This window comes from Desulfocicer vacuolatum DSM 3385, from assembly GCF_900176365.1.
GTDB classification, from domain to species: Bacteria; Desulfobacterota; Desulfobacteria; order Desulfobacterales; family Desulfobacteraceae; genus Desulfocicer; species Desulfocicer vacuolatum.
The window spans coordinates 1-57,671 of record NZ_FWXY01000017.1 but is presented as its reverse complement, the minus strand read 5'-3'; the positions used below and the strand labels follow the sequence as shown (position 1 = coordinate 57,671).

Below are 57,671 nucleotides of genomic sequence, written 5' to 3'. Positions count from 1 at the left end.
CCATACATGGAACCACTATGCATGGAAAGGACCGCCTTGAATGCCAATAAAAAGTTTGTGCATCCCGGTTATTCTTATCCGGCAATATCCTTATGCCTTGACAAATCAGACCACGGTCCATTACCTTTGGCCCCATGGAAATTTTAAACACCATCATACCCATTTTTACGGTGATTGTTTTGGGCTGTTTTGCCCGGCAAAGGGGATTTGTGCCACCGGAATTCCTGGCACCGGCCAATCGACTGGTGTTTTATATTGCCATTCCGGCCATGGTATTTGGTGCCATTGCCGGGAGTTCTTTAAAAACGCAGTTTGATCCCCAGGTGCTGGGCTTAACGTTGACAGCCATTATTGTTTCGTTTGGGGTAACCTGTGCCATTGGAAAATTCATTCATCTGCCTCCCCGTCGATCCGGTACCTTTGTTCAAAGTGCCTTCCATGGCAATCTGGGGTATATCGGCCTGGCCGTGGCCTATTATTTTCTGGGTGAAGAGGGGTTTGCAAGCGCCGGTATTTTGACGGGCTTTGTCATGATTTTGCAAAATTTCCTGTCAGTATTTGTGCTTCAATTTTACGCGGATGCAACGCCTTCCTTTCATAATCCTGGCAGGATTATCACCAAAATAATGGGTAATCCCGTTATTTTGTCTGCCATTGCCGGGATTCTTTTTGCGCTCACCGGTGCGGCATTGCCGCTTATTGTGGTGCGTACCCTGGATATCATCAGCGGTATGTCCCTGCCGCTGGCCCTGCTTTTGATTGGGGCCACATTGAGTTTTGACTTGATAAAAGCACGATTTTATCAACTGCTGCTGGCCGGTTTTATTAAACTCATGGTGCTGCCGGGGCTTGGTTTTTTGTTGTATTCCCTTTGGGATATCCCCTCTTCGGTCTATGTTCCCGGTCTTATTTTGCTGGCCTCTCCCTGTGCCACCATCAGTTATGTCATGGCCCGGGAGATGAATGGTGACCCTGAATTTGCTGTGGCGGCGATTTCTTCCAGTACTCTTTTGTCTGCAATGACGTTTGCTTTCTGGCTTCATTTGACACGTTGAGTAAACCGGTTTTTTTAAATTAAAATCTCAATGTGAATCACTGGAAAGACTGCCACGGTGATTCACATTGAGATCAACGTGCCTTGAACCGGGAAATTAGTTCTGCTTGTAAATAATGCTTCCCACATGCTCTCCGGCAAGGGCTTTGGATATATTGCCCGGAACCATGCCGTTGATGATTTGAACCTCCTCAAGCACTTCACTGTTCTGGATGATTTCCAGGCAGGGCCTTTCAATGACCAGATCATCCTGGTTTCTGTCCATGAGATCTTTTGCACTGATCTTAGGGATGAACTCAGCATTTGGATTTTTTTTGGGATCCTCGGTGTAAAGACCGTTTTCGTCTTTTACGAACAACACCCTGCGGGAACCGATGAGATCCGCCAGAATGATCAATCCCACATCGGTGCGATGGATGGGAATCCTTCCCTTTTCCGGTTTTATGGCAAAGTAATCATAGGGAGGCATGCCCGCCATGACCGGGATAATTCCTTCTGCAAAATAGGTGGGAAGCTTTACGATGTCGCTGTGGGATACCTTTATGCCCCCCCAGGGGGAGAGCAGGGTGGCCACCATAAGGGCGTTTTGATCGGAAATCATGCTGCCGAATTTGGCAATGATACCTGTGGGCATTCCCATTTCAAGCCCAATGGTATAAATGTGACGACTTCGAGTGCCGCCACCGGTGGTGATGAGCATTTTGTGATCTTCTCTGTTGGCCACGATTTCCTTTAAAATGGCAGGAAGGGCCTTAACACCCCGGTCACAGATGGATTGCCCTCCGATTTTCATGATGGCAATATCCGGGTACAACCGTTTCTGGGGGGCAATTTCCAGTTGCTCCAGGAACTCTTTGCTCACAAGACTTTCGCCCATTAATTTGCTTTTTACATGGAGTCTTTTTCCGTCTTTATCTCGAATTAAAGCCATAATATTTTCCTTTAAGTTGAAGGTGTTCCCATTGAACTCATTCCATGTGGCATGGGAAATGACACTATCGGAAGATCTTTATTTTTTATCTTTTTTGGTTCCCTTTTGCAGACAGATCAGTTCGGCATCTGTTGCCTTGGCAATGTGTTCCAGTTCGCTTAATCGGAGATGGTCTGAATAAACCTTGAGATTGGAATCTGACACAGCAACAACCCTGAATCGTGGTTTTTTTGCTCCGTCGCTTACATTTCTTCTTTCTCTGTAAAATATTTTTCCGGCCATGGTGTTTCTCCTTTGCTTTTTTTGGACGATGATTTTAGTTTGCGATACGTTTTGGGTGTCGGTTCTGGATGGTTGAGGAACGTATATGTTGACAACAAAGAAAGTATAGCCACTATCTGATGATATGGCAAGCCCGGGAATTTCTTTCTATTTTTATGGGTAAATAGATTGCCGTATGCTATGATAATTTTTGTGTATTCTGGATGCCGGGGCCACATGATGGTGTGACAAAAAAAGAGTTGTTTTATATGAAAAGATAGCCTCCAAGGCAACCTCAGCAGAGCCGCCCCCCCGATGGGCAATAGGAACCGGACAATTGAGCTGTCTACAGTTCCGGTCCGGGCCCATTGCCCGTCGGGGGGGGCGGCGGTATAATACCATTTGGCTCCGCGTCTACGACCCTATATTTGTTGTGTCCCACAGGACATGCCCGTTTATATGAAACTCCACCCAAAGCATTGCAATGATTAGAGTTTCAAATTTCGTTGTGGGCAGGTCAAATCCCAATATGATCTGCCCATGGCAGTTATATGAAATGCTCCGAAAACAGGGGTGTATTTCAAGCTTTGTTGGGGGCAGAACCGGGGCAGAATCCGGTCTGTCCGTGGCAGTTAATGAAAAAAGGAAGCAATGATCATGATATTTGATGATGCGAAAATCGGCCGGGTAAAGGGATTTCTGGACAGTGAGGAGGCCGTCACGCTTTATGAAACCGCCCTGGAGGCGGGTAAGAAAGGCCCCTGCCTGGAGGTGGGCAGCTATTGTGGCAAATCTGCTGTTTACCTTGGGACGGCTTGTAAAGAAAATGACACCGTATTGTTTTCCATAGATCACCACAGGGGATCTGAAGAGCAGCAGAAAGGAGAGCAATATTTCGATCCGGAGCTCTACGATGACCGGGAACAATGTGTGGATACCTTCAGGTTTTTTAGAAAGACCCTGACAAATTTTGAACTTACAGATGTGGTGGTTCCCATTGTGTGTAAATCCAGCCTGGCGGCAAAGACATGGTCAACCCCCTTAAGTCTTGTTTTCATTGACGGAGGGCATTCCTTTGAGGCCGCCTTTAATGACTATAATTGTTGGGCCCGGCACATCCGCCCCGGGGGATATCTGGTGATCCATGACATTTTCCCCAACCCGGAAGAGGGAGGGCAGGCCCCCTATCAGGTATATCAATACGCCCTGGCTTCGGGGCTTTTTAAACCCATGGGCATGACCAAGACATTGGGGGTATTAAAAAAGTTGGCCTGTGATGAAATGCCCGTTTCTATTGAAGAGACTTGTCTTCATAATTCACCCCGTGATTTTCTGTGAATATATTGAGTATATCCTCCAGGATCATGTAAAAAGAGGGCACCAGGGCCAATGTGATCAGGGTGGCAAACACAATGCCAAAGCCCAGTGATATGGCCATGGGGATCATGTACCGGGCCTGGCGGGAGGTTTCAAAAATCATGGGGGCAAGCCCTCCGAATGTGGTCAGGGTGGTGAGCATGATGGGGCGGAATCGCTGCTGCCCTGCCATGGCAATGGCCCTTTGGGCTGAAAAACCTTCCCGTCGTTTTCTATTGGCAAAATCCACCATGACAAGGGAGTCGTTCACCACCACACCGGACAGGGCCACAAGACCAAACAGACTCATGAGGGACAGAGAGTATCCCAGAATCATATGGCCCAGAACCGCCCCCACAATGCCAAAGGGGATACAGGCCATGATCACCATGGGCTGAAAATAACTTTTAAAGGGGATGGCCAAAAGGGCATATATGCCAAAAAGGGCTATTAAGAGTCCCCGGATCAGACTCTGGGTACTTTCCTGCATATTGGCCTGGCGGCCTTCAAAATTCGCGGTGAGGCCGGGAAATTCTTGCTGTAGTGCCGGTAAAATTTCAGATTTCACCACCAGGAGTATCCGGCTGGTCTCCATGCGGGGGACCACATTGGCTGTGATGGTGGATACCCGGCGGCCGGCCCTTCTTCTAATGGCGGTGTAGGCCCGTCCCCGTTCCATGTTCACCACTTCCCGGAGCAGGGCTTCTTGCCCATTCGGGGTGTGGATAATCATGGTTTCCAATTGGTTCTCTGTGGTGCGTTCCTCCCGTGGAAGACGCACCTTTACCGTTACTTCGTTTCTACCCCGCTGGAGCTTCAACGCCGTGGCACCATAAAAGGCGTGGCGCACCTGGAGGGCCACATTTCTGGCTTTTAAGCCCAGGGAAAGTCCCTGGGGAAGCATTTTAAAATCAAATTGCTGCTTTCCCCGGGCTGAACCGTCATCAATGTCTTTGGTGGAGGGGAAACCGGCAAGTTCCCCGGCCAGTTTGACACTGGCGGCATCAAGGATGTCAATGTCCCGGTGGCTCAACTCTATGGTGAGGGATGCGCCGGAGCCGGGCCCACCCCGGTCGGACTGGAACACCATGGATTCAAGACCGGCAATGGGACCGGTGGCCTTTCGCCACAACTGTGTCACCGTTGCCGTTGAAAGGGGACGAACATCCGGCGGGGTGAGCAGAATGCGGGCCGTGATGATATTATCCTTTACCTGGGCATATCGTCCCCGGCACAGGGCTGCTCCCCCATTATTGTTCACCACCTGCAGGGCGGAATCGGAAATAATTTTAAGAATAGATGCGGCTTTTTCATCGGAGGACCCATAGGGCAGGGTCACCGTGACAAAGGCATAATCAGATTCCACCCGGGGCATGAGTGTGGTGGTGATTCTACCACTTTTCACATACCCCAGTACAATGATCAATATGGCAATACCGATGCTTATGGTGATGTAACGGTTGTTGAGCATGGATTCCAGGATGGGGGCATAAATACGCTCCACAAATCGAATAAGAGCCCGGCTTATCTTTTGTTGTTTTTCCATGATCCAGGTCATGATTCTACCGGGTTTTCTTCCCCGGTGGGAAAGATGGGCCGGCAGGATAAAGAGGCTTTCCACAAGGGATATGATAAATACAACAATCACCACCAGGGGAATCACTTTAAAAAATTTACCCATGACACCGGAAACAAACATGATGGGAAGAAAGGCCACCACATTGGTCAAAATGCTGAACACCACAGGAAGGGCCACCTCCCTTGCTCCGTCAATGGACGCCTCCAGAAAGGGTTTTCCCTGTTCACGATGCTGGTAGATGTTTTCTCCCACCACAATGGCATCATCCACCACAATGCCCAGGGTCACAATAAAGGCAAACATGGAGATGAGGTTGATGGAAAAGTCGGTGAGGGGCAAAAATACAAAGGCCCCCAAAAGGGAAATGGGTATACCCAGGGCCACCCAGAAGGCCAGCCGGATTTCCAGGAAAAAAGCCAGGAACAAAAATACCAGGGAAAGTCCGATGTAACCGTTTTTGATGAGCAGGTCCGCCCGCTGCTGGAACACCTGGGAACGATCACTGACCATGGTGATATCAATGCCCCGGGGCAAGCTTTTCTTAAAAAGTGTTACCTGGGTTTTCACTGCCTCTGCCAGCTGGATGGGTTTTTGATCTCCCACACGGTACACTTCCACCATGATGGCTGGTTTTCCGTTGAAGGTGGCATAGGTATTGCTTTCTTCAAATCCTTCACTGATAATGGCAATGTCTTCCAGAAAAATGCGAGCGCCTTCTCTTGTGGTTATGATGGGTAAGCGGGCATATTCCCGGGCAAGTTCCCGGCGCTCTTTCATGCGCACCATGATTTCTCCTCCCCGGGTGCGGATGCTGCCACCGGGCAGTTCCACCACAGCATTGCGGATGGCATCGGCAATATCTCCCAGGGTCAGGCCGTATTGTCTGAGGTTCTCCTGGGGGACTTCCACATGGATTTCATGATCCCTTGTGCCCCTTAGCTCCACCTGGGTGATGGTGGCATCCTGGAGAAGAATATCCCTGAAAGATTCGGCAAATTCAGTGAGGGTGGCCAGGGACTGGTCCCCATAAATGGCATGGGAAATAACATGCCGTTTTCTGGAAAACACCGAGGTCATGGGTCTTTCTGCTTCATCGGGAAAGGAGGTAACGGCATTGACCTGGGTTTCCACCTCCCGGGCAAAGGTCTGGACATCCATCTCCTCGCGCACCTCAATGGTAACACTGCCGTGGCCTTCGGATGCTGTGGCGTGCATTTCATCAATGCCGTCCAGTCCCTGGACGGCCTCTTCAATGGCAAGGATGATTCCCCGCTCCACCTCTTCAGGACTGGCACCGGGGTAGGCCACAGATACAGTGACTGATCCCATGTCAAAGTCGGGAAACACCTCCTGTTTGATGGTGGATCCCATGACAAGGCCCCCCACCAGAAGGACAATCATTAAAAGGTTGGCAGCCACTGAATTCCCCGCCATCCAGGGGATGGGGCCGTTCAACAAAGGGGTGCGGGGGATACTTGTCATTTTTTACCCTCCTTGCCGGGGGACGCTGCATTGTTTTTAAGGGAGGGTGGGGTTGATTTTTTCTGGGCCCCGGCAGGGGGCTTTTTCCGGGATCCCAGGGTCATACCGGTGACAGGGGAGGCAATGTCTGAAATGATAATTTCATCATTTACACCCAGCCCGCCATTGATGAACACCGCATGGGTATCCTTCCAGAGGATATTAACGGGTTTGATGATAAGTTGGCCGTTGTCAAGGCACCACACCCGGTCCCCATCCCTGACAACGCTTCGGGGCAGTGAAATGATCCGGGAAATCAGTTTTCCCTGGATGTGGATCTGGACATAGCTGTTTAAAAGAAGAGATGATTTTTTTTTGTTTTGAAGTCCCAGGGGGTCTTTAATTCGGATGAGCAAGGTGGCAAGGCGGGTATCCTGGCCAAGTTCCCCCAGCAGTCGGATGACCTGTCCCGGATGGGGGGTACCGTCCTGGGTGGTGACGGTGGCTTTGCTGCCCTGGGTGTCATTTTTTTGAGGGATGGTTACCCATTTGAGCTGATCCGTGGGAAGGGTGGCTTTGGCCCAATAATCATCAATGCCGGAAAGGGAAGCAAGGGTATCCTGGGTGGACACCTGGGACCCGGGTTCCACGTTCACCGACATCACCATGCAGTTAAAGGGCGCCCTGATAACGGTACGTTCCAATGCCAGCTTCACCCGGGCAAGATCTGTCTGGGCCCCGGCGATGTCCGCTTTTATCTGTGCCAGCTGGGGTTCCCTCAGGGCGAGATCAGAATTGGAAATCTCTCTTTTTGAGTTTTTTTGAAGAATTTTAAGTTCTTCCCGGGCCACGGTCTGTTTTCCCATTTCCAGGCGAAGTGCAGCCTTAAGCTTTGCCAGAACGGCATTTTGTTTTTCCACATTAAGAACATAATCTTCCTGTTCCAGGCGGATCATCACTTCCCCTTTTTTGAAAATACCTCCGGGAATCAATTCTTTGGATTTGCTTTGCACAAATCCACCCACCCGGGATTTCAGGGTGATGCTCCGGGAGGGAATGACGGTTCCCATGGCAGACAGGGTGACAACATGGTTGCCCCGGGTAACGCCCATGGTTTCCACCAAAGGCGGGGGAATCTGCGGGCGGCCCCGGCGGGCAACGGGTTTGGTGGCGTAAAGGTAATTGGCTGCGGCAATACTTGCAGCAATAACGATGAAGGGAATGATAAATCGAATTATCTTGATCAGGGCATGGGGCCGGGGTGTTGTTTCTGAAGTCATGGTGTTTCCATATTCCGGGTCCAGGTGCCTCCCAGGGCCCGGTAAAGGGCGATACGGTTTTTGATGAGAGCCGCCTTTTGTTCAATGAGCCTGCTTTCCAGTTTTTGAACATTAACCTGTTCCGTTAAAAATGGAATAAAGGGGTCCAGGCCTTTGATATATCTACGTTCTGCCTCTTCTTTTGCCTGGCGGGCACTGACAAGTTCTGCCAGGAGAAGATCCACATAGCGGCGTTGATGGTGTTCTGCGGCCAGGCTGTTTTCCACCTCCACAATGGCTGTGGTCACGGTTTGTTCATACAAGGCCAGCCGTTCTTTTACAATGGCTGCGGCCTGTGCCACAGCAGCGTCTTTTTTTCCGCCGTCAAACAGTGTGGCCCCCAGTGTGGCACCCAGGGAGAGTACCCAGTTTTGCAGTAAAAGATCCAGGGTTCTATCCTGGAATAGAAAATTGCCTGTTAAAGAAAGATCGGGCAGGCGTTTGGTCCGGGCATGGGTGGTATTCCAGTCCGCCGCCGTCAGTCGGGAATCTGCAGCCCGTACATCCGGGCGCAGGGCCAGAAGGTTGGCAGGTACCCCTTTGACGGGGAGGGCGGGCAGTTGTTCCGGCAGGTCTGCCTGGACGGCGGGGCATTGATCCGGTGTTTTACCAAGCAGCAGTGCCAGGGCATTGGAAAGGGCTGTGAGCTGGTTTTCAATGGGGGGAACGGTTGCCTGGGCTCTGGCCACCACCTCCCGCTGCTGGAGAATATCCAGGGCTGTGGACATGGAATTTTCAAACCGCAGTTCCAGAAGGTCAAGCACTGTGGTGTTCAAGGAGAGCTGTTGCTTTGCAAGGGAAAGTTGTTTTCGGGTGGCAATGAGTTCCACCCAGGTGTCTGCCACCTGGGCTGCCACGGACATGGCTGCGGTTTCAAGGTCGTATCTGGAGGCATGGGTTTCAAATTTTGATGCAGCAATGTCGGCTTTGATTTTGCCCCAGAGATCCACTTCATAGGATGCCCACGGTCCCGTGGAAAATCTGTTATAAGAACCGGCATCTTTTTCGGTCTGGGTGCGGGTGTAACTTCCGTTTAGAGTGATGCTGGGAAACAGAGCTGATTTTCCGGCTGCCGTGGCGGCACGGGCCTTCTCAAGCCTTGCCCAGGCCTGCCTGATGGAAAAGTTGTCTGTCAGGGCAGTTTCAATGAGGCGGTTGAGTTCGGTGGTGTTAAATTGTTCCCACCATTTAAGGTTCCGGGGTGATGTGTTTAAATGGGGGGCGGTGCTGTTCCCGGGCAGGATCTGGTTTTCCAGGTGCCGGGGGGGCGGGGTGAATGGCTGACATCCCTGGAAAAGTAAGATGGTTGTGATACATATCAACAGGTTTTTAATGAGTCGGATTGGCATTGCTGTTTGTTTTTCCAGTTTCTATATTTGTTCTGTCCCACAGGACATGCCCGTTATATGAAGACAATTATTCTGTATTGCTTTTTATCAGAGCAATTTGAATAAAGCAACGAACATGCCATTTCCTGGGATTTTATACTTTGACAAATACAGCAATCATAAAACAGCCCCCTTGGGACATACCCTTGTATGGGGCGTTTGCCAGAGAGCCGTGTTTTGAAAAATGATACTTGATAAATATCCGGGAACATAATATTTCTATCTCAACCAGAGAGTGATCCTCCCATGGACCTGCCGTTACCCGTGCGGACCAACGGGTCAGATCTGGGGGCCCATGGGGTGATTACTTCCTCCAAAATAGAACTGTTCAGGAGAATTCTGTGAAAAAAAGATGGTTTGTGAAAAAAACAGATATGGCAGTTCCGGTGGAAGATGCCTTTGCCTGGCATGAGCGCCCCGGTGCCCTGGAGCGCCTCACCCCTCCATGGGTATCCTTGAAAAATATTCGTAAAAGCGGTGGCATTGAAACCGGTGCCACTGTGAAGATGGATCTTGCCTTTCCTGGATTTTCCCTGGAAACCGAGGCTGAACATACAGGGTATGTCAAGAACACGTTTTTCCAGGACCGAATGCTAAAAGGACCCTTTAAGCACTGGGTTCACACCCATCTGTTTCAGCCCCGGGGGGCCACAGGTTCTTTTCTGGAGGACAGGATAGAGTACCAGCTGCCCATTCACCTGCCGCCCAAAGGGATTGGTATGGTGGAAAAGGAGCTGCATCGCATGTTTTCCTATCGTCATGCAGTGATGAACAATGACCTGGAGGCCCATAAAAAAGGAAAAAGCCCCCTCACCATTGTGATATCCGGTGCCGGTGGTCCGGTGGGCAAGGCCCTGATTCCTTTTTTCACCACAGGAGGGCACCGGGTGATTCGTCTGGTGAGACGTCCCCCAAAAGGGCCGGATGAAATTTTCTGGAATCCTTATAGAGGGGTGCTGGACCTTGCACCGGCAGGGAAAATTGATGTGGTGATTAACCTGAACGGGTACCATATTGCTTCGGGACGCTGGTCTCCCCGGCGTAAGGAACAGATTATCCAGAGCCGGAATCTTTCCACAGCCCTCATTGCAAAAACCATTCTGGGCCTTGGTGAGAAACCGGAGCTGTTTATCTCTGCCTCTGCCACCGGCTATTACGGAGACCTTGGGGAAACCGTTGTCAATGATGCCTGCGGTCCCGGGGATCTGTTTATTTCCAGGGTGTGTGCCGACTGGGAACAGGCAGCAGAAATGGTGGAAGGTTCAGGAATTCGTACGGTATATGCCCGCATTGGCGTGGTGTTGAGCCCCAATGGCGGTATTCTGGAAAAACTTGTGCCTCCTTTTCTCATGGGGTTGGGAGCATCCATTGCTTCGGGGGAGCAGTATTTGAGCTGGATCAGCATGGATGACCTTATCTATGCCATGCACCATGTGATTAATGATCCGCGCATCCATGGGCCGGTGAACTTTGTCTCTCCCCACCCGGTTACCAATGCTGAGTTTACCGACACCATGGGAGAGGTGCTGCATCGTCCAACACCCTTCAGGGTACCGGCCTGGGCTGTGAAACTTGCCTGGGGCAAAATGGGACAGGAGGTCCTGCTGGCCAGTACCCGTGTGAAACCGGAAAAACTCATGCTTTACGGTTATCCTTTTAAACACAGGACCCTTGATAGGGCACTGGCCCATGTAATGGGGAAAAAAAAACATGGGTGAAAAGTATTTTTTAAAAGCATTTTTCTTATTTTGGAAATGTTTGATATTGTCAATCTTTTCTCGTGAATCAGCGGTTTAAAAGGGGCTTATAAAAGCCAGATTGAATGTGAAAATCCATCCAGGAGACAAAATATAAATGAACCCCATGTTAAAACTTTTTTTTGCAGTGATGATGATCATGGCCCTTATCTTTGGCTACGCCGGTGTCTATTTCCCCTTGGAACAATATGATTTTGAACGCCTTCATATATTTTTGTTTAATCTTTGCACCGGTGGCACCATTATCCTCTATTTCACAGAGGGCACAGGCAGACTTTCGCCCAGGACCATTACTTTTCTGGTGGCCTCCCTTTTTTATGCCCTGTTTGCATTTTTAAACATCTATCCCATGGTTATTTTTATCTCACTGGGCCTTGCATCCATTGTGGAGAGTTTTCGCATTGAGCGGTTCAGTCTTTTGCCCTGGAATTTTTTTTCCCTTAAGGAGTCGGTGTCTGCCAAATTTCACCAAGCCTCTTTGCTTTGCCTTTCCATTGGGCTTTTCATGTCCACCGCTATTATTATCAACAATGAATATCTCCATGTGCTTACCATGGAAAAATTGGTGCTCAATACCTTTTTTCTTGGGTTCTCCTTTCCTCTTTCACTGATTACATTGTCTGTCATTTTTTCCATGATTCGTCAAAACGGTGCCTCCCGCACGGGGATTTTATCGGTGATCTGCTTCTGGACCATTAATCTGGGAGTGATTATCTTTTTTGTGTTTATTTTATTTGAACGATTTTATCCCCAGATTGCGGTGACCCTGACCTTGTTTGTTGCCGTGAGCACTGTACTGGTTCTTTATGTGCGCTATGGCCGGAAAATGCAGCAAAAGGAGTTTCTGTCTTCGGGCATTGGGTTTTTAATTGTCACAGCCATTTCCGGTATTGTTTATATTTTTTATCAGATGTCTCCTGGCTATACCCATGAAAACACCCGGTGGCTGCTCCGTCTTCATACCTTTGCCTCACTTTATGGCTGGAATCTGTGCGGTCTTGCCGTGATCTGCCGGTTTCGGGATTTTCCCATTCGGCTTCATTCCGGTGTGGTCATTGCCGTGCATTGGCTCACGGCTTTGATTCTGGCCCCTTTGGGCACAACTTATGCATTGATATCCATCCTTGCGGTGATGGGTTATATTTTCATCGTATTTACCCTGTTTTTCAGTAAGGATAAGAGAGCGTTAAATGAGTAATATTCAAAGACTTGAAAAGTTTTTATCCCTTTTTTCCAAGGAGAACAAAGTGTTGATCATCATCAACGCTGATCCTGATGCCATGGCCAGTGCCATGGCAGTGAAACGCCTGCTCTGGCGAAAGGTGGGAAGCGCAGTTATTACCTATTTCAATGAGATCAGCCGTCCGGACAATCTCACCATGATCCGGGTGCTGGACCTTGAAATGATTCACATTGATGAGGTGGATGAAAGGGCCTTTGACCGCTTTGTGGTGGTGGACTCCCAGCCGGACCACCATGAATGTTTTGCCATGTTTCGGTATGATGCCATCATAGATCACCACCCCCTGTCCTGTGATTCCGGGATATTTAATGATATTCGTCCTGAATATGGCGCCTGTTCATCCATGATGACGGAATATCTTAAAGCGGCCGGGGTTAAACCCTCCCAGAAACTTGCCACAGCCCTTTTAATGGGCATTAAAACAGATACCGGCGGGTTTTTACGTCAAACAGCCATGGAAGATGTCAGAGCTTTCCAACACCTTTATAAATTTGCCAACACCTGTGTCATGGCCCGCATTGAACAAGCAGAGTTCAAGGAGCGGGACCTTGAATTCATCGGCAATGCCATTAAACAGAAAAAAATTATCAACCATCGGGTGTATGCCCACACCGGTTTCATTGAAAATCCAGATCAATGTGTCATTGTGGCGGATTTTTTCATGCGCATTGATTCTGCCAACTGGAGTATTATTTCAGGTGTTTATGATGGGAAACTGGTGATTATCATGCGCAATGACGGATTGCGGAAAAGTGCCGGAAATACTGCCAAAGAAGCTTTTTCCCATTTGGGTTCCGCCGGTGGCCATCGTACCATGGCCCGGGTGGAGATTCAGATGCCGGAACTTGAAAAAGAAGTTCCCGATGAAAAAGAGATCGGTCAGTGGGTCATTGATCAGGTGGAAAAATATGCTGGAATCAAATTTGAATGACCGCCACGGGCGAACCGTATTCTGACCCGGCTTTGAAATGAAGCCCGAAAGTTGAGTTTCTAATAAAAAAATCGTCCTGGAATGTTTGGGGTTCGGTTTTTTTGATACAACAGTGTATCTTATTTTTAATACATCATTGTCTCTTTTTTCGTGTGATTCATATAACTGCCACGGGCAGACCTTATTCTGATCCGGATCTGCCCACAACGAAGCTTGAAATACGCCCCGAATTTGCGGAGTATTTCATATAAAAAATCTCAACATCGGTTTCAATACAGGCTTATAAGCCCCTCTCCCCGGTGTGGCATGTAAGTTGCTTTATATCTTCTTTAACTAAGGCTTACCATCCTCAAATATGGCCTAAGGATGAAAATTAGATGCGTGGAGGTATGATTTATGAGACTTGAAGATATAAAAAAAGACTTGAATATCGTGAATGCAGTTGACTGGGAAATGACACCGGAAGAGGCTGTTGCCCTACATTTGGAATGGGGTCCTCTACGGGATCTTTCCTACTACAACTCCAGGGACGCCAACAATGAAACCGTTTATTTTGTGATAAATACCTGGAAAAATCCTCCTTTGGTGAGCCTGGTGCGACGCAGGGGGTTTGACTCTGAAGAACTCATAACGCTGAGACTTCCCGAGCGTCTGGAGAAAAAGTTCATGGAATCATCAGGGATGCATAAAGGGGTTTTTGCTGTGGAAGGAGAGATTAAAGCCTGGCTCCAGAAAGAGCTTGGCAATTGAAATTTTAAACATGGCCTCCCATTGAATTATTAAATGCCCAGGCAGTTAAAATCGTTTTTGACCACAAATAAAAAAGGTATGACAGAGAAGTTCCTGTCATACCTTTTTTTATTTGGTTATGCTGTTACTCTTTGGAAAAATCTTCTTTTCCTGCACCACAGATGGGACATGCCCAATCCTCAGGAAGATCCTCAAAACTTGTGCCGGCATCAATACCGTTGTCAGCATCACCTTCTGCAGGGTCATACACATAACCGCAAAGATCGCATACATACTTGTCCATCAGTCACTCTCCTTTTTAGGGTTGATTTACATGGTTTTGTTTTAAATAACTGCCATGGGCAGACCTTGTTTTGATCCGGTTGGTTCTGCCCATAACAAAGTTTGAAATACGCCTTTGATTTGAGGAGTATTTCATATAACCGCCACGGGCGGACCGTATTCTGATCCGGTTCCACCCACAACAAAGATTGAAATACACCCCTGATTCACGGAGTATTTCATATAAACTGCCACGGGCAGACCGTATTCTGAGCCAGCTCTGCCCCACAACACAATATAAGGTTACGGATCAGTCATGTTTACAAAGGGCATGATACCATGCCCGGGGTTAATTTCAAAGGCGTTGGATGTCACATCGCGTTTATTGTCTTTTAAAAAGCTTTTCCCGGTGGAAGCCCAAGCCTTTTCAGGATCAATACCAATGGACAGAACCCGGTGAAACCTGCCTGGAAAAGATTGGCCCCGATAAAGGCTGTAAACCACAGCCAATAAATTGTGTGAAAAACAGCCATGCATACAGTTAAAAGAATCATGGCACCGGCCACGGCAAAAACGGTTTTGTCAATATTCATAACGCCTCTGTTTTTTAATACTCCATTTCATCTTTGGGCATTACACCTTTGAAAAGCTTGTATGCCCAGATCTGGTATGCAATGACAATGGGGATAAATACCACCACAACAAAGAGCATTATTTTCAGGGTCAGCGGGCTTGATGATGCATTAAAGGCTGTCAGGCTGAATTCCGGATTGAGCAGCGAAGGAAAAAGCGCCGGGAAAAGACCGATGACACCAAAAAAAGTACAGCTGACAATGGTCACCGCAGATGCACACCATGCTTTGAAATAATCTCCCACAAAGAGAAAAAACCTCACGGAAATTAATGCTGCCACGCTCAGGATGATCACCAGGAAGAACTGGGGCATTTCCAGGTAATTGTCATAAAGGGATGTGGCAAATTTGCTGGCGATGAGAAATATAACCGCCACAGGCACCAGGGCCAGCCATATTTTTCCGGCAATTTTTGCAGCTTCCACTTTCACCCTTCCATCGGTTTTAAGGGCCAGCCAGTTGGCACCGTGGAGGATAAACAGCAACAGAAAAAGAATGCCGCCCAACAACCCATAGGGATTTAAAAGCTTAAGAATATTGCCATGGTACAGCCCCTGGCCGTCAAAGGGAATGCCCCGGAAAATATTGGCAAAGGCCACTCCAAAGAGCAGGGCCGGTGCAAAGCTGCCCACAAAAATGCACGTATCCCAGATTTTTTTCCACACGGGATGTTCAATCTGTCCCCGGAATTCAAAGGCAACCCCCCTTAAAATCAATGCAAATAAAATGAGCAGCAGCGGGGTATAAAGGGTGGAAAACATCACTGCATAAACCTTGGGGAATGCAGCAAAAGTAACACCGCCAGCGGTGATGAGCCACACTTCATTGCCATCCCAGAAAGGGCCGATGGAATTAATCATGGCCCGTTTGTCTTCTTCTGTTTTACCCAGAAAGGGATAAAGAGTGCCCACGCCGAAATCAAATCCGTCTGTCATGAAAAAAACTGCCCACAAAAGGCCCCAAATGAAAAACCATATTGTTTCCAAAACCATAACTCTATCTCCTGTTTTTTAATCAAAAAGCGGGTTGCCGGATGGATGGTATTAGTGAATGGTTACCGGCAATTTGTTTGCTTAACTAATTGGAAAATTACGCCTTTTCATAGACGGGACCTTTTTTTGCGTGTTTACCGATGAGATAAAATCCCACGCCGCCCAGCAGGCCGTATACAACCAGAAAACCAATCAGAGAGATCATGACTTGATATCCCATGACAGGGGAGGCGGCATCCGAGGTTTTCATCAAACCATAAACGATCCAGGGTTGGCGACCCACTTCCGCCAGGACCCAGCCTGCCTGGATACCAATGTAGGGAAGGGGGATAGAGTAGAGCATCATGGTGAGGAATTTCGGTGATTCCAGGAGTTTGTTTCTTCTTGTCCAGCCATAGAGCATCTGGAGTATGAAAATAGTTCCCAGAAGGACCATGAATCGGAAAGCGGCAAAGGTGATCCACACCGGGGGTCTTTCATCTTCGGGAAAATCATTGATACCTTTAACCACGGCGTTGAAATCATGATATCCCAGAAAACTTAAAATACCGGGAATGGAGCCGAATTCCACAAGGTTTTTACCGTTTTCTTCGTCGGGAATGGCAAAAAGAACAATGGGGGCACTGCTCTGGGTTTCCCAGTGGGCTTCCATGGCCGCCAGTTTAGCCGGTTGCACCTCTGCCACATGGGTACCGTGGAGATCTCCGGTCATTCCCACACCAAAGGAAGCAAAAAGTCCAAACACCAGGGCAATTTTAAATGACCGGGTGAAAAAATCAATGTGTTGTTTTTTTAACAGGTGATAAGCACTGATGCCCATGACAAAAAAAGCACCCAGTAAAAGAGCGGAGGGCAGTGTGTGGGCGATTTCAAGAAGACTGAATTTATTAAACAGCAGTGCAAAAAAATCAGTCATTTCCGCTCGTCCGTTGCGAATGGTGTATCCCACAGGATGCTGCATGAAACCATTGGCAGTTAGTATCCACACAGCAGAGATGTTTCCACCGATGGCCACCAGCCACATGACACCTGCATGGGCCTTGGCAGACATTTTTTTCCATCCAAACACCCAGATACCGATGAAGGTGGATTCCAGAAAGAAAGCCACAGAAGCTTCTATGGCAAGCAGGGAGCCGAAAACGTCCCCGACAAATTCAGAATATCGGGACCAGTTGGTGCCAAATTGGAATTCCAATGTGATGCCGGTGACAACACCCACGGCAAAGTTGATGAGAAAAAGTTTTCCCCAGAACTTTGTCATTTTGAGATAAACCTTGTCACCGGTTGTGGCGTATTGAGTTTCCATGTAAGCGATGATAATGGAAAGCCCCAATGTTAAGGGTACAAAAAGAAAGTGAAACATGGTTGCAGCGGCAAACTGCAGCCGGGAAAGTAAAACAGGATCCATAATATCCTCCCAAATGGTTAAAAACTAAATGCCGATATTGTTTCAGTTTACATATATATAACGATTATGACTGTTCTGGAAGAGAATAATAGCATCTTTTGGGGGAAATCACATCACCGGTTTTTTTCAGTTTTCCGATAATTTTTGAAACTTCCTTACTGTCCATATCCAGAGTTTTTGCAATTTCTCCGGGGCGAAGGGGTTTGCCTGCATTTTTCATTGTTTCAATAATTTTGGCTTCCATTTTTGTCCCTATTAATTGTGATCAGTTTGATTTTTTTAGGGTATTTGATGCGTTCGTTTTTATTTGTTTGTCTTTTAAACATGTATCAAGTAAAAGCGAGATCATCAAGTGACCCGGTTTATTTTTTTAGACTAATAAGCAAATGCTGTGCCATTTTTTTAAAGGGCTTAAATCTGTTCCAGGGGCTTTGTCACGGGTTACATCCGCTTTGATTGTGTCACCATAACTGTCTCAATGGGGCAGGGGTGTCTCATTTGTCTGTCTCCATTGGAGAAGAATGGTTTTCTGATGGGTATTGTGAAGATTTGAAAGGGCATAATACCAATTTCTATGCGCGTTGTGTTCACCAGGACATGCCCATTTTATATGAAATACCTTACAGATTAGGGGCGTATTTCATATAAACGGGCATGTCCTGTCGGACACAACGAATATAGGGTCGTAGACGCGGAGCCAAATGGTATTATACCGCCGCCGCCCCGATGGGCAATGGGCCCGGACCGGAACTGTAGACAGCTCAATTGTCCGGTTCCTATTGCCCATCGGGGCGGCGGCTCTGCTGAGGGTGGTTGGCGTTTCCCTTTTCATATAAACTGCCACGGGTAGATCATATTGGAAATTGACCTGCCCACAACGAAATTTGAAACTCTAATTATTGCAAGGCGTTGGCTGGAATTTATATGAAAAACATAGGAGAAATGTAAAATTGTTTTGATTTTTGGTATGGATACTGCATAGTAAGGGTTTCAGAACTTTTGAGATAAATTATTATGGGAGAGCTTCTTTCCAATGCTGAAAAAGAAATGTGATCAAAATATTCAGAAAACCCTGGATCTGGCAGAAAAGATGATTCTGCTGGCACATCAGGGCGATGAAGAAAGGGAAGACAGCAGTTGTGGTGTCCTTTACGGCACACTTCTTGATGCGGGATATAAGCTCAAACGCTTGGCATCTCGGGAAAAGCAGGCCCATATAAGTAAGGGCTGGTGGAAAAAGCCAGTCAAAGAAGAGACTAACACCAACAATACAGTAAAGGAATTATAAAAAATGGCAAAGTACAGTTGTGCAGTATGCGGTTATGTTCATGAAGGTGAAAATGCTCCGGAAAAATGTCCCCAGTGTGGTGCTCCCCAGGCAAAATTCAGCGTCATGGAAGGCGGTGATTTTGAGTGGGCCGATGGCCATGTGGTGGGTGTTGCCAAGGGTGTGGATGAAGAGATTCTCCAGGGGCTCCGGGAAAATTTTGCCGGTGAATGCACCGAAGTCGGTATGTATATTGCCATGAGCCGCCAGGCAGATCGGGAAGGTTATCCTGAAGTTGCCGAAGCTTATAAAAGAATTGCATGGGAAGAGGCAGAACATGCCGCTAAATTTGCAGAGCTTCTGGGTGAAGTTCTGGTGGGCGATACAAAAGAAAATCTCATTGCAAGGGTTGCCGCTGAAAATGGTGCCTGCAAGGGGAAAAAAGCCATTGCCACCCGGGCAAAAGAGCTGGGCCTGGATGCCATCCATGACACTGTCCATGAAATGTGCAAGGATGAAGCACGTCACGGCATGGCCTTTCAGGGACTTTTGAAGCGTCATTTTAAATCATAATCATGTTTGGAAATTCCTCCGTCGCGGGTTCTGTGAATTTTTTGTTAAAATATGCGTACTTAAAATAAAAATAGATGTCGTATGAAAAATGAGAGCCCAAGGCCATGGATTCAATGATAACTCCTGTTTCAATGATTGTTCTTAAGTGATCCATGGGGTGGTTTACAACAGGTTATGAATAAGAAAAGGGCGCTGTCTTTTATTGTTTGAGTTCAGCGTCCTTTTTGCGTAGAGAAATTAAAAATGTCTGAAAATACAGACCTCTTGGGGTGAAGCCGGTCTTACCCTGCCTATACTTGTAGGAATGCGCCTTTTGGTAGACGTTGCCCTGAACTGTCATGTTGTCTGGGGAGGAAAATATGAAAAAACCTGTGATTGATCTGGGAGAATGCTCATTGTGTGACATCTGTGTGGCGTTGTGTCCCGAAGTGTTCATTAAAAACAGTGCGGGATATATAGAAGTGGCAGAGTGTCTTGCCGGTGCATCTGAATCTGATATCATAGACGCAATAAATAGTTGCAGAGGAGATTGTATCTCATGGGATGAGACAACTGAAACAGAAGGTGTATGAGTTGCTTTGCATGAAAGATGAGGCCCAATCCCTGGAAGGAATACTATCGTTGCCTCCGGGAAAATCGGTGAATGCTTTGTTTACCTATATACAACATACCACCGAGGCCGTAAAATGGCGGGCTATTACTGCCATGGGGCGTGTGGTGCTTCAAATTTATGAAGATAAGCCGGAATCGGCCCGCATTATTATGCGCCGTCTCATGTGGAGCCTCAATGATGAATCCGGTGGCATCGGCTGGGGTGCCCCCGAGGCCATGGGTGAAATCATGGCATTGAATAAAAAAATTGCCTGGGAGTATCGTAATCTTTTGCTTTCCTATGTGGACAGTGAGGGAAATTATCTGGAATATGCCCCCCTGCGTAAGGGAGCTGTCTGGGCCATAAAAAGGGTGACAGAGGCCCATCCGGATGTCATGGCCGGTGATTGACGGCCCATGAATAACTCTTAAATTAAGTTGTTTTGATCATATGGCTGCCACGGGTGAGATAGTAAAGCTGCCCGTGGCAGCCATAAAAAATTGCAAAGTATTTCTGAAAGGATATTTAATTTAATCCATTTTCTTCAAATTGCCTTACCATGTTGCTTCCCAGCTCAAGGGAACGTTTGGTGGCAGCTTCAATGGCATTGATCATTGTGGTCCTTAATCCCCCTTGTTCCAGGGTATGGATACCGGCAATGGCAGTGCCGCCGGGGGAGGTTACCCTGTCTTTAAGCTGGCCGGGATGTTCATCTGATTCCATAAGAAGTTTGGCAGCTCCTAAAACCGTTTGGGTGGATAACAGTAAAGAGTCCTTGCGGGATAATCCCATTTTAACACCGGCATCGGCCATGGCATCAATGATCATGAAAATATAGGCAGGTCCACTGCCGCTGAGTCCGGTAAACGCGTCCATCAAGGTGTTTTCCTGGATAAAGACACTGATCCCCACAGAATCAAAAACAGCTTTGGCAAGCTCAATGTCTCCTGGTATTACGTGTTTACCCGCAGCAATGGCTGTGGCACTTTCTTTTACAAAGGCACAGATATTGGGCATGACCCGGATGAGCCGAAGCTCCTTTCCAAGCCCTGCGGCAATGGCGGCAAGGGGCACCCCTGCTGCAATGGAGATGACAAGTTTGGAGGTGTCCAGGCCGGGGGATGTTTGTTTGAGCACCGATGCAAGGATCTGTGGCTTTGTGGCATAGATGATAATCTCTGACTGTTCCACAACTTCCATGTTGTCTGTGGTGGTTCGAATGCCGTATTTGCCTTTGATTTCTTCCAGGGGTTCTTGTCTGATATCAGAACAGATGATATTTTCAGGACGGGTGGCCTTGGACAGAACAAGTCCGCTGATCAAGGCTTCTCCCATATTTCCACTTCCAATGAATCCAATTTTCTTTTCTTGCAGCATACTTGCTCTCTTCCTTTATTCAAGATAATGTGGTTTTTATTCCGGTACCGGGCATATTAAAATCAGCCCTTGTTTGAAGTCAAGATAAATAAAGAAAGGGATATCAATTATGCCGGATTCCATTGATTCTGTATTGAAAAAAAAGCTTGAGTTTGTTTTTGAAAAATACAATAAACGGAGCCTTGTACAGCCGGATCCATTGCAGTTTCTTTATCAATATTCGGATGTTCGGGACAGGGAAATTGTTGCCCTCATTGCTTCGTCCCTTGCCTATGGGCGGGTGGCACAGATTTTAAAGGCCGTTGAAAAGGTGCTGGCACCCATGGGTAAAAGTCCCAGAGAATATCTGTGCCTGGAGGATCATCATGCCATGGTGAAATCCTTTGAATCTTTTAAATATCGATTTGCCACCGGGGCCCATGTGATTGATCTGCTTTCAGGTATCCGGGAAGTGGTGACCCGATATGGCTCCCTGGAGGCCTGTTTTGCCCATGGAGAGTCCGGGGAAGATAGTTCTGTTGTTCCGGCATTGTCATTTTTCACCCGGCAGATTAAGGGAGAACGCAATATCGGGCATCTTATGGCAGATCCGGCCAAGGGGAGTGCCTGCAAACGAAGCTGTCTGTTTTTGCGATGGATGGTGAGAAAGGATGCGGTGGACCCCGGTGGGTGGACATGTGTACCTGCATCCCGATTGATGATTCCCCTGGACACCCACATGCACAACGCCGGGCGGATGTTAGGCTTTACAAAAAGAAAACAGGCCAACATGAAAACAGTCCGGGAAATAACACAGGGATTTGCCCGTCTCTGCCCGGATGATCCGGTGAAATATGATTTTTCCCTGACCCGATTCGGTATCCATCCTGATATGGATATCCATGATCTGGAAAATTTGATTCAAATACAATGATCTGCTTTTCCGGTTCGGTGATATTGATATCCATACAACTGTCCGAATAGAGAAAATGGCATTATGCCGCCGTCCCCCCGACGGGCAATGGTCCCGGACCGTATTCTGATACGGCTTTGCCCACAACAAAGTTTGAAATACCCCCCCCGGTTTGCGGAGTATTTCATATAAAACAAGGAAGAACTGCCATGACTTATAAAGGCCACCCACTGCCCCCTTTAATTGAAGGGGTGCTGGTGAAACGATATAAACGATTTCTGGCGGATGTCATATTGACCGATGGAACCATGGTCACGGCCCATTGCCCCAATTCAGGCTCCATGCGGGGCTGTTGTGAGCCCGGGCGACGGGTCTATCTTTCCAAAAGTGATAATCCCAAAAGAAAACTTAAATATACCTGGGAACTCATGGAGATGCCCACCACCCTCATTGGTATCAATACCCTGATACCCAACAAACTTGTGACGGCCTCCATTGCCCAGGGGCTTGTGCCGGAATTATCGGGTTACTCTCAGTTTAAGCCGGAAATTAAAACCGGTGAACATACCCGGCTTGATATACTGCTCACCGGAGAGCATGGGGAAAAATGCTACGTGGAGGTTAAAAACTGCACATTGGTGGAGGAGGGGGTGGCCCGGTTTCCCGATGCGGTGACCACCCGGGGTCAAAAGCACCTTTTTGAGCTGGAACGTCTGGTTGCCCAAGGCCACAGGGGAGTTATTTTCTTTTTGGTTCAGCGCATGGATGCCAATAGTTTTACGCCTGCTGCAGACATTGATCCGGTGTATGCCGATGCTCTGGTCCGGGTGGTTGAAAACGGTGTGGAAGTGATTGCCAGAAGTGCTGTGATGACCCGGGAGATGATTTCCATGGGGGGCGCTCTACCCGTGACGCTCGCCCCTTTGTCCCACATTTCAGGTCTAAAAAATGGGGTATAGAGTGAAAACGGGTACTGTGTCAAAGTTGAACACTCTCCAGGGCCGATTGTTTGTTTTTGTCTTGCTGCCGGTGTTCTCCATTATTTTGATCTGGGGTGTTGCCAGTTTTTTATATACCCGGGATGCCATGATTGAACAGTGGAAAGAATCTGCTGTATTGAAACTCCAGCGGGCGGCCCATCTCATTGAAATGCGTATGCTCAGGCCTGTTGAACTCATTGAACTGATGTACAAAACCATTCCCAGTGGTCAGTCTCCCCTTTTTAATGAGATGGTGACCCTGGCTCTGGAAGATCTGGACGGAGTGGTGAAGGTCACCTTTAGCTATGCCGGAAAAAAAAGCCCGTTGCCCATGAAGACATTCACCGGTATGCCCTGGAAGCAGATGAGGGCATATCGCCACAGCCGTGTGGTGGCTGTGTCTCATCCTGAATATGATGCCGATGCCGCAGGGACCACCTTTACACTTTTGCTGAATCTTCTGGATGATCAGAAACAAATGGTGGGCCGCCTTGAATTGACCATGCGATTTTCAGCCCTTATGGATGATCTTCACCTGGATCGTATGGAATGGTTCAGGCATGGTATGGCCTGCATTGTGGACAGTCATCAAAAATTTCTTTTTCACACCGATTCTACCATGGTTGGACGTAATTTTCTGGGGGATTCCAATGATCCGCTGGAGCTTGCGATTTTGAAATCTCTGGAAGACAAAGCTCATGGAACCGTGGCAGGTGAGGGGCACCCCCCACAACTCATTGCAGGATTTTACAAATTGGATAATGTGCCATGGACCATCATCATCTATGGCCGGGGGGAGGATATTTTAAAGCCCATTATTCAATATCGTAATCTGTTTGGCATGAGCGGGGTGTTTATCATCTGCCTTGTTATTTTTCTGATACGTACCCATGGGTTAAAGCTCACAACAAATATCCGGCGTCTTTGTATACAGGCGAGGCATGTGGCACGGGGGGAGTATGGGGAGCCCATCCATATCAGCAGTCGGGATGAGATGGGTATGCTTGTTGAAAATTTTAATGCCATGGTGGAGGGGCTTAAGGAACGCGATTTTATTCGTAATTCCTTTGGTCGCTATGTGGATCCGGAGTTTGCCCGGCAATTGATGCAGCAACCCGATGCCGGTCAACTGGGAGGTGTCAGAAAAGAGGTGGTGGTGATGATGTCGGACATTCGGGGATTTACCCGCATGGCAGAAGGTTTGAGTCCTGAAACCACCATTGATCTGTTGAACGCCTATTTTTCTCTGATTATTGAAATCATTGATATTCACAAGGGTATTATTGTTGATTTCCTGGGGGATGGTATTCTGGTGTTTTTTGAGCCCGGCAGTTCTTCATTAGCGGAAAAAAGCATGGTGGACACCCTTCAAAATGCCATCCGGTGCGCAGTTAAAATGCAGCAGCAGATGATTGAATTCAACCGTGATGTCAAAGCAAAAGGAATTCCTGAAATACACATGGGCATTGGTGTCCACATGGGACCGGTTATTGTGGGAAACCTGGGGTCTGAGACCCGGAAAAAATATGGCATTGTGGGCTCTGCCGTTAACCTCACAAGTCGTATTCAAGGGACAGCTCTGGGGGAGGAAATTGTGATTTCCGATGCTGTGTATTGCCATTTAAAAGGTGATTTAAAAGTATGTCGATCCTTTGAATCGCAATTTAAAGGGATAGACGATCCTGTGTTGCTTCATGTTCTGGCCTCTGTACATCATATTTCAAATTCGAAGATTAAATTACAATCTGAGCCAGGGCAGTAAAGCAATGGTTGCAACGAGAATAAAAAAAAGCTGTCCATGGAATGGGAAAAAGGTGTTTAAACATCCCCGTTGATTTTTGTTTAGGCTATTACCGGGCTGCGTAGGATTTTTATTCATATTCAAGGCGGGCCGTTCCATACATAGTGGTTCTTTATGCATGGGAAGGGGCAACAACGCAGAAGCCGGAAAAAAAGACAAGCAGACTGCTTATTCTTTGACACAAATGGCCTTAATCAGCAGAAAGGAGATATAACGTTTGAAAAATAAGAAAAAAAAAAAATCAAGAGATAATGTCGGGGGGACTTCCTGTTCTGCGCCGGAGCAAAAGGGCGTAATTGTAGCCCACCACGGTATTGCCGTGGATATTTTGTTTGAATCCGGAGAAAGGCGGATGGTAAAGATAAAAAGGCGTGCAGGCCATGTGGTGGGTGACAACGTGCTTGTGCAGGAGCCGCGTCTCACACGATTGCCACGCAGAACAGAGCTGCGCCGAAGGGATTCCCGGGGCAGTGTTCGAATTGTGGGGGCCAACCTGGATGTGCTTTGTGTGGTGGTGGCACATCTGCCGTCCCCCACCCCGGGCTACATTGACCAGGCCATGGTAACAGCAAGGGAATCTGATCTGCTGCCTGTGCTGGTGATCAATAAGGGGGATCTTAAAGAATCTGAAAAATTCATTGCCGAGACCTGCGCCATTTATAAGGATATTGTGGATGTTTTTGTGGTGAGTGCTGTGACAGGCCAGGGTCTTGATGCGCTGGAAGAGTTCATGGCTCAGGGATTTCGCAGCTTTTTTGTGGGCATCACAGGGGTGGGTAAAAGTTCCTTGCTCAATGCCATTTGCCCGGAACTGGATCTAAGGGTGGGGGAGCTTTTTGAAGCAGGGAACAGAGGATGCAATACCACCACTGTTTCCACCCTTCATACACTTAAAGGCGGTGGAGAACTTGTGGATACCCCCGGATTCAACGAGTTTGGACTGGTGGATGTTTCCCCCCGGGATCTTGCGGGATATTTTCCGGGATTTGAACAGGCCATGGAAACGCCCTGTCGTTTCCGGGACTGCCGTCACCGCACCGAACCCGGGTGCAGCGTCTCAACATTGCTCCAGGAAGGAAAAATTTCCCAGGAACGTTACACCACTTATCTGGAAATTCTTGACCAGCTTGAAGCTGGCGAGGCAAGGTTTAAAACCCGGCGATAGTGTAGAGAGAATAAGATCTGCCCATGGCAGTTTTTATTAGCTCAACTTTCGGTGTTCGCATTTCGTGGTAGGGTCAGGCTTTCGTTATTGACATTATCGAGACTTTTTTCGTTGGCAAAGGCCTTGGTCGATAACATCAATAACAAAAGCCTGACCCCGTCGGCACATTGAGCCCATCGGTACATTTAAAAATGCTGGCTTTGAAATGAAGCCCGAAAGTTGAGTTATTAGAAAATAAAATTTCAGGGCAACCTCAGCAGAGCCGCCCCCCCCGATGGGTAATAGGAACCGGACAATTGAGCTGTCTACAGTTCCGGTCCGGGCCCATTGCCCATCGGGGGGGCGGCGGTATAATACCATTTGGCTCCGCGTCTACGACCCTATATTTGTTGTGTCCCACAGGACGTGCTCGTTATAAAAAAATAAACAAACTTGATCCAGATCAAGGAAATGATCCTTCCCAGGGGATATATTAAAAACCATAAATGAAAATAACCCCAAACCTAAACGGAGGTGTCAATATGTTTTGTTTTCAATGCCAGGAAACCGCAAAAGGAAAAGGCTGTACAATAAAAGGCGTATGTGGGAAAGAAGAAACCACATCCAATCTTCAGGATCTGTTGATCTATAACCTCAAGGGCATCGCCGTTCTGTCCCAGGGTCTCAAGGAACAAGGCGCTGAAGTGGGGTATGATGTGGGACGCTTTATCTCCAAGGCTCTTTTTACCACCATCACCAATGCCAATTTTGATGATACCAGCCTGACCCACTGGATAGATCAATCTTTGGCCCTTAAAAAAGAGCTGAAAAATAAATTTGACGCATTGGCTCCAGGTGCCCCCAAAACCTCATTGTGGCAAAAAATTGTGGGGATGTTTGCCCAGGCCCCGGAAGCGGCCAGAGAAACAGTGATGCATGAGTCTGCCCTGTGGATGGGCAATGGTGGCTCTGATTACCAGGCAAAGGCCAAAACCGTGGGAATCCTTGCCACGGAAAACGAAGATGTCCGATCTCTTCGGGAACTGTTAATTCTCGGTATTAAGGGCATTGCCGCCTATGCAGACCATGCCGCAGTGCTGGGTGTGGAAAAGGATGAAATTTACGATTTTATCATTAAAGCCCTGGTTTCCACCACAGAAGATCTTTCTGTGGACGAGATGGTGGGTATGGTGATGAAGGCCGGAGAATGCTCTGTTTCCACCATGGCTGCCCTGGATGAAGCCAATACCACGGCCTATGGTAACCCGGAAATATCCGAGGTCAACATCGGTGTGGGGGACAAACCCGGTATCCTCATCAGCGGCCATGATTTAAAAGACATGGAAGAGCTGTTAAAACAGACCCAGGGCACAGGGGTGGATGTGTACACCCATGGAGAGATGCTGCCTGCCAATTATTATCCTGCTTTTAAGAAATATGAACATTTAAAGGGGAACTACGGCAGCTCCTGGTGGAAACAAAATGAGGATTTTGAAACCTTTAACGGCGCCATTTTGATGACCACCAACTGCATTATCCCCATAAAAAACAAAAATACATATAAAAATCGCATTTTCACCACAGGGGTGGTGGCTTATCCCGGTTTGATCCATGTGGCGGAGCGTGAAGATGGAAAGGCCAAAGATTTTTCCAAGGTCATTGAGGTGGCCAAAAAATGTGCGCCCCCCACAGAGATTGAAACCGGAACCATCGTGGGTGGCTTTGCCCATAATCAGGTCATGGCCCTGGCAGACAAGGTTGTGGATGCTGTTAAATCAGGTGCTGTGAAACGTTTTGTGGTCATGGCAGGGTGTGACGGCAGACAGAAAGGCCGCGGTTATTTTACGGAAGTTGCGGAAAAATTACCTGAAGATACCATTATACTCACGGCAGGATGCGCCAAGTATCGCTACAACAAGCTCAATCTTGGTGATATCGGTGGTATTCCCAGGGTTCTTGATGCAGGACAGTGCAATGACTCTTACTCACTGGCCGTAATCGCCCTGAAACTCAAAGAAGTTTTTGAGCTGGAAGATATCAATGACCTGCCCATCTCCTTTGACATTGGATGGTATGAGCAAAAAGCGGTGGCGGTTCTTCTGGCCCTGCTCTTTCTCGGGGTGAAAGGTATCCGCCTTGGCCCATCTCTTCCAGCCTTTGTTTCCCCCACTGTACTCAACGTGCTGGTGGAAAATTTTGATATTAAACCCATTGGGGATGTACAGGGTGATATTGATGCCATGATGCAGGGAAAATAATTTCCATCCCCCCTTCCCAGGGCAAGTGCTTTCAGTGTTTCATTGAATTGAAGTGCTTGCCCTGTTTTGTTTTAAGTGCCCGGGGGATCATTTAAGCATACCATGGTGTTTAAATGGTCAGGTAGGTCAAGGAATTTGAGTTACCATGAACTCTTTCAGGGCCTGCTTGGACAACAAAGTACGACTGCTTTCCGCACAACCGACCCTTGAACAAAAAGCCTGTCCCCGATTAAAGTGCAGATCCCGGTCCAGAAAAAACATATAAATTGGCGCACCGCACCTGCAATCAAATAAAATGGGAAGTTCTTCCCGGCATGTGGGGCAACAAACATTCACCGCCTCTCCTTTTTCAAAGGCCTCACCTTTTAATATTGCTTTGTGTGTTTCTCCAATGGTGGCGGAAATAACAATTTCTGCCTCTTTTTCTTGATCAAGGCTTTTGTAAATTAAGCCAATCCCCGGATATTGGTCAATTTTAACATCGCTTATGAGGCTGTGACCGTTGGAACAATAGCCCGCTGTAACGACATGGCTCTCCATTTGCTCAATCACAGAGGCGTCATCCCTTGACAGATGCAGTTTACTGCCACTGACACACCCAATGCGGGCGCAAAAGGTTTGAGCACAATCCATGCTTAGCTTCTGGTCAAGGAAAAAAAGATAATCATGGACACCGCATTCACACAAGCCGTGATTGGGCAGCGCCTCCCTGCATGTGGGACAAAGAACATTTACGATTTCATCTTTTTGAAAGGGTTCTCCATTCAGATAAACTTTGGTGCAATCCCCCACAACGGCAGTGATGACAATATCTGCTTCTCTGCCGGTTTTCTGTTCTTGATAAATAAAGTGAATTCCTTTATACCCGTCAATTTTGACTGAACTCATAAGATCATGACCCTGGGGGCAAAAGGCTGATTTGACAACAGATTTATGATCTTTTCTAATTGCTTGATGCCGAACCTGTTCTTCCATGTCTGGAAAATTAAGGGTTCCGTCTTTTTTAAACATTGTTCCCATGGCATTCCTCCTTCATCGTCTGAGGTCTCGTTTTGTTATACGCCGACATGACAATCACAATGTGGAAATCCATTATAGAATAAAACAAATTAAATGACTGAACCATTATCAGTTTATGGCAATATCCTCTTATTTGTCAACCATAAGCATTCCAGCAGATATTGACATTCTTTGTATACTTCAATATGTTTTAAAGAAACAGACGTACATGGGCACCTCTACTTGTAAAAAACAAACTTTTAAAAAAACAGCATTCCCACGTATTTAGAGTATCAGCTTCCATTGCCAGGCGATCTGCACAACAACAAATCATCTATTCTTTGGATAAGTCAATTGCCTCTCCTGAATAATAAATTCAGAAGGGGACTCCTTGGCGAAGAGTTGAACGTAACTTTTTCGAAAAATAAGCTGAAGAGGTACTCCTTTGAAAGACAACCCAATGTCCAGTGACAAAAAACTTGATGCAATGCTTTCCAACATACCGGGAATTCTTTACCGTGGGATTTATAAAGGAAAGCAAAATGACTTATATGATATGAAAAATCAATTTGTAGTGGAATATATTTCCGATCAGATTGAAGAACTCACCGGTTATCCGGCATCCCGCTTTATGGATTCCGGACAAAATGACTTTGATATGATTATCCATCCCGATGACAGGGAAAAACTTCGAACCGGTATTATGAATCAAATCCGACAGAAAAAGGCCTTTTTAATTGAATACCGAATGGTGGACATTCACGGTAATATCAAATGGGTTTTTGAAAAAGGACAAGGTTTTTTCGGAAATGATGGAGAGCTGTTATGGCTGGATGGTGCCATATTTGATATCACAGAACGAAAATTGATGGAAAAGGATCTTTTTCAAACCCAGGCTCGCTGTCAAAATCTTGTTGAGTCCGTGGAGGAGTGGATTTGGGAAACCAACGCTTTGGGCATATATACTTTTTCTAATGCCTTTACCCAAAAGATGCTTGGATACAGCGCAGAGGAGCTGTTGGGACGATCTATCCATGATTTTTTGCCTGAATCAGATGCTGCAAAGTGGCCACAGTTCAAAAAAAATGATCTGGAAATTCCTTCCGCTGTTATTTCCCGGGAACTGCCTTTTACGCACAAAAATGGTAAAAAACTTATCATAGAGGTGAGCAGCAGACCATTTTTCAGTGAAGAGGGATTTCTTCTTGGCTTCCGTGGAGTGGGAAGAAACATCACCCTTAGAAAACAGATGGAACAGGAAGCTTTAAATCAACAAAAACTCCAGGGTGTTCTTGAAATAGCCGGTGCCATCTGCCATGAAATGAACCAGCCCCTGGCTGCAATCCAGCTTTTTATCAATTTTGCCATTGAGGAGTGTGATCCAGATGCCATCATATATAAAGATCTTATTAAAATCAGGGACAATGCCCTTCGTATGGGTGAAATTTCCCTGAAGTTGATGAACATCACCAATACCCGGACCAAAGAGTATATTGGAGGTCAAAAAATCATAGATATTGAGCAGGCAACTGAAGACTCCCCGGAATCTTGAAAGTTTCCAGGCTATACCACCCATATCTTTAATCCTTCAAAAAAAAACGACAGCCCCCCTGATTTTTTAACTCAGGAGGGTTAAAATTTAAGAAAACATCAACCCAGACACAGAAAAATTACTGTTCAAAATCCATACTGCTGCATCAAAGTTGCGAAAACACCGTCCTGTTTTAAGATCTGTAAACCGGCATTAAAAGCCTGGATCTTTTCTTCTGGGTTTTTAACATTTCTGGAGACGGCAAGATAAAGCCCCTTGAGGGATAATGCCGGATGCATGAATTCAACTTCTCCTGCAAACCAGGGAAATTTTCTGATCATTATATTTCGTGCAACATACTTGTCAATGACTATCAGTTGCACCTTATCCCCCAGGAGCTGTCCAATATTGGCTTCGTCACTCAGGGCCTGTACTTTCACAAGAAAATTAGCTGCATCAAATTCCTGGGTATTGGCATAGCCTTTAACTACTCCGAATTTATAAGATTTCAAATCCATCAGTGCCCGCACCTGATCAATTCTGGGATCAGTCATAAATTCAATATTTACTCCCCCTTTTACCACACCACCTCCGGGAGACGGATGAATAATCTTTCTTCTTTTGCACAATCCCAGAGGACTTTTACAGATCTCATCGGAAAAAATAAAAGACGCCTCCCTTTCTGCAACATGATACGCAGGGAATACACCATCAGCGCCCCCTTTTTTTGCAATTTCCAGCGCATACTTCCACGGCTTAAAGGTTATGTCTACTTTATATCCTGCCTTTTTATAGGCCTGGATAATGACACTGGAAACAAAACCATTTTTGCTCATTTGAGAGCCCGAATAAGGTTCCCATTCAAGGCTCAGAAGGTTCATTTGCCGTTCTCCGGCAAAGGCATGAACCGCGATAAATAAACTAATGATTACGGATACAAGAATTCTTGATGTCATGGTTTCCCCCTTTTTAAAAAAAATTGTAAAAACCATTCAGCTCTCTATCATAAGAGGCAGACAAAAAGACTATATGCGGAAGGATATTGTGGAGTGAATTTTCAGCAACAAAAACTATAATATTTCAAGATATAAACTCAGCTCATGGGCAGATTCTCTTTGGAGAGCTGGATGCCCAAACACCATAGTACTATTATACTGTTGTGGCCAACTTATGTCCAGTCGTTTTCCCGGCCCAGGACCGTAGATTGCCCGGGCATGCTCTTAACAGGATATATCCGTTCTCTGGATTTTCATTCTTTAATTTTTTTAAAATTTCCATGATTCAAAAAGTATATAGTCTGCTTTATGGCCATGCTGCTTTTCATTATAAAAGGATGGGCAGAGGGCAAAACCATAAAATCCTTCATTCCTTGAAGTTTTGCACGCTCTATTGATACTTTCCCATCATCCTTGCCTTGGATTAATAAGGACAAAATCAGATTAATTGATCGGTTTCCGGTGATGATACCCACCTCAAAATCTGCTGCCCCCAATCGCAACGGCATACTGTTATTATCTGTGCCTAACTGTGCGCCCGCAGGCCCATTGATAAGTTGAAAAAGCTTTGTTCCACCAAGCCGGTCAACAATTTCACTGCCTTGATTTGGCGGACTGAGCATTACCACCCGGCCCATGTGAGGTATTAATTTTTTTCCAGACAGATACCGGACAATGATGCCGCCCATTGAATGGGTCACAAAACATATTTGAGAATTGAGATTTCCAAAGCATTTTTGAATTTGGGGCAACACATGGTCTTTTGCAAGCACTTCAATGGGATATTTTCTTGAAGGATAATCAATATTACAGGTATCAAACCCTTTGTTTTGAAGTGCTTCCTGTAACCCATTCATGGAGGCGTTTGACCTTGCAAGGCCATGGAGCAATACCACCTTTCCAACTTCAGCCGTGGCAATTCCGGTAAAACCCGAAATGGTGAAAACAATAAATATTACGAGCAGCTGTTTCGAATTAAGATAATATTTCAATTTTAATTTTAAGCGTTTGTGCAATCCGTTTTGCCATGTCAGATGTAAGGCGGCGTTTTCCTCTTTCATAGTCACTGATCATATTTTGACGGATCCCAAGTTTTTCAGCCAGTTGAGATTCTGATTTTTATAACCGAATAGAGTAATAGTCAAGATGTCTTTTGGGCTAAAAATCTTCATTCACTGTAAATTTTATCTATTTGTTTTGCCAAGTTCTGGGGCGAACTTCGCCCGTACAGATTGAAAAAGTGCCCGGTTACATATTCACACTGAAACCAATGCCAAAGGTTCTGTCCGTTGCCGGATAACCGTCGGCATCCTCATAGGTTTCATTAAAAACATTTCCGGCATATACTTTCAAAGTGCCGTCGGACATGCTGCCCCATTTTTTAAAAAGAACCTGGGACACGGCAAGATCCACCCGGTGATAGGCATCAACGGCAATTGAGTCAAAGGCCCATTCATCCGGTGCTACTTCGTCTGCCTGCTCAATGACCTGTTCATCCTGGAATTCATAATCCACAATAAGAGAAGTGTTTTCCAGAAAATTCCATGTAAAACCTGCATTGATGCGATTTTTGGCCCTGTTGTCCAGCTCGGTTTCTCCGGCGGGCTCTCCCCCTTTGTTTTCAAACCGTTGCCAGGCATATCCGGCCATGAACGAAAGGGTGTCTGTGAGATGACCGCTGAACTGCAACTCAATGCCGTGGCGAACCACCCTGTCAAGATTGATTTTATAATCCTTGTACTCAAGTCCGGGAGTCACTTTATTGGTTTTGCTTGGCGTATACTCGGAATAGGTTTTGTTGGTGGCAATATAATCTTTTATGTTGTACCAGGCGTAATTGAGTTTCATTGTTATATCATTGAACACGCGTCTGGAAAAAACCAGGTCACATCCGATACCGTGTTCCGGGTCCAGCCATGCACCGGCAGGTCTTCCCTGGGGATTGTAATCTCCATGGTAGTCTGGCGCCCGCCATATTCGGCTGACACCCAGGGAAATTGAACTGTCCCTGAGGCACTCTGCCCATCTATCCAGCTCATAGTTAATCCAGGATTTGGGGAGCCAGCCGTCAAAACTGCGATCAATCCATTTGGGCTGATCCGTGATGAAAATGGCACCGGAACTTGAAGAATAATTGCCCACACGGATATCCACGGTTTCGTATCGCATCCCCGCCGTCACTGTCAGGGACGGTATCACCTGCCATTGATGCTGGGCAAAACCGGACAGAATGTCTATACGCTTCTCATAATCATGGGCAGCACTCCACAGGGCCGTTGTACCATATCCGTCAAAGCATTGTTCCAGCTCCATGCCAAGGGTGGTGGTATGGCCTTTGGCAAGGGCAAATTCATTCTGGATTTTCCCACCCTGTTGTTTCCATTTGGTGTCCCAGGAAGCATCGGTAATGCCCAGGGAGTGATCTTTGCTGTTTATCCAGTCATAATATTGCCGATTCCGGTTTTCTTCACTGTAAAAGGCACTGGCCTTCCAGTTTCCAAACTGTGATGGAAGATTGGCGTCCATGCGATATGAAGTGGCAATTTTATCCCAGGTGGGATCTGCCCAGTGGTTAAAAGGTGACGTGGAAACCACTGGATAATCATTGTCATAGTCTGTATCTGGATCATCTGGATTATTGTTGATGGGGATTTCCCGGTCGGCATCTGTGTAAGAAGCGCTCAACGTGACATAACCATTGGACGGTGTAATATAACCCAGTCGGCTGAAAACCGTGTCAATGTCGGCGGCATTGTTTCTAAGATAGCCGTCTGTTGCATACTTCTGGATTCCCACATCATAGGTGAATGAGTCGTATCCGCCTTCCACACTGAGGCTGTGATTCTGGGTACCATAGGATGAAAAACCTGTGGATAAATTAATAGTGGGTTTTAAGGATTCATGTCTTTGTGGGGCCTTAGTCACCAGATTCAACACCCCGCCAATGCTTTTACCCGGATAGAGACAGGAGTGGGGACCGGGCAGGATTTCAATGCTTTCCATGAGAAAAGGAGGCAAAAGGGCATAATCCACAATATGGCTTGATTTTCTTCCCCCGGTTTTTCTAAGGGTGGTGCCGTCCAGGGCCGTTACAAAACGTTTGCTGCTGAACCCCCTCAAAAACAAAGTGTCATCATCGGGAACAAGATCAGATCCACCCTGGAAATCCACGATAACCTGGTCTCTGACAATGTCACTGATATTTTGAACCATGGATGTGGACTCATAGGTTGTAACATCAATGATATTTTTTTCAGGAAGGTACAAAAGGGTTTCGGTACTGTCCCGGGCTGTTACCTGTATCTCTCCGGCATCGTAAACTGTTTCCTTTTCATCAGCCCGGGCAGGTGCGTTCAAAAGAGAGAAAATCACCACCATAAGCGATAACAGTCTCCGGGTTGTTTTGTTGTTCATCGGGTTTTTCCTCCATGTAATATTGAATTGAAACAAAGGGTTGGATTTCAGGAATCTGGCTTATCTAAGTTCAAACTGTATGGTCAGCTCCAGTTTCAGATCTCCCTTGAAAAGTGATGAAGGAGGTCGGGGAAAAGGAACAGATTTTTCCACGGCTTTTAATGCCGCCTGGTTTAACATGGGGTATTTTGAGGGTTTGACTATTTTTAACGAAGATACTCTCCCGGCAGAATCAATAACAAAAAAGACCCGGACATTTCCCTGTTGATGCAGACGTCTTGCTTTTTCCGGATAGATTTTATTGCCTTCAATTTTCATGCGCATCATGTCAAAATAATCTTTTTTTGTGAAATAGGCCGGTGGTGCCTCCATGGGGGCCAAACCCATGGTACCGGCCACGCTGGATTCCGGAACAGGCCCGGCCATGGGAATTTTTGGAACAGAAATTCCCTGGATGAGAGGGGAATTGACCCGGGGCTCGTTCAGGGGAATTTTCATGGGCGGGGTACGTCTTTCTTGGATTTCTTGATGTTTAACGTCTGTTATCCGGGGGGCCCGGTGTCTCATTCTGGGGCGGGGGATATTTCTGACAAAGGGTTTTGATATGTCTTTCATGCTCAACTCAATGACAACCGGGGACTCAGAGCTGTAAAGCCTTGAAATATGCACAGACATCCATAAATGAATCAACAAAGAAAGACACAGCGTTGCCCAGAACACCATTTTTTTATTTTGTTCAGATACAGATGCCACCTGCTGGAATTCTTTTGTATGATCCACTAAAAATCCTTTTCCGTTGCAAGGCAAAGTCGTGCGGCCCCCGCAGCCTTGGCAATGTCCATGACCTTGACGGCTTTGTTCAGCATCACCGAACGATCCGCCTTTACAATCACCAGTTGATCTTTTCCCCCGGCAATTTTTTCCTTTAACATTTTAAACAGCCGATCATGGGCAACCTCTTTTTCATTGAGCCAGGCCCGGCCCTCCTTATCCACATACAAGGTGATCTCCTGGGATTTCTGGGGAGCTGCGGCCCTTGCCTGGGGCAGTTTGATCTTGATCCCTTCATCCACCATGAAATTGGTGGTGAGCATGAAATAGATGAGCAGCATGAACACAATGTCGATGAGAGAGGTCAAAGGTGCCTGAATTTCATATCTGGGTCGTTTTTTGCGATGAACCAGCATGATTATCTCCTGTTGTGCTGTTGTCCGATGTGTTTGATGAACGCCACGGAACCACTTTGCAGCCGGGCTTCATATCTGTCCACACGCCCGATAAGATAACTGTGGGCAACCATGGTGGGAAGTGCCACTGCAAGTCCCAGGGCCGTGGTCAGCATGGCTTCCCAGATCCCCCCTGCCAGCACCGAGGCATTGACTTTGCCGCCCATTTCCTGGATGACCATGAACGCCTTGATCATTCCGATCACCGTGCCCAGAAGCCCCAGAAGCGGGGCAATGTTTCCAATGGTGGCAAGGGTCTGGATATGGGTTGAAAGGTCTTTGACCTCTTCCTCTGTGGCATTGACAATTACGGTTTCCAGGGTTTCGCGGTCACACGCTTTGGCATCAATGGCCCGGGCAAGAACTCTTCCCATGGGAGAACGGCTTTGGGCCGCAGTATTCAGTGCCTCTTCATCTTTTTCCTGGGCCAGCAACCGGACAACACTTTGTGCAAGTCCGGTTCCCCGGCTTTTCATTCGGGCGTAATAAATCAAGCGCTCCAGAAAAATGGCAAAGGCCAGCACGGAACAGATCAAAATGGGAATAACAAGTACGCCACCCTTGGCAATGAATGCACCAAAATCAATTGATAAAAAATCCATCATCTTTATTTCCTTTTAAATGATCGTCATGCGGCATCATTACCCATGGTGTTCACATCGGCGATGCCGTCAAAATCCAGATCTTTTTCCCGTTTTAACAAGGCCTCTGATTCATCATAGGTTTCCCATATATCAGCCTTTCCATCGCCATTTTCATCGGCCTCAACAGAGACAAGCGTGCCATGCCGGTAAAAATACCAGGTATCCACCCGGCTATCCCCTGTGGTGTCATGTTCCCCCCTTACCACCTGTTCGTTTTCATCATAGAACCAGGTGATATCAAGCTTTCCGGTGCCGGCGGAATCTTCCACACTGTGAAGTAATTTTCCTTGCTTGTTGAATGTTTCCCTAAAATCAATGCGGCCATCCCAATTGTCATCAATCTCTTTTAGACGAAGTACACCGTCTTGGTAATAAAAGGAAGCTTCCGGTACCCCGTCCCGGGTGTCGTCCCGGGTGACCACCATGGTCCATTCCGGGTGGGTGAATATCTGTGTCAGCTCAAAAAAACCGTCATTATCACTGTCTCTAATCAATTTATGGCGAAGATTGTTTTTATAAAAAACCTTGCAGTCTATTTTTGTGTTACCACTTTCATCGGTTTCCATGCGAATGAGCGACCCATGGGCGTAGTATTGCCAGGTGTCTGTTTGTCCATCGTGGTTGGAATCTGTTTCCACACGTTCTTTTTCTTCTTGGGAATTAAAAAACATTTTAATGTCCGGACGATTATCTTGATTGGTGTCCATGGTCTGGAGCTGCATTTTGCCTTTTTTATAATGGGTTGTGGTGTCAAAATGGCCATCCTGGTTGGTATCCCATGTTACCTGTTGCATGACGCCGTTTTTAAACCGGGAAACCGTATCAATGGTGCCGGAAAAATTTTTATCCTGTTTTATTTCAAGGGGACGGCCCTTTGTGTCAAAGGTGCAGAAAAAATCATTTTTACCATCAAAGTTCATGTCCCGGGTCCGGGATTTTGGTGTGCCCTTTACAAACTTGGTAACCTGATCCATGGTCCCGTCCAGGTTGGTGTCTTTCTCCCTGTATATCGCATGGCCGTTACGCAGCTTCAGGACGGTATCGGCAATGCCGTCAAGGTTTTTATCCTCTTTTTGACACACAAGATTTCCGTCTTTATATCGGCGACTTGTTTCCATTTTTCCGTCTTCATCAAGGTCATGGGTACTTTTTTGGGGAGTTCCCTTGGCGTCAAACCAGATCCTGGTATCAACAATGCCGTCTCCGTTGCTGTCTCTGGTCTCTTCCACAGGCAGGCCCTTGCGATAAAGTACCTGGACATTCATGATACCGTCCCCATTTAAATCTTGTTTTGATGAAACGATGATCCCCTGGGAATAGGTTAAAAAATGATCAAAGACCCCGTTTCCACCGGTGTCTTTTTTCACAGAAAGCACAAGGCCCTTTGTGTCAAAAACAGTGAGTTGAATGGGTTTTCCATTGGGATCCAATTGTTCCTGCCGAACTCTTTTTTCATTTGAATAATGATCAATGCAATCCATGGTCCCGTTTAGATCAAGATCCCTTTCAATGCGGATCAGCTTTTCATTGCCATAGTACTGGACCCGTTCAAACAGCCCATCTCCATCCTTGTCAATTTCAAGGCGGATGATTTTCTTATCTGCATTAAAAAAGGCTTTCCGGTCGATGATGCCATCTTTGTTGTCATCTTTTTCAACCAATGTCTCTTTTGCCGACACCAAATCCGGAAACACAATTCCACAGGAAAATTGACTGATAAAAGCCATAAACATGATGAAGGCCAGACGGGAAATGAGATATTTCATTGCATCAGAATCTCCTTTTGCAAAAAAAAATGCCCAATAAAAAAAGCCACCAAGGCATGACAGATTTTGCATCTGCATCTTGCCTTCGTGGCTTTTTTATCGGGCACTGTGAACACAACCCATGGGAGATCAAAAAAACGAATTATCTCATTTTGGATTGTGGCTTTATCTATTACATTACAAACATATCATCTTCCTGATGAATTATGGGCAATGTGTAATAAATAAAAAATTGTTTGTCAATGATTTTTCCGGGATATGATATGCAATTATGGAAACGCCCTGGAATTTATGAGGTTTTCCAGTCTTCTGATGACAACCCTGTTAAAAAAGAATCGGTGGCGAAGAATCAATGTCAATATCCCTATTTTATGGGTGCAGTGATTGAAAGCGTCTTCAATACTACTTTAGATCAATTTAAAAACTCAACTTTCGGTGTTCGCATTTCATGGTGGGGTCAGGCTTTCGTTATTGACATTATCGAGGCTTTTTTCGTTAGCAAAGGTCTTGATCGATAACATCAATAACATCAATAACATCAACAACAAAAGCCTGACCCCGTCGGCACACTGAGCCCATCGGTACATTTAAAAATGCTGGCTTTGAAATGAAGCCCGAAAGTTGAGTTAAAAAAAAACTTCTTGATAAAAATAAGGAATATAGGTAATGGAAATTGACGTAAGAAAGGTGAGTGTATTGGTTTGCAGGCATCCATCATTTGTCCCTAAAAGTAGCTGATCACCTTCCCTCCCAAGTGGGAACATTGTTCTGAAAACTGTAAAACGGAAATGAAATATGCCGGATTTTGCTCAAGATTTTTCAGAAATTATCACTTTGAACATGGCTTGTACACCACAAATTCACGCCCATGCCGGGCGGATAGAATAAATTGGGGCGCCCAGCTCCTTAACTGGGCATCAGGAGAAAAAACAACATGGAAGAAAATCGTTTTTTTAAATACATATGGCGTTTCAATGCAATTGTACTGATGATAGCAGGGCTATTAGCAATTGGGGTTTTGACATTTGGCGGATACAAGATTTATTTAGAAACAACCCGTGAAAGAAATACTAAAAACATAGTAAACATCCAGGAAGGAGGCGAAATTGAAGAAGAATGGCAGCTTGGTTATCTGTCGAAAATAGAAGGTACCCCCTATGTAATGATTCCTTTGAACTCAGATCAAAGCTACAGCCAGTCTTATTACAGCAAATCCTCTTCATCTGCCAGGAACTATCTTTTCATAAACAGCCAGAATAATGAGAAACACTGGCTGTTTAATACAAACAAATATCTGGTTGTAGATTCAGAGTTTTTAACCGAACGTGATTACGGCGATGAAAAACGAAAAATAAGAGCAATTCTCTATAAAGTGGTTAAAAACGACACTGATAAAGACAAGAGATTAACCGGCAAAGACATCAAAGCAATTGGTATTTCAATGCCAAATGGCAAGGGGTATAAAGAAGTTTTACAGGACGTTGATCTCTTTATCGGCCATCAGCTTATAGATAAAAACACCTTGCTAATAGTTTATCAAAAGAAAGGGGTGGGTTATTCTGCGAATGTTCTCCTTTCCGGTTTTGTGCTCACCAATGAAGCAGAGCTGCCAGATATCAATCCCTAAGTTGGAGTTTCCCTTTTCATATAACCGGACCGTATTCTGATCCGGCTCTGCCCACAACAAAGCTTGAAATACGCCTCAGATCTGGGAGGCATTTGATATAACGGGCATCTCCTGTCGGACACAACAAATATAGGGTCGTAGACGCGGAGCCAAATGATATTATACCGCCGCCCCCCGACGGGCAATGGTCCCGGACCGGAACTGTAGACAGTTCAATTGTCCGGTTCCTATTGCCCGTCGGGGGGCGGCTCTGCCTTAGCTTGCCTTGGAGGCTGCCTTTTCATATAAAAAAGATTTGACTATTTATAATCCATCAAGTAAAAGCATTTAAACAAATCACAGCTGAAGCTGTTCATAGTTGAGTTTCAATTTAAAAAACATAAGATGTCCTGCTGAGTTATGGTGGGAATTGTCAATAATAAAACCACGAAGGTTTATGCTCGCGAAAGTGAGAAAATCTCGTGGTTTTTTTGTTTTTTTAAACTTGGACAATTAATTTTCATCAAAGAATCCCAGGTAAAACAACTGGACCATCGAGTTCTGTTAAACCTTCTTGATTGAAAGGAAATGATCAGCATGCGGTTAAAAACGATAATTAGTTTTGTTTTAATGGGCCTGACAACCACTTTGTTGGGCATGGCAACGGCTCCCAATGCAGCGGCAGCAGAGGAATCCATTCAGCTGGAGACGATACTGGTAACTGCCACAAAAACCAAAAAAAACATCCAAGATGCCCCTGGCAGCCTCACCGTTATCAACCGGGAAGAGCTGAAAAAACAAAATATTCAAACAGTGGATGATGCCCTTAACAGCCTTTCCGGTATGTTCGTAAAAAGAACAAAGGGGCTTATGGATGCCACGCCTTCGGTGTCCATGAGGGGGTTTAAAGGGGGCCAGTATACCTTGGTTCTCCTGGATGGTCAGCCCCTTAACGACGCCTATACCGCTGGCGTCGAATGGGGCACACTGCCGGTGAACAACATTGAACGGATTGAAGTGGTTCGGGGGGCAGCCTCGGCCCTTTATGGGGGCAACGCCATGGGGGGAGTTATCAATATTATCACCCGAAATCCGGACAAACTTGAACTTGAAGCGGGCGCCGGCTACGGCTCCAATAATACTCGGCGCTATCGATTTAACGTTGGAAATCGTTTATGGGACAGACTCAGTCTTCGGCTTGGATATGAAAAGGAAAGCACGGATGGGTATGTGACCACCCCCGTCCTCAGTTCCATTAAATCTGGCAACGGTAACGTCTCCGGCGGCTACGCCATGGACGACAAACACGGTGAACCCACCAAATGGGTGGTGGGAGACAAAGGCGACAATGGTGGGGAGCGCAGCAGCATTGATGGAAAGGCAAGCTTTGATTTTTCAGACACGGGCACCCTTGCCTTTACCGCTGTTGCCGCCCGGCATGAGTATTATTACGGGGCTCCCAACACCTACATGGGAACCTTTGGTGACACCAACACCTATGCAGTGGCCGGGACAGATCAGCGAGCCAGGTTCCAACCCAATAACTACATCAGCTACACGGGAATCGGTGAAAATGAAACCGATACCTACACCCTGTCCTGCAAGGAATTGATTGGACCTGTGGAACTGCATGCCCGGCTTGGGACAGTGCAGTCCGATGATCGTTACACGCTGGAGACGCAAAGCGGAATGGCGGACTATTATACCTCACAAGGTTCGCTTAAAAACACTGAAAACGAGAGCTGGTTCACCGAATTGAGCGGTAATATTCCCCTGGGACAATCCCATTTGTTAACCCTGGGCACCACGTATCGCACCGACGCCTCGGACACCAATGACTACGATGTGCCTTTCTATCGAAGCTTTTCCGGCAAAAGTGCAAGTACATTTTATTCAGGAGGAAATTCCAAAGCATGGGCGCTGTTTGCCCAGGATGAATGGCAGGTGACGGAGCCCTTCAGTCTTTATATGGGCCTTCGCTACGATTCCTGGAAAGTTTATGACGGAGCTTCGGGTGTTCCCGGATTGGAAACAAAATATGAGAGTAACAGGGAATCTGCCATAAGTCCCAAGATCGCAGCGGTATGGAAACCCCTTTCCAATACCACCTGTAAAGCCTCCGTGGGGCATGCATTTCGAGCCCCAACACTTTATGAGCTTTATAGAAGCTGGCAATCGGGCTCCACAACCTACCAGAGTGAGCCGGACCTGAGGCCTGAAACCGCCTGGACCTATGAGCTGGGGGTTGACCAATACTTTTTTGATAAAAAAACACGGGTCTCCCTCACCGGATATCGCAACGATATCGAAGACCTGATTTACTACCGTGTTGAAGGCGCCACCAAAACCCGTGATAACGCCGGAACGGCAAGGACCTACGGAGTTGAGTTTGAAGCCTCCCAAAAGATAACGGACCGGCTCTCTTTGTGGGGAAATGTCACCTATACCGATGCCAGGATAATTGATAACCCAACAGATCCCACAAGCGAAAATAAACAGATATCCGGTATCCCTGAGTGGGCCTGGAATATGGGCCTGGACACCCAGTATGAATGGTGCAAGGCAAGTGTTGTGGGCCGTTACTACAGCAAGCTTGAAGAGGATACAAAAGACGGTGTTTACGGTACGTATGAGCCAGCCTTTTTTCTGGATGCCAAGGTGATTCTGACACCATTGAAATGTATGGAATTGTCCCTGTCTGTGGATAATATTCTTGATGAGGAATATTACGAGTACTACAAGGGCGATGGTCGGACATTTTTTGCGGAGCTGACCTTCAGGTATTGAAACGCGATGATGCAGCCCCCTTTTTTGGGGTAAAGGGTGCCGGCCTGTGTTCCTGGCACCGGTATCATTCAATCTATGCTTTGTCTTTGAGGATGCCCTTATCACAGGGGGAAAATCATCAAAAGGTCAATAATGTAAGACTGGCCCCTCATTGCCAGAATAAAAAACCGGATCATCGCGTTTAACAGCCAGATCCCTTGCCCAGAACAAAAGAGGTCTATCATGACAAAAAATAAAAAAGTGAACATCGTATCCATAATGTGGGGATCGTATCTCCCTGCATTTATCAAAGCTGCCGGAGAAAGCCGGCATGTGGAACTGACAATTTTTTCACATAAAGAAATTATAAATGATTCCGATGTACTGGATGCTTTTTTCCGGTCGGTGAAAACAGCAGATGCTGTGCTTTTTTACTGGACCAATGACGCCTTTTACGAAGAGATCAGGGCAAGAAGAGAAGAGATCAACAAAAATGCGGCGATCGTGACCATATCCTATGACCCTGTGAACTGGGGAATCATTGCCACGGTTTCTTCGTCGGACTGTGCTGCGGCCTATGGATATATGGCCGAAGGAGGAACTGAAAACTATAAACGCCTTATGGAATATACGGCCCATTTTCTGCGGTCTGATATCGAAGTGCAAAAACCTGTTCCCATGCCCTGGCAGGGTATCTTGTCCCCGCCGGACATGCAGGTGTATGAAACCCTTGAAGCGTATACAGCAGTCCATCCATTTGATCATGACACCACCGTGGGAATTCTTTTTTCCAGGCACAGCTTCACCAATGGCGATGCTGCACTGGAAGAGGCATTGGTGAATGCGTTCCGGGACAGGGGGGTGAATGTGCTGCCGGTTTTCTGCAATGGCACACCGGACCCGGAGGCCGGTTCCCTGGGCCCTGTAAAAACAGCTGAAACCTATTTTTTTGACCAGGATGGCACCCCCCTCATACATGCATTGATCAATCTTCAATTTTTTTTCCTGGGCCGGGAAAAGAGTGATGATATGAGCGAAACCGGTGTGGCCGGCCAGAGCGTGGCTCTGTTCAAAAAACTCAATGTTCCTGTATTCAAACCCCTGATCTCCTATTCCAAAACCGTGGAGGAGTGGGAGAAAGAGCCCCAGGGGGTGACGGAAGATGTTTGTTTCGGCATTGCCATGCCGGAGTTTGAAGGCAATATAGAGCCTGTCATGGTGGCGGCCAGCCGTAAGGTGATTGATGAAAAAACAGACACCTCCTTTGAGATCCGTGAGGTCATACCCGAGCGAATTCATTACCTGGCGGACAGGGTAAAGAATTTCATTGAACTTGGCAATAAAAGACCGGAAGAGCGAAGGGTGGTCTTTGTCTTTCACAAAAATGAGTGCGCAGGTCTTGAGGCCAATATCGGAGGGGCCGCCGGCCTTGACTCCGGCGAAAGTGTGGTAAGGATCATGAAGGAGATGGCTGCCGGGGGCTATCTTTTAAAGGATATACCGGAATCTGGCGAGGCCTTGATGCAGATGATCCTTGATAGAAAGGCCATTGCCGAGTTCCGCTGGACAACGGTGGATGAAATCATCAGCAAGAACGGACATCTGGATCTGCTGGACAATGAACTCTATGAACAATGGTTTTATGCCCTTCCCCCAAAAGCACAAAATGAGATGATTAAAGGGTGGGGACCTCCGCCGGGCCGGGAGATGAACGGGGTCCCCCCCAGCATGGTCCACGATGGTAAACTTGTGATCACAGGTCTTAATTTTGGCAACGTCAATGTGATGATGCAGCCCAAAAGGGGATGCGCCGGTGCCAGATGCGACGGGCAGGTGTGTAAGATTCTCCATGATCCTGATATCCCGCCCCCCCATCAATACATTGCCACCTACATGTACATGGAAAAGATATTCAAGGCGGATGTGGTCATTCATGTGGGCACCCATGGAAACCTGGAATGGCTCCCCGGCAAAGGGGCGGGACTTTCAAGTGCATGCTGGCCGGAAATCTCCATCGGGCGGCTACCCCATCTCTATATTTATAATTCCGATAATCCTGCAGAGGGCGTGGTGGCCAAGCGTCGCAGCTATGCGGTCACCGTAAATCATCTTCAGTCCATGCTCACCATCTCAGATACCTACGAAGGGTTGAAAGACCTGGAAGACCTCCTGAATCAGTATCATCAGGCCAAAGACAAAGAGCCGGCAAGGGCCCATCAGCTCCAGCATCTGATTCAGGAATCCATTGAGATCAATAATCTTAAAAAAGAGGTGGAAGCGGTTGTACCCAAAAATTTCGGTGAGTTGGTACAGCGTTGCCATGAGTTGATCTCATCGGTGAAGAACAGCCAGACCCAGGTGGGCATGCATACTTTTGGCCAAATTCCCCAGGCAGATGAAGCTGCCGAGTATATTAACACGATTTTAAGGTTTGACACCAATAATCCTTTGAACAGCCGGAGAATGGTTTTTGATCTTCTGGACGAAGACATTTTTCATGCCCTGGAACATCCGGGTGCCCATGGAAAGTGCGGCAGGCCCTATTCGGATCTTCTTTTTGAAGCGGACAGGAAAGCAAAAGATATGATCCACCGCATATTGGACGGGGAGAAGATTGAGACCATTCTTACCGGTGAGTTCGGCCATCTTCCTGCTCCCGACCTGTACAAGCGATTCCGGGATTTTGCAGATCTTGTGGAGAATGTGGGAAGCCGTATCCGTGATTCAAAGGAGATTGACTCCCTTCTCAATGCCATGGCAGGGGGGCACGTCCCTGCTGGCCCGTCCGGGTTTATCTCCAGGGGACGATATGACATCCTGCCCACCGGCCGGAACATGTACAATGTGGACCCCACCCGCATTCCCACAAAAGCGGCCTGGCTGGTGGGCACCAAACTTGCCGAGGCCCTTTTGCAACGTTACAAAAAGGAAGAGGGGACATTCCCCCAGTCCGTGGGCATGGTGTGGTTTGCATCGGATATCATGCGCTCCGACGGAGAGCAGATTGGCCAGATTCTGCATCTTCTCGGGGTGCGGCCCCAATGGAAGGCCAATGGGCAGGTGGACGGGTTTGAAATCATCCCCATTGAGGAGCTTGGCCGCCCGCGCATTGATGTCAATATCCGGGTGTCGGGCATTACCCGGGACTGCTTTCCCGATGCGGTGAGGTATGTGGATGAGGCCGTTTGTGCAGTGGCGTTACTCAACGAGGAAAAAAAGAGCAATTTCATCAGAAAGCACATCCTGGAACAGGCCGCCCGCAAAGGGCTTGACCCTGAAAACAGAGACGAATTCCGACGTCTCTCCTTCAGGGTTTTCTGTGCCCAGCCGGGTGTCTACAGGGCCGGGGTAAATCTGGCCGTTTATGCCTCTGCCTGGAAAACCGAGCAGGATCTGGCAGATGTATATCTCTTCTGGAACGGATATGCCTATGGGGCAGGGGAAGATGCCTTTGGGGTGGAAGCCCATCCGGAACTTGTGGAAAATCTTAAACAGGTACAGGTCACCTTTGACAAGCACATTTCCGATGAGACCGATTTTCTGAAATGTTGCGGTTTTTACAGCAATTACGGGGGAATGACCGTTGCGGCCAAAGCCATGTCAGGAAAGAAGCCCAAAACCTATTACGGAGACACCCGTGATCCGGCCAATGTATCGGTGACGGACTTTGCCGACGAACTTCGCCGGGTGGTGCGCGCCAAGCTTTTAAATCCCAAATATATTGAAGGCATGAAACAGCACGGATACAAAGGGGCCGGTGATCTTAACAAGCGCATCGGCCGGGTGTACGGATTTGGAGCCACCACAGGAGAGGTGGACAACTGGATTTTCGATGAGATCGCCAAAAGCTTTATGCTGGACCCTGAAATGAAGGAGTGGTTTGAAAAGGTGAATCCCTGGGCCATGGAAGAGATCGGCCGTCGTCTTCTCGAAGCCGAAAGCCGGGATATCTGGCAACCTGACCCCGAACTTTTTGAGCAGCTCCAGGAAGCCTATCTGGATACGGAAGCCTGCCTGGAGGATCGCATGGGAGATGTCACAGGGGATTTCCAGGGCGGTGCCGTGGACATTGTCAGCAGTGAAGAGGTTCAGTCCTGGAGTGAAAAGATCAAAGATATAAAGAAAATCATTCAGGAGGCGATTTGAAGTGTAAAGCGTTTTTGAGATTTATAAGAAATACTCCGCAAACCAAGGGTGTATTTCAAGCTTTGTTGTGGGCGGAACCGGATCAGAATACGGTCTGCCCGTGGCAGTTATATAAATATCGCCTGAATTCCAAGATTCTTCTTTTCCTTATGATGGGATTCTTTGTCATGGCCCGGGGCGACACAGGGTGTTGTGCCGGAAACCGTCAAATTGTGGGAGAAGATGATTTCGGCAGGAAAATTGTGCTGGAAAAACCCCCTGAGCGGATTGTCCTGTTGTCTGGAACCCCTGTTGATCTCATTTATGAGCTGGGGGCAGGCCACATGCTGGTGGGCGTGGTGGACACCATTGCCACCTCCTATCCCGAGACCTGTCGACGATACCCGTCCATTCTTGAAAAAGAGGGGGTGGGACGGTTCAGTGCTCCGAATATTGAAAAAATTGTCTCCCTTGCACCGGATTTGATCATTCCCTTTGCCTCGTCGGAATCTCCGGGAAAATATACCACAGTGTTTGAAAGAAGGGGGCTTGCCTATGCCGCCTTTGTTTCTGTTGAAAATGTGGCATTTGGCATTGAGCAGATAAAACGAATGGGAAGCGTTCTGGGCAAAGAAAAGGAGGGCAAGGCCCTGGCACATAAAATCAGAACCGAGGTGGACACCTTAAGCAAAAAAATCTCTTCACGGATTAAAGACAGGCCCCTGGTCTACTATTGGTGGGGCACCCGCAACGGCACATATGGCGCAAGAACCGCCATCAATGAACTGATCGAGCTTGCCGGTGGGGTTAATCTGGCCGGACAATTTGATGCACAACATATGGAGCTTTCCCCTGAATATGTCATTGCAAGGGACCCCGATGTCATCGTGATTTCCTATTGGAAAGAAAGCCAGAGGGATGAGCGCGTGGCAGCCTTGAGAAAAAAGCCTGGATTCAGCGGAGTCAAGGCAGTGAAAAACAATCGGGTTCATACCATAGAGGGGCACTCTTTCCACACCACGATTCGATTTGCAGAGGTGATCCAGACCCTTGCCGAATTTATCCACCCCGGAGTGCTTGGGGATTCAGGGTATTCAGGAGGCCTTAGACCATGAAACATGGAAATTATTTTTTGATGATGGGCTTTATTGGAACGGGGCTCCTTTTTACGGCATGCCTGGCGGTGATGATCGGGCCTGTGGTAATCAAACCGCTTTTGGTGGTTAAAATATGGGTACATCAATTCACTGGCGGTCTTATTGAAAAAGAGTGGAGCAGAATTCCAGAGGTGATTGTCATGGATATCAGAACCCCCAGGGTACTGCTCTCCATTCTCGTTGGAATGGGGCTGGCCGTGTCCGGGGCTGCCATGCAGGGACTTTTCCGGAATCCCATGGCCGAGCCCTATGTGCTGGGCATGTCTTCGGGGGCTGCCGTGGGGGCCTGCCTTGCCATTGTGCTGGGAATGGGAAGGGTGTTCGGTCCTTTTGCCATTCCGATTCTGGCTTTTACGGGGGCCACTGTCACCATCTTTGTTGTCTATAACATTGCCCGCACCGGAAACAGGGTTCCCACAGAGACCTTACTGCTGGCTGGTATTGCCGTGGGGCTTTTTCTCTATGCAGTGGTCTCGTTTCTTAAAATCTCTGCTTCCATGGAAAATCTGCAAAATGTGGTGTTGTGGCTCATGGGTTCCTTTGCCATGGCCACCTGGATGGACGTGAAAATTGTTATTTTGCCCCTTTTGGGAGGAATCTGCGTGCTCTGCTTCATGGTCCGGGAACTGGATATTCTTCAATTTGGTGAGGAGACGGCCATTCATCTGGGCATGAATGTGGAGACGGTGAAGCGGATATTGTTGATCGCTTCCGCTCTTGTCACCGGTGCGGCGGTCTCGGTTTCCGGCATCATCGGGTTTGTGGGCCTTATTGTACCCCACATGGTAAGGATGGCCATGGGAAGCCGTCACAGGATTCTTTTGCCGGCTTCGGCCCTTTGCGGGGCCATTTTCCTGGTTTGTTGCGATACCCTGGCAAGGGTTGTTTCCCAACCGTCCGAGGTTCCCATCGGCATTATTACCGCCGCCATTGGGGCTCCCTATTTTGTTTATTTGCTCAAGCGAAGAAAAAACGCAGTCAACTGGTGGTGAAAATATGCTCAAACTTTTAAACATATCAGCATCATATCAGGACATTCCCATTCTTGAAAATATTTATCTTAACATCAGCTCAAAATTGTTTTACGGGATTATCGGGCCAAACGGTGCCGGTAAAACAACCCTTCTTAAAATCATGACCGGCATCAAGGGCCCTGACGCGGGAGAGGTGTTGCTCCAGGGTAAAAAGATCAACCGTTTTGCAAAAAAAGAAGTTGCCAAAATCATGGCCGTGGTTCCCCAAAGTTCCTTTGTTCCACCGCTTTTTACTGTGGAAGACGTGGTGTCCATGGGCCGTTATCCCTTTCAACAACTCCGGTTTTCAGACAGTGACGCAGACAGGCGCTGTGTGGATGAGGCCATGGAAAAAACCGGTATAAATGGCCTGCGCCACCGGCGGATCAACGAACTGAGCGGGGGACAGCGCCAGGAAGTGATCATTGCCAGAGCCCTTGCCCAGACCCCGCAGATTCTCATGCTGGACGAACCCACGGCCAATCTGGATATCAAACACCAGATGAAAATTCTTCATCTCACATCAGCCCTGGTCAGAAACGAGGGCATGGCTGCGGTGATGGTCATCCATGACCTGAATCTGGCGGCACGGTTCTGTGATCGGTTGATTCTGCTCCATGACAAGAAAATCCTCACCATGGGAACTCCTGAAACGGTTCTCACCCCGGCCCATTTAAAGACTGCCTATGGGGTGGAGACCTCCGTTGGGGAAAATCCCCTGACCCGGTCATTGGAGGTTACGGTGCTGGACAAAAAGGGTGCCGTGCATGAATCGGTTAAACAATGTGTAAATTATTAATGGCCATGACCAAAGTCTGCCCCCTTTCCATGATGTTAATATACCCCACATGGCAGAAAATCATACCCCAACGAATAATGGGCCGTAGACGCGGAGCCAAATGGTATTATGCCGCCGCCCCCCCGACGGGCAATGGTCCCGGACCGGAACTGTAGACAGCTCGATTGTCCGGTTCCTATTGCCCATCGGGGGGGCGGCTCTGCTGAGGTTTTTTCATATAACCCGCATGTCCTGGCGGACACAATGAAGATAGGGTCGTAGACGCGGAGCCAAATGGCATTATGCCGCCCCTCCCCCGACGGGCAATGGTCCCGGACCGGAACTGTAGACAGCTCGATTGTCCGGTTCCTATTGCCCATCGGGGGAGGGGCTCTGCTGAGGTAGACTTGAAGGCTACCTTTTCATATAAAAAAAAATATATCACATCGCAAAAGAGATGAAATAATGACCTTATACAATACTATCTATCCCTTTGCGGCCATCGTCGGGCAGGAGCAACTGAAACTGGCCCTTATTCTGAACGCCGTTAATCCGGCCATTGGAGGGGTTTTGATCCGGGGAGAAAAGGGGACGGCCAAGTCCACCACGGTGAGAGCCCTTGCATCCCTTTTGCCCATGATCAAGGTGAACAAAGGCTGTGCATGGTCCTGTAACCCGGAAGATCCTGATAGCCTTTGTGATGACTGTGGAAAACTGAGTGAAGGCCGGGAAAAATCAGAGCATGGAATTATAAAAGAGGGTGCCATCGGAGCAACTTGCATTGAACGCCGGACCCGGGTGGTGACCCTGCCGCTCAATGCCACGGAGGACCGTGTGGCAGGGGGCATTGATTTCAGCCTGGCTGTAAAGAGCGGGGCCAGGGCACTACAGCCGGGATTGCTGGCCAGGGCCCACAGAGGCATTCTCTACGTGGATGAAGTCAATCTTCTGGATGATCACATCGTGGATATCATCCTGGATGCATCGGCTTTTCGGGAAAACCGCATAGAGCGTGAGGGGATATCCTTTTCCCATGGGTCGGATTTCATCCTGGTGGGGACCATGAATCCCGAAGAGGGGGAACTTAGACCCCAGCTTCTGGACCGGTTCGGCCTCTGTGTGGAGGTGACATCGGAAAAAGATCTTGAAAGAAGAATCCTTCTGATGCAGAGAAAGGAGGACCATGATGCCGATCCCCAAGGTTTTTTTAAGCAGTACCAGGCCGACAACGATCTTTTGTCCCACCGGATCAAAAGGGCCGGCGATCTTTTAAAAGAGGTTGGATTTTCCGACAGTTTAAGAAGCTTTGTGGCCACGCTATGTGCGGAAAACAACGTGGCAGGGCACAGGGCCGACCTTGTCATAGAGCAGGCAGCCAAAGCCCTTGCCGCCTACCATGGCAAGACCGAAGCCGGGATGGATGAGGTAACGCAGGTGGCCGGGTTTGCCCTGGTACACCGGAAACGGGAAGCGGCACCCCCGCCGCCACCGGAACCTCCCCATGACCACGAAGAAAAACCTGAGGAAAATCAAAAGCAGGACAAAAAGGAAGAGCAGGAACAACCGCCGCCGGAACCGCATGAAAACGCTGGGCCCGAGGATGAACAAAAGCCGGGGCAAAATGAAAACAGCATGGAAGAGGAGACAGAAGAGCAGGAATCCAGTGGGGAGGCACCTGAATCGGAACCCGAATCCCAGGGGGAAAACCAGGAGCAGGATAGAAAAAATGTGCTGGAAAAAATATTTGAGGTGGGAGAAACCTTTAAGGTGAAAAAGTTCACCTCCCCCAAGGATCGAATCATGAGAAGGGGCTCTGGTAAACGCTCCCGCTCCAGAACGGCTGCCAAGCAGGGCCGGTATGTGAGAAGCAGCATCCCCAGGGGCAGTCATGATATTGCCTTTGACGCCACATTAAGGGCCGCAGCCCCTTTTCAGATCCAGCGGAAAAACGGCAGCGATCTGGCCGTCATTCTCAAGGAGCATGATATCCGGGAAAAGATCCGGGAAAAGCGCATTGGTAATTTTCTGCTCTTTCTGGTGGATGCCAGTGCCTCCATGGGAGCCCGGGGGCGGATGGCGGCATCCAAGGGCGCGGTGATGTCGCTTCTGCTGGATGCCTATCAGAAACGGGACAAGGTAGCCATGGTGACCTTCCGAAAAGAGGAGGCCTTTGTCAACCTGCCCCCCACCTCCTCTGTGGAGCTTGCAGGAAAACTTCTGGAAGAGATGCCCGTGGGTGGGAAAACCCCTTTGTCATCCGGACTTGTCAAGGGGTTTGAACTGCTGCGAAACCATCTTATCCGGGAGCCAGAAGCAAGGCCCATTGCCATTATCATCACCGACGGCAGGGGCAATGTCTCCCTTAAAAGCGATGCCCCGGGGAATGCAGCACTGGGAAATGGAGGCATAAAAAAACAAAGACCATTTAAAGAGGCCCTGTCTTTGGCAGAAAAGATGGCTTTTGAAGATAGAATACAATTTGTTGTGGTGGATTCGGAAAGCCGGGGTGCCGTCTCCTTTGGTCTTGCTGCAAAACTTGCCGTCAACCTGAACGCGGAATATCTTAAAATAGAAGATCTTAAAGTCAACCAGCTGGTTGACATTGCAAAGGGAGTTTTACCATGAAAAAAAAGACAGTCTATCCATTCATGGCCATTGAGGGTCAGGAAGAGATGAAGCTTGCGCTGATACTCAATATTATCAATCCCAGCCTTTCGGGTGTTTTGATCCGGGGGGAAAAAGGAACAGCCAAATCCACGGCTGTCCGGGCTCTGGCCCGGATACTTCCGGAGATTGAAAAGGTAAAGGATTGCCCGTTCCAGCATGATCCCAAAGGCAAACATGAGGTATGCACGGAGTGTGTCCGCACCGAATGCCGTAACCGAGTTCTTGGCATTGACGACAACCAGGGGCCTGAGATCGTCATGGAGGGCATAAGGGTGATTGAACTGCCCGTGGGAGCCACCGAAGACCGGGTGGTGGGCACCATGGACATGGAACAGGCCCTTAAAAAAGGGGAAAAGCAGGTGGAGCCGGGCATACTGGCCTCAGCTCACAGGGGGATTCTCTACGTGGATGAGGTGAACCTTCTGGACGACCATGTGGTGGATGTGCTTCTTGATTCAGCAGCCATGGGGGTCAACACCATTGAACGGGAGGGCATCTCTTTTTCCCATCCCGCCCGATTCACCCTTGTGGGCACCATGAACCCGGAGGAGGGGGAGCTGCGGCCCCAGCTTCTGGACCGGTTTGGGCTCTGCGTCAATGTATTGGGAATATCCGACCCCCATGCCAGGGTGGCCATCATGGAACGGCGCACCCATTTTGACGAAGATCCTGAAGGATTTGCAAGCCTCTGGGAGGAGGAGTCCCGGCAATTGGTGGAACAAATCAAACAGGCAAAAAAACTTTACCCAAAAGTGACCTGTCAGAAAAACAGGCTCTATGAGATTGCATCCTATTGCCTGGATGTGGGGGTGGACGGTCACAGGGGGGATATCATCATTTTAAAGACCGCCAAAACCCTTGCCGCATATGAGGGCAGGACCGAAGTTGAATCAAAGGATATTGAAAAGGCCGCCACGCTGGCACTGCCCCACAGGGTGAGACGTCAGCCCCTGCAGGATATTGTGACGGACGTTTCCATGATGAGAAACCAAAACAAAGCGGCAAGCTAAGCTTATTGCAAGGGTCATTTTTGCCATTCTTGTACCCGGACTTCTGTTCGGGGTGGTGCTCTCTTGGAATATCTGGTTCTGGGCAGCTGTTTTGCTGAACAGTTTTCTGTTTGCCTCCCTGGCCGTGGCACTTGCCATGCTGGTGAAATCCCATGCAGACCAGAGCCTTGTGACCAGTTTTGTGATTCCCCCCATGGCATTCCTGGGGGTAATTTTTTTCCCGGTGGAGAATTTTCCGGCCTGGGCCCAGAAAGCTATCTTCCTTCTGCCCCTGACCCATGCCTCCACATCCATCAGAACCGCATCATTCGGTAATATGCCCTCTATGATGTCCTTTTTAAGACTTGATTATTTTTCTGATGTGGATTCCCCCTCTCTCCGGAATCGCCCGGGAAATGAACAAATCCTATGGTAGTGGTCGATTACTATGCTTGCACAACTTTTGGTGCTCTTCTGATGTTTTTTTAAAATCAATTGTAAAAAATAATTATTGATAAAAACAAGAATATATGTAATTGGAATTGACGTAATAAAGGTGGGGGTATTTTGTGTCCTTTTACCTTTGGTGAAGGATTGTGAATTGTAACCCTCATTGCCCATAGGGCATGCTCTGTTCTTAATTTTCATCGAAGGTTAATGTCATGGCGAATCAGAGAAATTATGACGGATGGTGAGGATAATGGATGGTAAATAAATAATGTTTTGTTTGGATTTGCATAAAACGGATGCCAATTATTGCAATAAGTGGAAAACAGAAATGCAAAAAGTCATAAGTGGAAAAGTTTTCCATATTTTTGACTTAATATTTTAATAGGGTGGAAAACCTTGTCATCTATTACAGTCAATAGCATGGAAAGTTTCCACTTATTACGACTGTTATGTTTAACGGATAAGGATTAATAAAATGAAGAAGAGCATTGCAGATCATTTGGTCACGGTTTTGTCAAATGATCTAAATGGCAGTACCACGTTCCACTTATCTGAAAAAATTCAATCCTTTCCATTGCATGAATTTCATTCATTTGCTGACGGCAAAATTTGTATTGGGGCGTTTAAAATTAATAAAGCCTCCGGGAAAACACTTTGGTTGCTGGTTATTGATTGGCGTAACGATGGAAACTACTACGTTGTCATCTATCCCGAAAATAACAATCAGGCACCAATCGCCGAGCTACATGATCAGCGAGTAGGCAAAGATTCCGTAGATTTAGTCTGGAAATACAGTCCAAGGAAAAGGGATGGGCGTAATAAAGAAAGAAAAGAGGCTTTCGTTAGTGCAGTTGGCCGGGAAGACTATGTTGTTTCATTACCAAGTGCAATAGTTACGCTCGAAGATTTCTTGGAAGATGTTTTTTCGCTTGTATCCTATCGTGTGACTGCGGATGGATTGGTAGATTTTTCAAACAAACCGGCCCGTACATCATTCCCCGAAGGTCGGCGAATTGAACGGCTGCATAAATCCAGAGAACGAGACTCTCAGGCTGTTCGCCAAGCAAAAGCACGTCATGCTCAACTAAATGACGGGGCACTTCCATGCGAGGTATGCGAATTCGATTTTGTTGAACGTTATGGAAAACTTGGAGCCTCATATATTGAGGCACACCATACCCGTCCACTAAGCGATTTAGAGGAAGGCGAGCTTCGGAACACGAAAATTGAGGACTTTGCTCTGGTTTGTGCAAACTGCCATCGGATGCTTCATCGAAAGCGTCCTTGGGCAACAATTGAGCAGCTTAAAAAGTTGGTGAGAAGACAAACATAACCAGACGCTGGAAGGGACCGGGCGGTCTACGCCGCTTTCGAAAGTATATGGTTTACGGAAAGCTGTTGGTGTCACAAAGCGTATCGGTTTGCACGCCCGGCCCCTCAGCTCCCCGTTCGGTTCTAAATCGAGGAGAGAGTGCATTATGAAAAATCATTTTAAAAAAGTCAAGATGGATGAAAATAATCCAAAATGGGAAAATTCTACTAGTCGAATCATTGATTTATACCATCGGGATGATGATATCCGCTCCCCATTCTCTCGAGATTACAATAGAATATTACACTGTCCGGCCTACAGACGACTCAAACATAAAACTCAAGTGTTTTTTGCTACTACAAATGATCATGTCTGTACGAGAATAGAACATGTAAACCATGTCACATCTGTTAGTTATACAATAACAAAATATCTTGGTTTAAATACCGAGTTAACAAATGCTATAGCAATTGGACATGATCTTGGCCACACCCCTTTTGGACATGCGGGGGAAACGATTCTATCTGATATCACTGATGAAAAATTTGGCATTACATTTTGGCATGAAAAAAATAGTTTAAGAATTATTGATAAAACAGAGACACTAGAAGATCCTTGGGGTTTTCAAAGAAATTTAAACCTCACTTATGCTACTCGAGATGGAATCATTTGCCACTGTGGTGAAGTAGACGAAAATGCAATTTTTCCAAGAGAGGATTGTATTGATCTTGAGAGCATTACAAAAGCAAATGAGTTTCGTCCATACACATGGGAAGGCTGTGTTGTTAAAATAGCCGACAAAATATCATATCTTGGTCGTGATATTGAAGATGCATTAGTTCTAAATATTCTTGATAGAAGCCAACTTAATGAGCTGAATGATATTATACAGCAAACAGGTAGGACCAATACAATTGAAGAAATAAACAATACTATTTTAATACACGATTTTATAATAGACCTGTGCAAAAATAGTTCACCTGAATCTGGAATAATGATTTCCGAATCAAGTCTGAAGGTGATGAATTTGTTAAAAGAATTCAATTATGAAAATATATATCGCCACAAAAGACTTGATGTGTACAAAAACTACGCGAAGTTAATAATTGAATCAATTTTCAATACATTAGATGGACTTTTTGATGGTAAAAATACTGTCAACTCAATCGAAAAGCATAAAGATACTTATCCTACTTTAGTTAAAACCTTTAGCGAATGGTTGCTTAAATTCGGAGAACCTAACGAAAGAGAAGCGGATACCAATAGATATAAAAATGCCGTTCTTTATGATATCGAGAAATATGAAGATTATGTCTTGGCGGCAATAGATTTTATTTCAGGTATGACGGATTATTTTGCCTTGAAAATTTTCGAAGAACTAACAACATTTTGAAACCGAACGAACAAGGATAGATCGTGTGAGCGCAGCGAACCACGATCTTATCCTGTTGTTGAACAAGCCCTATGATTATTGGGGTGATGGCTATAAGAAAATATCTTTTTTCAAGGAGGGAGCAGGGATTTTTTTATGCGCCCCCATATTGGAGAGAGGGCACAGCTATAGCGGAGCTCTTTTGATGAGCTTGTTTAAAAATAATTATAAAATTAATATCTTAGCTTTTTTGATTGTTAATATTCAACTTTGACCCTGGTCAATTAAGTTACTTTAACCCGGGTTAAAAGTTGCCGTTCGTACACCAAGTACAACCATGGGGGTATTGCAACATGGACATTTAAACGCAGGTCTTGGCCGCAAGGACGGTACTTTGATTTGAACATGCAAAATAAGCTGCACCCAAAAAAGCATTTTTTTTGCATTCCCATGGAGAAATCCGTAATCCCTTACCCTGCGGAAGCCTCTGGGTAACACATGGAGCAGGACAAGATGAAGAAAATCTTCTCCTTTAAGAGTACGCTGTCGCTTTTTACCAGTTTTGCTTTCAATGTAATTGAAGGTCACGTGCCCATTGCGGTTGGAGACAATGTTTTTTTCACTGATGACTCCCCGGTACAAATATCGGGATAA

Annotated in this window: 51 protein-coding genes; 29 read left to right on the top strand and 22 right to left on the bottom strand. The window is 47.1% G+C overall.

Annotation, left to right across the window (positions count from 1 at the left end; genetic code table 11):
* Nucleotides 1-134 precede the first annotated feature (134 nt).
* A complete protein-coding gene (locus B9A32_RS14815; protein ID WP_084070231.1) occupies nt 135-1,055 on the top strand; it encodes an AEC family transporter in 921 nt (306 codons plus the stop codon).
* A 96-nt stretch (nt 1,056-1,151) separates the two neighbouring features.
* Here B9A32_RS14815 and B9A32_RS14810 read toward each other — a convergent pair whose 3' ends face one another.
* Nucleotides 1,152-1,985, bottom strand: a complete 834-nt coding sequence (locus tag B9A32_RS14810; RefSeq protein ID WP_084070230.1) for an amino acid kinase family protein — start codon at nt 1,983-1,985, stop codon at nt 1,152-1,154.
* A gap of 78 nt (nt 1,986-2,063) precedes the next feature.
* Nucleotides 2,064-2,267 carry a hypothetical protein gene (locus B9A32_RS14805; protein WP_084070229.1) on the bottom strand — a complete coding sequence of 68 codons (204 nt, stop codon included), beginning with the start codon at nt 2,265-2,267 and terminating at the stop codon, nt 2,064-2,066.
* A gap of 630 nt (nt 2,268-2,897) precedes the next feature.
* Between B9A32_RS14805 and B9A32_RS14800 the strand changes: the two genes are divergently transcribed.
* Nucleotides 2,898-3,584 carry a class I SAM-dependent methyltransferase gene (locus tag B9A32_RS14800; RefSeq protein ID WP_139795845.1) on the top strand — a complete coding sequence of 229 codons (687 nt, stop codon included), beginning with the start codon at nt 2,898-2,900 and terminating at the stop codon, nt 3,582-3,584.
* Here the strand turns inward: B9A32_RS14800 and B9A32_RS14795 are convergent.
* Genes B9A32_RS14795 through B9A32_RS14785 form a run of 3 tightly spaced genes read right to left on the bottom strand, consistent with a single transcriptional unit; the run spans nt 3,538 to nt 9,310 of the window.
* Nucleotides 3,538-6,663, bottom strand: a complete 3,126-nt coding sequence (locus B9A32_RS14795) for an efflux RND transporter permease subunit (RefSeq protein ID WP_084070228.1) — start codon at nt 6,661-6,663, stop codon at nt 3,538-3,540. The two genes, B9A32_RS14800 and B9A32_RS14795, sit on opposite strands and share 47 nt — an antisense overlap.
* Nucleotides 6,660-7,922, bottom strand: a complete 1,263-nt coding sequence (locus tag B9A32_RS14790; protein ID WP_084070227.1) for an efflux RND transporter periplasmic adaptor subunit — start codon at nt 7,920-7,922, stop codon at nt 6,660-6,662. The genes B9A32_RS14795 and B9A32_RS14790 overlap by 4 nt, the downstream gene beginning before the upstream one ends.
* Nucleotides 7,919-9,310 (bottom strand): efflux transporter outer membrane subunit, encoded by a 1,392-nt coding sequence (locus B9A32_RS14785; protein ID WP_084070226.1) that lies wholly within the window; start codon nt 9,308-9,310, stop codon nt 7,919-7,921. The genes B9A32_RS14790 and B9A32_RS14785 overlap by 4 nt, the downstream gene beginning before the upstream one ends.
* 380 nt (nt 9,311-9,690) lie before the next feature.
* Between B9A32_RS14785 and B9A32_RS14780 the strand changes: the two genes are divergently transcribed.
* The 4 genes from B9A32_RS14780 (at nt 9,691) to B9A32_RS14765 (ending at nt 14,030) form a co-directional block, all read left to right on the top strand.
* Nucleotides 9,691-11,067, top strand: coding sequence for a TIGR01777 family oxidoreductase (locus tag B9A32_RS14780; protein WP_084070225.1), 1,377 nt, complete (start codon nt 9,691-9,693; stop codon nt 11,065-11,067).
* A gap of 136 nt (nt 11,068-11,203) precedes the next feature.
* On the top strand, nt 11,204-12,304 hold the full coding sequence (locus B9A32_RS14775; protein ID WP_084070224.1) for a hypothetical protein: 1,101 nt from the start codon (nt 11,204-11,206) through the stop codon (nt 12,302-12,304).
* A complete protein-coding gene (locus B9A32_RS14770; protein WP_084070223.1) occupies nt 12,297-13,280 on the top strand; it encodes a DHH family phosphoesterase in 984 nt (327 codons plus the stop codon). Before B9A32_RS14775 ends, B9A32_RS14770 begins: the two co-directional genes overlap by 8 nt.
* Before the next feature lie 396 nt (nt 13,281-13,676).
* Entirely contained in the window at nt 13,677-14,030 is a 354-nt protein-coding gene (locus B9A32_RS14765; protein ID WP_084070222.1) for a DVU0772 family protein, read from the top strand.
* A gap of 124 nt (nt 14,031-14,154) precedes the next feature.
* Here the strand turns inward: B9A32_RS14765 and rd are convergent, their stop codons facing one another.
* The 5 genes from rd to B9A32_RS14740 all read right to left on the bottom strand — a co-directional run bounded on the left by rd (nt 14,155) and on the right by B9A32_RS14740 (nt 17,567).
* On the bottom strand, nt 14,155-14,313 hold the full coding sequence (gene rd, locus B9A32_RS14760) for a rubredoxin (protein WP_084070221.1): 159 nt from the start codon (nt 14,311-14,313) through the stop codon (nt 14,155-14,157).
* Between the two features lie 370 nt (nt 14,314-14,683).
* Nucleotides 14,684-14,884, bottom strand: coding sequence for a YgaP family membrane protein (locus B9A32_RS14755; RefSeq protein WP_084070220.1), 201 nt, complete (start codon nt 14,882-14,884; stop codon nt 14,684-14,686).
* A 14-nt stretch (nt 14,885-14,898) separates the two neighbouring features.
* Entirely contained in the window at nt 14,899-15,915 is a 1,017-nt protein-coding gene (gene cydB, locus B9A32_RS14750; RefSeq protein WP_084070219.1) for a cytochrome d ubiquinol oxidase subunit II, read from the bottom strand.
* 97 nt (nt 15,916-16,012) lie between these two features.
* The gene (locus B9A32_RS14745) at nt 16,013-17,323 is read right to left on the bottom strand and encodes a cytochrome ubiquinol oxidase subunit I (RefSeq protein WP_084070218.1); all 1,311 of its coding nucleotides are present in this window, start codon (nt 17,321-17,323) and stop codon (nt 16,013-16,015) included.
* A gap of 64 nt (nt 17,324-17,387) precedes the next feature.
* The gene (locus B9A32_RS14740; protein WP_084070217.1) at nt 17,388-17,567 is read right to left on the bottom strand and encodes a helix-turn-helix domain-containing protein; all 180 of its coding nucleotides are present in this window, start codon (nt 17,565-17,567) and stop codon (nt 17,388-17,390) included.
* Nucleotides 17,568-18,356: 789 nt separating this feature from the next.
* Here B9A32_RS14740 and B9A32_RS14735 point away from each other — a divergent pair.
* From B9A32_RS14735 to B9A32_RS14720, 4 genes are all read left to right on the top strand, one after another.
* Nucleotides 18,357-18,611 carry a hypothetical protein gene (locus B9A32_RS14735; RefSeq protein ID WP_084070216.1) on the top strand — a complete coding sequence of 85 codons (255 nt, stop codon included), beginning with the start codon at nt 18,357-18,359 and terminating at the stop codon, nt 18,609-18,611.
* A 3-nt stretch (nt 18,612-18,614) separates the two neighbouring features.
* Nucleotides 18,615-19,163 (top strand): NADH peroxidase, encoded by a 549-nt coding sequence (locus B9A32_RS14730; protein ID WP_084070215.1) that lies wholly within the window; start codon nt 18,615-18,617, stop codon nt 19,161-19,163.
* A 359-nt stretch (nt 19,164-19,522) separates the two neighbouring features.
* Entirely contained in the window at nt 19,523-19,735 is a 213-nt protein-coding gene (locus B9A32_RS14725) for a ferredoxin (protein WP_084070360.1), read from the top strand.
* The gene (locus B9A32_RS14720; RefSeq protein WP_139795844.1) at nt 19,707-20,165 is read left to right on the top strand and encodes a DVU0298 family protein; all 459 of its coding nucleotides are present in this window, start codon (nt 19,707-19,709) and stop codon (nt 20,163-20,165) included. Before B9A32_RS14725 ends, B9A32_RS14720 begins: the two co-directional genes overlap by 29 nt.
* A gap of 115 nt (nt 20,166-20,280) precedes the next feature.
* On the opposite strand, the gene proC is transcribed toward B9A32_RS14720, so the two are convergent.
* Entirely contained in the window at nt 20,281-21,132 is an 852-nt protein-coding gene (gene proC, locus B9A32_RS14715; RefSeq protein ID WP_084070213.1) for a pyrroline-5-carboxylate reductase, read from the bottom strand.
* A gap of 109 nt (nt 21,133-21,241) precedes the next feature.
* On the opposite strand from proC, the gene B9A32_RS14710 reads away from it, so the two are divergent.
* A complete protein-coding gene (locus B9A32_RS14710) occupies nt 21,242-22,045 on the top strand; it encodes a TIGR02757 family protein (RefSeq protein WP_084070212.1) in 804 nt (267 codons plus the stop codon).
* Here B9A32_RS14710 and B9A32_RS21845 read toward each other — a convergent pair.
* The gene (locus tag B9A32_RS21845) at nt 22,033-22,212 is read right to left on the bottom strand and encodes a hypothetical protein (RefSeq protein WP_212637957.1); all 180 of its coding nucleotides are present in this window, start codon (nt 22,210-22,212) and stop codon (nt 22,033-22,035) included. The two genes, B9A32_RS14710 and B9A32_RS21845, sit on opposite strands and share 13 nt — an antisense overlap.
* A gap of 21 nt (nt 22,213-22,233) precedes the next feature.
* Between B9A32_RS21845 and sfsA the strand changes: the two genes are divergently transcribed.
* The 4 genes from sfsA to hcp all read left to right on the top strand — a co-directional run bounded on the left by sfsA (nt 22,234) and on the right by hcp (nt 28,207).
* Nucleotides 22,234-22,983, top strand: coding sequence for a DNA/RNA nuclease SfsA (gene sfsA / locus B9A32_RS14705; protein ID WP_084070211.1), 750 nt, complete (start codon nt 22,234-22,236; stop codon nt 22,981-22,983).
* A gap of 1 nt (nt 22,984) precedes the next feature.
* Entirely contained in the window at nt 22,985-24,766 is a 1,782-nt protein-coding gene (locus tag B9A32_RS14700; RefSeq protein WP_232367177.1) for an adenylate/guanylate cyclase domain-containing protein, read from the top strand.
* Between the two features lie 256 nt (nt 24,767-25,022).
* Nucleotides 25,023-25,970 (top strand): ribosome small subunit-dependent GTPase A, encoded by a 948-nt coding sequence (gene rsgA / locus B9A32_RS14695; RefSeq protein WP_232367176.1) that lies wholly within the window; start codon nt 25,023-25,025, stop codon nt 25,968-25,970.
* A gap of 521 nt (nt 25,971-26,491) precedes the next feature.
* Nucleotides 26,492-28,207, top strand: a complete 1,716-nt coding sequence (gene hcp / locus B9A32_RS14690; protein ID WP_084070209.1) for a hydroxylamine reductase — start codon at nt 26,492-26,494, stop codon at nt 28,205-28,207.
* Between the two features lie 126 nt (nt 28,208-28,333).
* Here the strand turns inward: hcp and B9A32_RS14685 are convergent, their stop codons facing one another.
* Nucleotides 28,334-29,227 carry a hypothetical protein gene (locus tag B9A32_RS14685; protein WP_084070208.1) on the bottom strand — a complete coding sequence of 298 codons (894 nt, stop codon included), beginning with the start codon at nt 29,225-29,227 and terminating at the stop codon, nt 28,334-28,336.
* 439 nt (nt 29,228-29,666) lie between these two features.
* Between B9A32_RS14685 and B9A32_RS14680 the strand changes: the two genes are divergently transcribed.
* Nucleotides 29,667-30,758, top strand: a complete 1,092-nt coding sequence (locus B9A32_RS14680) for a PAS domain-containing sensor histidine kinase (RefSeq protein ID WP_084070207.1) — start codon at nt 29,667-29,669, stop codon at nt 30,756-30,758.
* Nucleotides 30,759-30,883: 125 nt separating this feature from the next.
* On the opposite strand, the gene B9A32_RS14675 is transcribed toward B9A32_RS14680, so the two are convergent.
* The 8 genes from B9A32_RS14675 to B9A32_RS14640 form a co-directional block, all read right to left on the bottom strand.
* Nucleotides 30,884-31,693, bottom strand: a complete 810-nt coding sequence (locus tag B9A32_RS14675) for a substrate-binding periplasmic protein (RefSeq protein WP_170923850.1) — start codon at nt 31,691-31,693, stop codon at nt 30,884-30,886.
* A 293-nt stretch (nt 31,694-31,986) separates the two neighbouring features.
* Nucleotides 31,987-32,724 (bottom strand): esterase/lipase family protein, encoded by a 738-nt coding sequence (locus tag B9A32_RS14670; RefSeq protein ID WP_212637956.1) that lies wholly within the window; start codon nt 32,722-32,724, stop codon nt 31,987-31,989.
* The gene (locus B9A32_RS22555; RefSeq protein ID WP_084070205.1) at nt 32,708-32,806 is read right to left on the bottom strand and encodes a helix-turn-helix domain-containing protein; all 99 of its coding nucleotides are present in this window, start codon (nt 32,804-32,806) and stop codon (nt 32,708-32,710) included. The genes B9A32_RS14670 and B9A32_RS22555 overlap by 17 nt, the downstream gene beginning before the upstream one ends.
* Before the next feature lie 174 nt (nt 32,807-32,980).
* The gene (locus tag B9A32_RS14660) at nt 32,981-35,146 is read right to left on the bottom strand and encodes a TonB-dependent receptor (protein WP_084070204.1); all 2,166 of its coding nucleotides are present in this window, start codon (nt 35,144-35,146) and stop codon (nt 32,981-32,983) included.
* A 60-nt stretch (nt 35,147-35,206) separates the two neighbouring features.
* Complete coding sequence (locus B9A32_RS14655; protein ID WP_084070203.1) at nt 35,207-35,926, bottom strand: energy transducer TonB; 720 nt, start codon at nt 35,924-35,926, stop codon at nt 35,207-35,209.
* The gene (locus B9A32_RS14650) at nt 35,926-36,333 is read right to left on the bottom strand and encodes an ExbD/TolR family protein (RefSeq protein ID WP_084070202.1); all 408 of its coding nucleotides are present in this window, start codon (nt 36,331-36,333) and stop codon (nt 35,926-35,928) included. Before B9A32_RS14650 ends, B9A32_RS14655 begins: the two co-directional genes overlap by 1 nt.
* A 2-nt stretch (nt 36,334-36,335) precedes the next feature.
* The gene (locus tag B9A32_RS14645; RefSeq protein ID WP_084070201.1) at nt 36,336-36,977 is read right to left on the bottom strand and encodes a MotA/TolQ/ExbB proton channel family protein; all 642 of its coding nucleotides are present in this window, start codon (nt 36,975-36,977) and stop codon (nt 36,336-36,338) included.
* A 23-nt stretch (nt 36,978-37,000) separates the two neighbouring features.
* Nucleotides 37,001-38,782: a hypothetical protein gene (locus B9A32_RS14640; protein ID WP_084070200.1), complete on the bottom strand. Its 1,782-nt coding sequence runs from the start codon at nt 38,780-38,782 to the stop codon at nt 37,001-37,003.
* A gap of 263 nt (nt 38,783-39,045) precedes the next feature.
* Between B9A32_RS14640 and B9A32_RS14630 the strand changes: the two genes are divergently transcribed.
* From B9A32_RS14630 to B9A32_RS14565, 13 genes are all read left to right on the top strand, one after another.
* Nucleotides 39,046-39,300 carry a hypothetical protein gene (locus B9A32_RS14630; RefSeq protein WP_084070198.1) on the top strand — a complete coding sequence of 85 codons (255 nt, stop codon included), beginning with the start codon at nt 39,046-39,048 and terminating at the stop codon, nt 39,298-39,300.
* 416 nt (nt 39,301-39,716) lie between these two features.
* Nucleotides 39,717-40,409, top strand: coding sequence for a hypothetical protein (locus B9A32_RS14625; RefSeq protein ID WP_084070197.1), 693 nt, complete (start codon nt 39,717-39,719; stop codon nt 40,407-40,409).
* 576 nt (nt 40,410-40,985) lie between these two features.
* Entirely contained in the window at nt 40,986-43,175 is a 2,190-nt protein-coding gene (locus B9A32_RS14620) for a TonB-dependent receptor plug domain-containing protein (protein ID WP_170923849.1), read from the top strand.
* A gap of 222 nt (nt 43,176-43,397) precedes the next feature.
* A complete protein-coding gene (gene cobN / locus B9A32_RS14610; RefSeq protein ID WP_084070194.1) occupies nt 43,398-47,300 on the top strand; it encodes a cobaltochelatase subunit CobN in 3,903 nt (1,300 codons plus the stop codon).
* A 149-nt stretch (nt 47,301-47,449) separates the two neighbouring features.
* Entirely contained in the window at nt 47,450-48,394 is a 945-nt protein-coding gene (locus B9A32_RS14605) for an ABC transporter substrate-binding protein (RefSeq protein WP_139795843.1), read from the top strand.
* On the top strand, nt 48,391-49,428 hold the full coding sequence (locus B9A32_RS14600; RefSeq protein WP_084070192.1) for a FecCD family ABC transporter permease: 1,038 nt from the start codon (nt 48,391-48,393) through the stop codon (nt 49,426-49,428). Before B9A32_RS14605 ends, B9A32_RS14600 begins: the two co-directional genes overlap by 4 nt.
* A 4-nt stretch (nt 49,429-49,432) precedes the next feature.
* Nucleotides 49,433-50,248, top strand: coding sequence for an ABC transporter ATP-binding protein (locus B9A32_RS14595; RefSeq protein ID WP_084070191.1), 816 nt, complete (start codon nt 49,433-49,435; stop codon nt 50,246-50,248).
* Between the two features lie 444 nt (nt 50,249-50,692).
* Nucleotides 50,693-52,852: a putative cobaltochelatase gene (locus B9A32_RS14590; RefSeq protein ID WP_084070190.1), complete on the top strand. Its 2,160-nt coding sequence runs from the start codon at nt 50,693-50,695 to the stop codon at nt 52,850-52,852.
* Nucleotides 52,849-53,904 carry a magnesium chelatase ATPase subunit I gene (locus B9A32_RS14585; RefSeq protein ID WP_084070189.1) on the top strand — a complete coding sequence of 352 codons (1,056 nt, stop codon included), beginning with the start codon at nt 52,849-52,851 and terminating at the stop codon, nt 53,902-53,904. The genes B9A32_RS14590 and B9A32_RS14585 overlap by 4 nt, the downstream gene beginning before the upstream one ends.
* 4 nt (nt 53,905-53,908) lie before the next feature.
* Nucleotides 53,909-54,319 carry an ABC transporter permease gene (locus tag B9A32_RS14580; RefSeq protein WP_084070188.1) on the top strand — a complete coding sequence of 137 codons (411 nt, stop codon included), beginning with the start codon at nt 53,909-53,911 and terminating at the stop codon, nt 54,317-54,319.
* 489 nt (nt 54,320-54,808) lie between these two features.
* Entirely contained in the window at nt 54,809-55,666 is an 858-nt protein-coding gene (locus tag B9A32_RS14575; RefSeq protein WP_084070187.1) for an HNH endonuclease, read from the top strand.
* Between the two features lie 145 nt (nt 55,667-55,811).
* A complete protein-coding gene (locus B9A32_RS14570) occupies nt 55,812-57,038 on the top strand; it encodes a deoxyguanosinetriphosphate triphosphohydrolase family protein (RefSeq protein ID WP_084070186.1) in 1,227 nt (408 codons plus the stop codon).
* 25 nt (nt 57,039-57,063) lie between these two features.
* Nucleotides 57,064-57,291, top strand: coding sequence for a hypothetical protein (locus tag B9A32_RS14565; protein WP_084070185.1), 228 nt, complete (start codon nt 57,064-57,066; stop codon nt 57,289-57,291).
* Nucleotides 57,292-57,311: 20 nt separating this feature from the next.
* On the opposite strand, the gene B9A32_RS14560 is transcribed toward B9A32_RS14565, so the two are convergent.
* A partial coding sequence (locus B9A32_RS14560) for a transposase (protein ID WP_170923848.1) occupies nt 57,312-57,671 on the bottom strand: 360 nt, incomplete at its 5' end.

Excerpts from the sequence above, each read along its gene's own strand:
- B9A32_RS14575 (WP_084070187.1), top strand. The coding sequence starts at position 54,809 with ATGAAGAAGAGCATTGCAGATCATTTGGTCACGGTTTTGTCAAATGAT.
- B9A32_RS14585 (WP_084070189.1), top strand. The coding sequence starts at position 52,849 with ATGAAAAAAAAGACAGTCTATCCATTCATGGCCATTGAGGGTCAGGAA.
- B9A32_RS14630 (WP_084070198.1), top strand. The coding sequence starts at position 39,046 with ATGCAATTATGGAAACGCCCTGGAATTTATGAGGTTTTCCAGTCTTCT.
- proC (WP_084070213.1), bottom strand. The coding sequence starts at position 21,132 with ATGCTGCAAGAAAAGAAAATTGGATTCATTGGAAGTGGAAATATGGGA.
- B9A32_RS14645 (WP_084070201.1), bottom strand. The coding sequence starts at position 36,977 with ATGATGGATTTTTTATCAATTGATTTTGGTGCATTCATTGCCAAGGGT.
- B9A32_RS14785 (WP_084070226.1), bottom strand. The coding sequence starts at position 9,310 with ATGCCAATCCGACTCATTAAAAACCTGTTGATATGTATCACAACCATC.
- hcp (WP_084070209.1), top strand. The coding sequence starts at position 26,492 with ATGTTTTGTTTTCAATGCCAGGAAACCGCAAAAGGAAAAGGCTGTACA.
- B9A32_RS14725 (WP_084070360.1), top strand. The coding sequence starts at position 19,523 with ATGAAAAAACCTGTGATTGATCTGGGAGAATGCTCATTGTGTGACATC.
- B9A32_RS14805 (WP_084070229.1), bottom strand. The coding sequence starts at position 2,267 with ATGGCCGGAAAAATATTTTACAGAGAAAGAAGAAATGTAAGCGACGGA.
- B9A32_RS14675 (WP_170923850.1), bottom strand. The coding sequence starts at position 31,693 with ATGACATCAAGAATTCTTGTATCCGTAATCATTAGTTTATTTATCGCG.
- cobN (WP_084070194.1), top strand. The coding sequence starts at position 43,398 with ATGACAAAAAATAAAAAAGTGAACATCGTATCCATAATGTGGGGATCG.
- B9A32_RS14800 (WP_139795845.1), top strand. The coding sequence starts at position 2,898 with ATGATCATGATATTTGATGATGCGAAAATCGGCCGGGTAAAGGGATTT.
- B9A32_RS14730 (WP_084070215.1), top strand. The coding sequence starts at position 18,615 with ATGGCAAAGTACAGTTGTGCAGTATGCGGTTATGTTCATGAAGGTGAA.
- B9A32_RS14790 (WP_084070227.1), bottom strand. The coding sequence starts at position 7,922 with ATGACTTCAGAAACAACACCCCGGCCCCATGCCCTGATCAAGATAATT.
- B9A32_RS22555 (WP_084070205.1), bottom strand. The coding sequence starts at position 32,806 with ATGATCAGTGACTATGAAAGAGGAAAACGCCGCCTTACATCTGACATG.
- B9A32_RS14620 (WP_170923849.1), top strand. The coding sequence starts at position 40,986 with ATGCGGTTAAAAACGATAATTAGTTTTGTTTTAATGGGCCTGACAACC.
- rd (WP_084070221.1), bottom strand. The coding sequence starts at position 14,313 with ATGGACAAGTATGTATGCGATCTTTGCGGTTATGTGTATGACCCTGCA.
- B9A32_RS14765 (WP_084070222.1), top strand. The coding sequence starts at position 13,677 with ATGAGACTTGAAGATATAAAAAAAGACTTGAATATCGTGAATGCAGTT.
- B9A32_RS14720 (WP_139795844.1), top strand. The coding sequence starts at position 19,707 with ATGAGACAACTGAAACAGAAGGTGTATGAGTTGCTTTGCATGAAAGAT.
- B9A32_RS14605 (WP_139795843.1), top strand. The coding sequence starts at position 47,450 with ATGATGGGATTCTTTGTCATGGCCCGGGGCGACACAGGGTGTTGTGCC.
- B9A32_RS14745 (WP_084070218.1), bottom strand. The coding sequence starts at position 17,323 with ATGGATCCTGTTTTACTTTCCCGGCTGCAGTTTGCCGCTGCAACCATG.
- B9A32_RS14590 (WP_084070190.1), top strand. The coding sequence starts at position 50,693 with ATGACCTTATACAATACTATCTATCCCTTTGCGGCCATCGTCGGGCAG.
- B9A32_RS21845 (WP_212637957.1), bottom strand. The coding sequence starts at position 22,212 with ATGAAATACTCCGCAAACCGGGGGGGGTATTTCAAACTTTGTTGTGGG.
- B9A32_RS14755 (WP_084070220.1), bottom strand. The coding sequence starts at position 14,884 with ATGAATATTGACAAAACCGTTTTTGCCGTGGCCGGTGCCATGATTCTT.
- B9A32_RS14775 (WP_084070224.1), top strand. The coding sequence starts at position 11,204 with ATGAACCCCATGTTAAAACTTTTTTTTGCAGTGATGATGATCATGGCC.
- B9A32_RS14735 (WP_084070216.1), top strand. The coding sequence starts at position 18,357 with ATGCTGAAAAAGAAATGTGATCAAAATATTCAGAAAACCCTGGATCTG.
- B9A32_RS14640 (WP_084070200.1), bottom strand. The coding sequence starts at position 38,782 with ATGAAATATCTCATTTCCCGTCTGGCCTTCATCATGTTTATGGCTTTT.
- sfsA (WP_084070211.1), top strand. The coding sequence starts at position 22,234 with ATGACTTATAAAGGCCACCCACTGCCCCCTTTAATTGAAGGGGTGCTG.
- B9A32_RS14810 (WP_084070230.1), bottom strand. The coding sequence starts at position 1,985 with ATGGCTTTAATTCGAGATAAAGACGGAAAAAGACTCCATGTAAAAAGC.
- B9A32_RS14600 (WP_084070192.1), top strand. The coding sequence starts at position 48,391 with ATGAAACATGGAAATTATTTTTTGATGATGGGCTTTATTGGAACGGGG.
- B9A32_RS14795 (WP_084070228.1), bottom strand. The coding sequence starts at position 6,663 with ATGACAAGTATCCCCCGCACCCCTTTGTTGAACGGCCCCATCCCCTGG.
- B9A32_RS14625 (WP_084070197.1), top strand. The coding sequence starts at position 39,717 with ATGGAAGAAAATCGTTTTTTTAAATACATATGGCGTTTCAATGCAATT.
- B9A32_RS14815 (WP_084070231.1), top strand. The coding sequence starts at position 135 with ATGGAAATTTTAAACACCATCATACCCATTTTTACGGTGATTGTTTTG.
- B9A32_RS14710 (WP_084070212.1), top strand. The coding sequence starts at position 21,242 with ATGCCGGATTCCATTGATTCTGTATTGAAAAAAAAGCTTGAGTTTGTT.
- B9A32_RS14650 (WP_084070202.1), bottom strand. The coding sequence starts at position 36,333 with ATGCTGGTTCATCGCAAAAAACGACCCAGATATGAAATTCAGGCACCT.
- B9A32_RS14660 (WP_084070204.1), bottom strand. The coding sequence starts at position 35,146 with ATGAACAACAAAACAACCCGGAGACTGTTATCGCTTATGGTGGTGATT.
- B9A32_RS14770 (WP_084070223.1), top strand. The coding sequence starts at position 12,297 with ATGAGTAATATTCAAAGACTTGAAAAGTTTTTATCCCTTTTTTCCAAG.
- B9A32_RS14680 (WP_084070207.1), top strand. The coding sequence starts at position 29,667 with ATGTCCAGTGACAAAAAACTTGATGCAATGCTTTCCAACATACCGGGA.
- B9A32_RS14740 (WP_084070217.1), bottom strand. The coding sequence starts at position 17,567 with ATGGAAGCCAAAATTATTGAAACAATGAAAAATGCAGGCAAACCCCTT.
- cydB (WP_084070219.1), bottom strand. The coding sequence starts at position 15,915 with ATGGTTTTGGAAACAATATGGTTTTTCATTTGGGGCCTTTTGTGGGCA.
- B9A32_RS14570 (WP_084070186.1), top strand. The coding sequence starts at position 55,812 with ATGAAAAATCATTTTAAAAAAGTCAAGATGGATGAAAATAATCCAAAA.
- B9A32_RS14595 (WP_084070191.1), top strand. The coding sequence starts at position 49,433 with ATGCTCAAACTTTTAAACATATCAGCATCATATCAGGACATTCCCATT.
- B9A32_RS14685 (WP_084070208.1), bottom strand. The coding sequence starts at position 29,227 with ATGGGAACAATGTTTAAAAAAGACGGAACCCTTAATTTTCCAGACATG.